Origin of the sequence: Microbacterium sediminicola, assembly GCF_039531125.1 — a bacterium.
Taxonomy (GTDB): Bacteria; Actinomycetota; Actinomycetes; order Actinomycetales; family Microbacteriaceae; genus Microbacterium; species Microbacterium sediminicola.
The window spans coordinates 1,032,138-1,088,263 of record NZ_BAAAPL010000001.1 but is presented as its reverse complement, the minus strand read 5'-3'; the positions used below and the strand labels follow the sequence as shown (position 1 = coordinate 1,088,263).

At 67.6% G+C, this 56,126-nt stretch carries 55 protein-coding genes (2 of these 55 cut by a window edge); 30 read left to right on the top strand and 25 right to left on the bottom strand.

Going from position 1 to position 56,126, the window contains the following annotated elements; translation table 11 throughout:
- A protein-coding gene (locus tag ABD206_RS05080) for a DUF3054 domain-containing protein (RefSeq protein ID WP_344070056.1) crosses the window boundary here: on the bottom strand, positions 1–330 show its 5' portion. 78 nt of this gene lie to the left of the window's left edge; the window shows 330 of its 408 coding nt (coding positions 1–330); the start codon lies at positions 328–330; its stop codon lies beyond the left edge, outside the window.
- 104 nt (positions 331–434) lie between these two features.
- Here ABD206_RS05080 and trhO point away from each other — a divergent pair, with 104 nt between their 5' ends.
- Entirely contained in the window at positions 435–1,349 is a 915-nt protein-coding gene (gene trhO, locus ABD206_RS05075) for an oxygen-dependent tRNA uridine(34) hydroxylase TrhO (protein ID WP_344070054.1), read from the top strand.
- 157 nt (positions 1,350–1,506) lie between these two features.
- Entirely contained in the window at positions 1,507–3,051 is a 1,545-nt protein-coding gene (locus tag ABD206_RS05070) for a DEAD/DEAH box helicase (protein ID WP_344070052.1), read from the top strand.
- A gap of 33 nt (positions 3,052–3,084) precedes the next feature.
- Here the strand turns inward: ABD206_RS05070 and ABD206_RS05065 are convergent, their stop codons facing one another.
- A complete protein-coding gene (locus ABD206_RS05065) occupies positions 3,085–4,032 on the bottom strand; it encodes an aldo/keto reductase (RefSeq protein ID WP_344070050.1) in 948 nt (315 codons plus the stop codon).
- A gap of 134 nt (positions 4,033–4,166) precedes the next feature.
- Here ABD206_RS05065 and ABD206_RS05060 point away from each other — a divergent pair, with 134 nt between their 5' ends.
- Complete coding sequence (locus ABD206_RS05060) at positions 4,167–5,789, top strand: hypothetical protein (protein ID WP_344070048.1); 1,623 nt, start codon at positions 4,167–4,169, stop codon at positions 5,787–5,789.
- A 37-nt stretch (positions 5,790–5,826) separates the two neighbouring features.
- Positions 5,827–7,506 (top strand): glucose-6-phosphate isomerase, encoded by a 1,680-nt coding sequence (gene pgi / locus ABD206_RS05055; RefSeq protein WP_344070046.1) that lies wholly within the window; start codon positions 5,827–5,829, stop codon positions 7,504–7,506.
- A 591-nt stretch (positions 7,507–8,097) separates the two neighbouring features.
- Here pgi and ABD206_RS05050 read toward each other — a convergent pair.
- Positions 8,098–8,313 (bottom strand): DUF1653 domain-containing protein, encoded by a 216-nt coding sequence (locus ABD206_RS05050; RefSeq protein WP_344070044.1) that lies wholly within the window; start codon positions 8,311–8,313, stop codon positions 8,098–8,100.
- 98 nt (positions 8,314–8,411) lie between these two features.
- On the opposite strand from ABD206_RS05050, the gene ABD206_RS05045 reads away from it, so the two are divergent.
- From ABD206_RS05045 to ABD206_RS05035, 3 genes are all read left to right on the top strand, one after another.
- Positions 8,412–8,978, top strand: a complete 567-nt coding sequence (locus ABD206_RS05045) for a ribonuclease H family protein (protein WP_344070042.1) — start codon at positions 8,412–8,414, stop codon at positions 8,976–8,978.
- Between the two features lie 32 nt (positions 8,979–9,010).
- Positions 9,011–9,625 carry a hypothetical protein gene (locus tag ABD206_RS05040; RefSeq protein ID WP_344070040.1) on the top strand — a complete coding sequence of 205 codons (615 nt, stop codon included), beginning with the start codon at positions 9,011–9,013 and terminating at the stop codon, positions 9,623–9,625.
- A gap of 80 nt (positions 9,626–9,705) precedes the next feature.
- Positions 9,706–12,213, top strand: a complete 2,508-nt coding sequence (locus ABD206_RS05035; protein WP_344070038.1) for a DEAD/DEAH box helicase — start codon at positions 9,706–9,708, stop codon at positions 12,211–12,213.
- Here the strand turns inward: ABD206_RS05035 and ABD206_RS05030 are convergent.
- Positions 12,210–14,246: an ATP-binding protein gene (locus tag ABD206_RS05030; RefSeq protein WP_344070036.1), complete on the bottom strand. Its 2,037-nt coding sequence runs from the start codon at positions 14,244–14,246 to the stop codon at positions 12,210–12,212. The two genes, ABD206_RS05035 and ABD206_RS05030, sit on opposite strands and share 4 nt — an antisense overlap.
- 90 nt (positions 14,247–14,336) lie before the next feature.
- On the opposite strand from ABD206_RS05030, the gene ABD206_RS05025 reads away from it, so the two are divergent.
- On the top strand, positions 14,337–14,699 hold the full coding sequence (locus tag ABD206_RS05025) for a response regulator transcription factor (RefSeq protein ID WP_344070034.1): 363 nt from the start codon (positions 14,337–14,339) through the stop codon (positions 14,697–14,699).
- 62 nt (positions 14,700–14,761) lie between these two features.
- On the opposite strand, the gene ABD206_RS05020 is transcribed toward ABD206_RS05025, so the two are convergent.
- The 3 genes from ABD206_RS05020 to ABD206_RS05010 form a co-directional block, all read right to left on the bottom strand.
- Positions 14,762–16,822, bottom strand: coding sequence for an ATP-binding protein (locus tag ABD206_RS05020; RefSeq protein WP_344070032.1), 2,061 nt, complete (start codon positions 16,820–16,822; stop codon positions 14,762–14,764).
- 119 nt (positions 16,823–16,941) lie between these two features.
- Positions 16,942–17,991, bottom strand: a complete 1,050-nt coding sequence (locus ABD206_RS05015; RefSeq protein WP_344070030.1) for an LLM class flavin-dependent oxidoreductase — start codon at positions 17,989–17,991, stop codon at positions 16,942–16,944.
- Between the two features lie 95 nt (positions 17,992–18,086).
- On the bottom strand, positions 18,087–19,235 hold the full coding sequence (locus ABD206_RS05010; protein ID WP_344070028.1) for a helix-turn-helix transcriptional regulator: 1,149 nt from the start codon (positions 19,233–19,235) through the stop codon (positions 18,087–18,089).
- Between the two features lie 165 nt (positions 19,236–19,400).
- Between ABD206_RS05010 and ABD206_RS05005 the strand changes: the two genes are divergently transcribed.
- The 5 genes from ABD206_RS05005 (at position 19,401) to ABD206_RS04985 (ending at position 24,093) form a co-directional block, all read left to right on the top strand.
- Complete coding sequence (locus ABD206_RS05005) at positions 19,401–20,774, top strand: FAD-binding oxidoreductase (protein WP_344070026.1); 1,374 nt, start codon at positions 19,401–19,403, stop codon at positions 20,772–20,774.
- Positions 20,775–20,883: 109 nt separating this feature from the next.
- A complete protein-coding gene (locus ABD206_RS05000) occupies positions 20,884–21,750 on the top strand; it encodes a GNAT family N-acetyltransferase (protein ID WP_344070024.1) in 867 nt (288 codons plus the stop codon).
- A gap of 42 nt (positions 21,751–21,792) precedes the next feature.
- Complete coding sequence (locus ABD206_RS04995; RefSeq protein WP_344070022.1) at positions 21,793–22,875, top strand: DNA glycosylase AlkZ-like family protein; 1,083 nt, start codon at positions 21,793–21,795, stop codon at positions 22,873–22,875.
- Between the two features lie 49 nt (positions 22,876–22,924).
- Positions 22,925–23,629, top strand: coding sequence for an HNH endonuclease family protein (locus ABD206_RS04990; RefSeq protein WP_344070020.1), 705 nt, complete (start codon positions 22,925–22,927; stop codon positions 23,627–23,629).
- A gap of 56 nt (positions 23,630–23,685) precedes the next feature.
- Positions 23,686–24,093 carry a PPOX class F420-dependent oxidoreductase gene (locus ABD206_RS04985; RefSeq protein WP_344070018.1) on the top strand — a complete coding sequence of 136 codons (408 nt, stop codon included), beginning with the start codon at positions 23,686–23,688 and terminating at the stop codon, positions 24,091–24,093.
- Positions 24,094–24,162: 69 nt separating this feature from the next.
- Here the strand turns inward: ABD206_RS04985 and ABD206_RS04980 are convergent, their stop codons facing one another.
- Entirely contained in the window at positions 24,163–25,242 is a 1,080-nt protein-coding gene (locus tag ABD206_RS04980; RefSeq protein ID WP_344070016.1) for an FxLYD domain-containing protein, read from the bottom strand.
- A 365-nt stretch (positions 25,243–25,607) separates the two neighbouring features.
- On the opposite strand from ABD206_RS04980, the gene ABD206_RS04975 reads away from it, so the two are divergent.
- A complete protein-coding gene (locus ABD206_RS04975) occupies positions 25,608–27,518 on the top strand; it encodes an NHL repeat-containing protein (protein ID WP_344070014.1) in 1,911 nt (636 codons plus the stop codon).
- Between the two features lie 25 nt (positions 27,519–27,543).
- Here ABD206_RS04975 and ABD206_RS04970 read toward each other — a convergent pair whose 3' ends face one another.
- Positions 27,544–27,783, bottom strand: a complete 240-nt coding sequence (locus ABD206_RS04970) for a hypothetical protein (protein ID WP_344070012.1) — start codon at positions 27,781–27,783, stop codon at positions 27,544–27,546.
- A 60-nt stretch (positions 27,784–27,843) separates the two neighbouring features.
- Between ABD206_RS04970 and ABD206_RS04965 the strand changes: the two genes are divergently transcribed.
- Positions 27,844–28,569 (top strand): SDR family NAD(P)-dependent oxidoreductase, encoded by a 726-nt coding sequence (locus ABD206_RS04965; protein WP_344070010.1) that lies wholly within the window; start codon positions 27,844–27,846, stop codon positions 28,567–28,569.
- A gap of 5 nt (positions 28,570–28,574) precedes the next feature.
- Here ABD206_RS04965 and ABD206_RS04960 read toward each other — a convergent pair whose 3' ends face one another.
- Positions 28,575–29,273 (bottom strand): HEAT repeat domain-containing protein, encoded by a 699-nt coding sequence (locus tag ABD206_RS04960; RefSeq protein WP_344070008.1) that lies wholly within the window; start codon positions 29,271–29,273, stop codon positions 28,575–28,577.
- A 152-nt stretch (positions 29,274–29,425) separates the two neighbouring features.
- Between ABD206_RS04960 and deoC the strand changes: the two genes are divergently transcribed.
- The 5 genes from deoC to ABD206_RS04935 all read left to right on the top strand — a co-directional run bounded on the left by deoC (position 29,426) and on the right by ABD206_RS04935 (position 32,305).
- Entirely contained in the window at positions 29,426–30,088 is a 663-nt protein-coding gene (deoC, locus tag ABD206_RS04955; RefSeq protein ID WP_344070006.1) for a deoxyribose-phosphate aldolase, read from the top strand.
- An 84-nt stretch (positions 30,089–30,172) separates the two neighbouring features.
- Entirely contained in the window at positions 30,173–30,574 is a 402-nt protein-coding gene (locus ABD206_RS04950) for a TIGR02611 family protein (RefSeq protein ID WP_344070004.1), read from the top strand.
- A 29-nt stretch (positions 30,575–30,603) separates the two neighbouring features.
- A complete protein-coding gene (locus ABD206_RS04945) occupies positions 30,604–31,128 on the top strand; it encodes a ferritin (RefSeq protein ID WP_344070002.1) in 525 nt (174 codons plus the stop codon).
- A gap of 164 nt (positions 31,129–31,292) precedes the next feature.
- On the top strand, positions 31,293–31,637 hold the full coding sequence (locus ABD206_RS04940; RefSeq protein ID WP_344070000.1) for a DUF2200 domain-containing protein: 345 nt from the start codon (positions 31,293–31,295) through the stop codon (positions 31,635–31,637).
- Between the two features lie 35 nt (positions 31,638–31,672).
- Positions 31,673–32,305: a GyrI-like domain-containing protein gene (locus ABD206_RS04935; protein ID WP_344069998.1), complete on the top strand. Its 633-nt coding sequence runs from the start codon at positions 31,673–31,675 to the stop codon at positions 32,303–32,305.
- Here the strand turns inward: ABD206_RS04935 and ABD206_RS04930 are convergent.
- Entirely contained in the window at positions 32,291–32,944 is a 654-nt protein-coding gene (locus tag ABD206_RS04930) for a YoaK family protein (protein ID WP_344069996.1), read from the bottom strand. The genes ABD206_RS04935 and ABD206_RS04930 overlap by 15 nt on opposite strands.
- A gap of 168 nt (positions 32,945–33,112) precedes the next feature.
- On the opposite strand from ABD206_RS04930, the gene ABD206_RS04925 reads away from it, so the two are divergent.
- On the top strand, positions 33,113–33,841 hold the full coding sequence (locus ABD206_RS04925) for an NUDIX hydrolase (protein ID WP_344071424.1): 729 nt from the start codon (positions 33,113–33,115) through the stop codon (positions 33,839–33,841).
- A 30-nt stretch (positions 33,842–33,871) separates the two neighbouring features.
- Here ABD206_RS04925 and ABD206_RS04920 read toward each other — a convergent pair whose 3' ends face one another.
- Positions 33,872–34,957 (bottom strand): hypothetical protein, encoded by a 1,086-nt coding sequence (locus ABD206_RS04920; protein ID WP_344069994.1) that lies wholly within the window; start codon positions 34,955–34,957, stop codon positions 33,872–33,874.
- Positions 34,958–35,451: 494 nt separating this feature from the next.
- Between ABD206_RS04920 and ABD206_RS04915 the strand changes: the two genes are divergently transcribed.
- On the top strand, positions 35,452–36,162 hold the full coding sequence (locus ABD206_RS04915) for a GNAT family N-acetyltransferase (RefSeq protein WP_344069992.1): 711 nt from the start codon (positions 35,452–35,454) through the stop codon (positions 36,160–36,162).
- On the opposite strand, the gene ABD206_RS04910 is transcribed toward ABD206_RS04915, so the two are convergent.
- Positions 36,159–37,052 carry a LysR family transcriptional regulator ArgP gene (locus tag ABD206_RS04910; protein WP_344069990.1) on the bottom strand — a complete coding sequence of 298 codons (894 nt, stop codon included), beginning with the start codon at positions 37,050–37,052 and terminating at the stop codon, positions 36,159–36,161. The two genes, ABD206_RS04915 and ABD206_RS04910, sit on opposite strands and share 4 nt — an antisense overlap.
- Before the next feature lie 71 nt (positions 37,053–37,123).
- Here ABD206_RS04910 and ABD206_RS04905 point away from each other — a divergent pair, with 71 nt between their 5' ends.
- The 3 genes from ABD206_RS04905 (at position 37,124) to ABD206_RS04895 (ending at position 39,198) form a co-directional block, all read left to right on the top strand.
- A complete protein-coding gene (locus ABD206_RS04905; RefSeq protein WP_344069988.1) occupies positions 37,124–37,894 on the top strand; it encodes a LysE/ArgO family amino acid transporter in 771 nt (256 codons plus the stop codon).
- Positions 37,895–37,965: 71 nt separating this feature from the next.
- Positions 37,966–38,799 carry a sulfurtransferase gene (locus tag ABD206_RS04900; RefSeq protein WP_344069986.1) on the top strand — a complete coding sequence of 278 codons (834 nt, stop codon included), beginning with the start codon at positions 37,966–37,968 and terminating at the stop codon, positions 38,797–38,799.
- Between the two features lie 9 nt (positions 38,800–38,808).
- Positions 38,809–39,198 carry an MmcQ/YjbR family DNA-binding protein gene (locus tag ABD206_RS04895; RefSeq protein WP_344069984.1) on the top strand — a complete coding sequence of 130 codons (390 nt, stop codon included), beginning with the start codon at positions 38,809–38,811 and terminating at the stop codon, positions 39,196–39,198.
- Positions 39,199–39,415: 217 nt separating this feature from the next.
- On the opposite strand, the gene ABD206_RS04890 is transcribed toward ABD206_RS04895, so the two are convergent.
- Positions 39,416–40,036, bottom strand: a complete 621-nt coding sequence (locus ABD206_RS04890) for a LysE family translocator (RefSeq protein WP_344069982.1) — start codon at positions 40,034–40,036, stop codon at positions 39,416–39,418.
- 126 nt (positions 40,037–40,162) lie between these two features.
- Here ABD206_RS04890 and ABD206_RS04885 point away from each other — a divergent pair, with 126 nt between their 5' ends.
- On the top strand, positions 40,163–40,618 hold the full coding sequence (locus ABD206_RS04885) for an Lrp/AsnC family transcriptional regulator (protein ID WP_344069980.1): 456 nt from the start codon (positions 40,163–40,165) through the stop codon (positions 40,616–40,618).
- Here the strand turns inward: ABD206_RS04885 and ABD206_RS04880 are convergent.
- Positions 40,575–42,506 (bottom strand): HNH endonuclease signature motif containing protein, encoded by a 1,932-nt coding sequence (locus tag ABD206_RS04880; protein WP_344069978.1) that lies wholly within the window; start codon positions 42,504–42,506, stop codon positions 40,575–40,577. The genes ABD206_RS04885 and ABD206_RS04880 overlap by 44 nt on opposite strands.
- A 176-nt stretch (positions 42,507–42,682) precedes the next feature.
- Here ABD206_RS04880 and ABD206_RS04875 point away from each other — a divergent pair, with 176 nt between their 5' ends.
- Positions 42,683–43,111, top strand: a complete 429-nt coding sequence (locus tag ABD206_RS04875) for a cupin domain-containing protein (protein ID WP_344069976.1) — start codon at positions 42,683–42,685, stop codon at positions 43,109–43,111.
- Positions 43,112–43,153: 42 nt separating this feature from the next.
- On the opposite strand, the gene ABD206_RS04870 is transcribed toward ABD206_RS04875, so the two are convergent.
- Together ABD206_RS04870 and ABD206_RS04865 are read right to left on the bottom strand one after the other, a co-directional pair.
- Complete coding sequence (locus tag ABD206_RS04870; RefSeq protein WP_344069974.1) at positions 43,154–44,695, bottom strand: tetraspanin family protein; 1,542 nt, start codon at positions 44,693–44,695, stop codon at positions 43,154–43,156.
- A 114-nt stretch (positions 44,696–44,809) separates the two neighbouring features.
- The gene (locus ABD206_RS04865) at positions 44,810–46,066 is read right to left on the bottom strand and encodes a glycosyltransferase (protein WP_344069972.1); all 1,257 of its coding nucleotides are present in this window, start codon (positions 46,064–46,066) and stop codon (positions 44,810–44,812) included.
- Positions 46,067–46,174: 108 nt separating this feature from the next.
- On the opposite strand from ABD206_RS04865, the gene ABD206_RS04860 reads away from it, so the two are divergent.
- A complete protein-coding gene (locus tag ABD206_RS04860; RefSeq protein ID WP_344069970.1) occupies positions 46,175–46,954 on the top strand; it encodes a VOC family protein in 780 nt (259 codons plus the stop codon).
- A 12-nt stretch (positions 46,955–46,966) separates the two neighbouring features.
- Here the strand turns inward: ABD206_RS04860 and ABD206_RS04855 are convergent, their stop codons facing one another.
- The 3 genes from ABD206_RS04855 to ABD206_RS04845 form a co-directional block, all read right to left on the bottom strand.
- Complete coding sequence (locus ABD206_RS04855) at positions 46,967–47,368, bottom strand: SRPBCC family protein (RefSeq protein ID WP_344069968.1); 402 nt, start codon at positions 47,366–47,368, stop codon at positions 46,967–46,969.
- 12 nt (positions 47,369–47,380) lie between these two features.
- On the bottom strand, positions 47,381–48,100 hold the full coding sequence (locus ABD206_RS04850) for an aspartate/glutamate racemase family protein (protein ID WP_344069966.1): 720 nt from the start codon (positions 48,098–48,100) through the stop codon (positions 47,381–47,383).
- 259 nt (positions 48,101–48,359) lie between these two features.
- The gene (locus ABD206_RS04845; RefSeq protein ID WP_344069964.1) at positions 48,360–49,106 is read right to left on the bottom strand and encodes an SAM-dependent methyltransferase; all 747 of its coding nucleotides are present in this window, start codon (positions 49,104–49,106) and stop codon (positions 48,360–48,362) included.
- Positions 49,107–49,554: 448 nt separating this feature from the next.
- On the opposite strand from ABD206_RS04845, the gene ABD206_RS04840 reads away from it, so the two are divergent.
- Positions 49,555–50,109 (top strand): hypothetical protein, encoded by a 555-nt coding sequence (locus tag ABD206_RS04840; RefSeq protein WP_344069962.1) that lies wholly within the window; start codon positions 49,555–49,557, stop codon positions 50,107–50,109.
- Positions 50,110–50,118: 9 nt separating this feature from the next.
- On the opposite strand, the gene ABD206_RS04835 is transcribed toward ABD206_RS04840, so the two are convergent.
- From ABD206_RS04835 to ABD206_RS04815, 5 genes are all read right to left on the bottom strand, one after another.
- A complete protein-coding gene (locus ABD206_RS04835; protein WP_486348065.1) occupies positions 50,119–50,790 on the bottom strand; it encodes a potassium channel family protein in 672 nt (223 codons plus the stop codon).
- Positions 50,791–50,892: 102 nt separating this feature from the next.
- Positions 50,893–51,981, bottom strand: coding sequence for a type I restriction endonuclease (locus ABD206_RS04830; RefSeq protein WP_344069958.1), 1,089 nt, complete (start codon positions 51,979–51,981; stop codon positions 50,893–50,895).
- Positions 51,982–52,150: 169 nt separating this feature from the next.
- Complete coding sequence (locus ABD206_RS04825) at positions 52,151–53,695, bottom strand: DNA/RNA helicase domain-containing protein (RefSeq protein WP_344069956.1); 1,545 nt, start codon at positions 53,693–53,695, stop codon at positions 52,151–52,153.
- 223 nt (positions 53,696–53,918) lie between these two features.
- Entirely contained in the window at positions 53,919–54,242 is a 324-nt protein-coding gene (locus ABD206_RS04820; protein ID WP_344069954.1) for a nucleotide pyrophosphohydrolase, read from the bottom strand.
- A gap of 142 nt (positions 54,243–54,384) precedes the next feature.
- Entirely contained in the window at positions 54,385–54,870 is a 486-nt protein-coding gene (locus tag ABD206_RS04815; protein ID WP_344069952.1) for a hypothetical protein, read from the bottom strand.
- Between the two features lie 263 nt (positions 54,871–55,133).
- On the opposite strand from ABD206_RS04815, the gene rpsA reads away from it, so the two are divergent.
- On the top strand, positions 55,134–56,126 hold the 5' portion of the coding sequence (gene rpsA, locus ABD206_RS04810; protein WP_344069950.1) for a 30S ribosomal protein S1. Its footprint extends 471 nt past the window's final position; 993 of the gene's 1,464 nt are visible here — the first part of the coding sequence; its start codon is at positions 55,134–55,136; its stop codon lies beyond the right edge, outside the window.

The following is a 56,126-nucleotide window of genomic DNA, read 5'->3' as shown; positions in this document are numbered from 1 at the left end:
GATCGCCGTCACGATCGCGAACGCCATCTGCACGCCCTGCCCGCTGACGCCGCGCAGCAGCATCCCGCCGATCACCGTGTAGAGCCAGACGGAGATACCCGCGTTCAGGATCGCCGTCGGGAAGCGCCAGAGCCGCATCGCAGCCCAGCCGATCAACAGCGACACCACGAACGGCCAGCTGGTCTGCAACAGTCCGAGGCCGTTCTCGCCCAGGATGCCTTCGTCGTGGCTCGCCCGTCCGATCGCCGCGAACAGGATGACGAGCACGACATCTGCCAGCAGCGACAACCAGATCGTGCGGGGCGCGGGAGTCGGGTGAGGCGTCGGCATGACTCCAGTGTGACGCGAGAGGTCACAACACGCCGCACGAGCGCGCGCAGGGGCGACATGTTGCGACCCCTCGCGGGGGACGTCGGGCCGCGTACGCTTGCCTGGTGGCGCTTTCGAAGATCCTGCTCTACTACCGCTTCACGCCGATCACCGACCCCGACGCGGTGCGGCTGTGGCAGCGCGACCTCTGTGAGCTGCTGGGGTTGCGTGGGCGCATCCTGATCTCGAAGGACGGCATCAACGGCACGGTGGGCGGCGAGCTCGGTGCGATGAAGACGTACTGGCGCAAGACCCGTGAGTACCCGGGCTTCGGAGACATCGACTTCAAGTGGTCGGAGGGCTCCGGGCTGGACGAGAGCGGCAAGAGCCTGGACTTCCCGAGGCTGTCGGTGAAGGTCCGCGACGAGATCGTGAGTTTCGGCGCGCCCGACGAACTGCGCGTTGACGGGGCGGGAGTGGTCGGCGGTGGCACGCACCTGAGCCCCGGCGCCCTGCACAAGCTCGTCGCCGAGCGGGGTGACGACGTCACCTTCTTCGACGGCCGCAACGCGTTCGAGGCGGAGATCGGCCGATTCAAGAACGCGGTGGTGCCGGATGTCGCCACCACCCGCGACTTCGTCGCCGAGCTCGACTCGGGCCGCTACGACCACCTGAAGGACAAGCCGGTCGTCACCTATTGCACCGGCGGCATCCGTTGCGAGGTGCTCTCGAGTCTCATGGTCTCGCGAGGGTTCAGCGAGGTCTACCAAATGGATGGCGGCATCGTCCGCTACGGCGAGAGCTTTGGCAACACCGGCCTCTGGGAGGGTTCGCTGTACGTCTTCGACGGGCGTGAGTCGGTGAGCTTCGGCTCGGATGCCGCGACCATCGGCCAGTGCGTCGACTGCGGGGCCGCGACCTCGCGCATGGTCAACTGCGCCGACGAGGACTGCCGCGTGCGGGCCGTGCAGTGCGAATCCTGCGGACAGGCGGGGCTCACGCACTGCGCACGCCATTCCCAGGCGCAGCCGGTAGGCTAGGAGAAGCTTTGCGGCAATGCGCCGCGGCTTGCGTCGTCGATACGCATCCCGGCCATCTGCGCCGGCTCTCTTCTCGAACGGCGAACCGATGTGCGAACCCGCACCGTCGCCTCTTCCCGCGGCAGTCTCTGCCTGCGGCCTCACCGAAAGCACCACCATGCCTACTTTCCTTGATCTCGGCGTGCCGGCACCCCTGGCATCCGTCCTGTCCGCCTCGGGTAAGACCGAGCCCTTCGCCATCCAGCGCGACACGCTGCCCGACTCGCTCGCCGGGCGCGATGTCCTCGGCCGCGGGCGCACCGGGAGCGGCAAGACCATCGCCTTCTCGCTTCCGCTCGTCGCGCGTCTGACGACCGGTGCGCCCGGCCGTGCCGGTCGCCGTCCCCGTGGTCTCGTCCTCGCTCCCACGCGCGAGCTCGCGACCCAGATCGCTGCGACCATCGAGCCGCTCGCCGCGGTCGCGGGACTGAACGTCACCACGATCTTCGGCGGTGTCAGCCAGCGCCGCCAGGAGGATGCCCTCCGCACCGGCGTCGACATCGTCGTCGCCTGCCCCGGGCGTCTGGAAGACCTCATGAAGCAGGGCATCGCGAAGCTGGATGCCATCGAGGTGAGCGTGCTGGACGAGGCCGACCACATGGCCGACCTCGGGTTCCTTCCGGGCGTCACCCGCATCCTTGCCGCCACCCCGGCGGGAGGTCAGCGACTGCTCTTCAGCGCGACCCTGGATGGCGGCATCGACGTCATCGCCAAGCGCTTCCTCTCGCAGCCCGTGCTGCACGAGGTCGACGAGGCCAGTGTTCCCGCCGGAGTGATGACACACCGCGTGTTCCTCGCCGAGAGCCCCGAATCCAAGACCGCTCTCGTGCGCGAGCTCGCCTCGGGCCAGGGCCGCCGGATCCTCTTCACCCGCACCAAGCACCAGGCCAAGAAGCTCGCCAAGCAGCTCACGGCCGCCGGGATCCCGTCTGTGGATCTGCACGGCAACCTGTCGCAGAACGCGCGCGACCGCAACCTCGCCGCCTTCTCCGCCGACCCCGCCGAGGGTGGCGTCCGCGTGCTCGTGGCCACGGATGTCGCCGCGCGCGGCGTGCACGTCGACCAGGTTGAGCTCGTGGTCCACGTCGACCCGCCCGTCGAGCACAAGGCATACCTGCACCGCTCCGGCCGCACAGCTCGCGCGGGAGCGGAGGGCACCGTCGTCACGGTCGGGCTCGTGGCCCAGCGCGGCGAGGTCGCGCAGCTGCTGAAGAAGGCCGGGATCCAGGTGGCGTTCGAGACGGTGACGGCGGCATCCCCCGCCGTGGATGTGCTCGTCGGACCGCGAGCCCCGCACCGGATGCTGCCCGCAGACTCTCCTGTCGCCTCGGCGGCGCGCCCGCAGTCGGGCGGTCGCGGCTCGGCCGGTCGCGGTGCCGGTGGGCGCGGGAACGGTCAGGGCGGTCGTGGCCAGGGACAGGGCTCCCGCGGCCAGGGTGGACAGGGCCAGGGCGGCCGCGGACAGGCCTCGCGCGGTGGCCAGAGCACCGGCGCGAAGGCGAACCCCCAGGCGCACCCCGGAAAGCCCACCCACGCGCACAACCCTCGTCATGGTGCCGCCGAACACGCCGCATCCGGTCACGCCGCCGATGGCGCCGCACGTCGCCGCCGTCGCGGTTCGCGCGGCCGTGGCGGTCAGGGCCAGCGTCCCGCGGCCCAGTGAGTGTTCGCCGCCCGGGGCGCCCGGGCGGCCGCCTCAGATGTCGACCGGTGTCCAGTCCGACACGACGGTGAGCTCCTCCAGCTCGCCCGCTGTGAGCGAGAGCGTCGCGCCGGCGAGAAGACCCTCGACCTGCTCGAGCCGTGATGCGCTCGCGATGGGGGCGACGACGTAGGGCTGTTCACGCAGCCAGGCCAGCGCGACGGATGCCATCGTCGTGTCGTGCGCGCCGGCGATGCGTTCCATGACGTCCAGGATCTGCAGCCCCTGCGGCGTCGCGTACGCCGATGCCATCTTCGCGCGCGGTGACGCACCCTCGGCGATCTCGGTCGAGCGGTACTTGCCCGTGAGAAAGCCCGATGCCAGGCCGTAGTACGGGAGCATCCCGAGACCGAAATCCGCGGCGATCGGGGCGACATCGGCCTCGACATCGTTGCGGTGGACGAGGTTGTACTCCGGCTGCAGCGCAACGGGTGCCGCCACCCCGAGGTCAGCCGCCGTCGACATCCATGCCCGCAGGCGATCGGGTGTGAAGTTCGACAGGCCGATCGCGCGGATGAGGCCGGCATCCTGCAGTTCTGCGAACGCGGTCACCGCCTGCTCCAGAGGAGTGTCCGGGTCGTCGTAGTGCGCGTAGTACAGGTCGATGACCTCGACTCCCAGGCGCTGCAGCGAAGCCTCGGCCGCTCCGCGCACATTTCCGAGACCCGGGAACTCGGGGTGTCGGGCGACCTTCGTCGCGATCATCACCTCGGTGCCCGGGCGTGCGGCCAGCCACTCGCCGATCATCCTCTCGCTCTCGCCTCCGGTGTGCCCGGGAACCCACTTGGAGTAGGCATCCGCGGTGTCGATGAGGTTCCCGCCGCCTGCGGTGAATGCGTCGAGGATGCCGAAGGTCGTCTCCTTGTCGGCCGTCCAGCCGAACACGTTGCCGCCGAGGCAGAGCGGGAAGACATCAAGGGAGCTGGCGCCGATCGTGGTCATGCGCCCATCTTCTCAGGGTTATCCACATGTGGTGGCAGTCGGGGCGCGGATGTGTAACGCGCGTGTGTGACACTGACGCGCTGTTGATCCGCAGCACCCCGTCGCATCAGGCGACCTGCCGAGAGGTTCCGTGCATGTCCGTTCGCTCCCCGTTCCTGCCCGCGACCGTTGCGACGTTGGCGCTGCTGGCTGCGGGACTCGTGGCCGCCCTGCCCGCCCAGGCCGATGCCGCCGTGGCGGAGTGTGCGCCCGAATGGAGCGCCTCGACCGTCTACTGGGGCGGCGATACCGCGAGCGCGGAGGGGGTGAACTACCGGGCCAATTGGTGGTCCCGCGGGGACAGCCCCGTGACCCACAACGGTGTGGCAGGCACCGGACAGCCGTGGACGATCGTCGGCGCGTGCGGCGACGCGGATCCGACGCCGACGCCGACAGTGACACCGTCGTCCACTCCCGCCCCGTCGCCGACCGCGTCGGCAGCTCCCTCCGCCACCCCGACCAGCACGCCGTCCCCGACGCCGACGGCGACCTGCACAGCAGCGGCATGGAAGGACTCGACCGTGTACTGGGGAGGCGACCTCGCCTCGATCGGGAGCGTCACGTATCGCGCGAACTGGTGGACTCTCGGCAGCGATCCCGAGACCAGCAGCGGCGCAGCCGGCAGCGGTCAGCCGTGGACCGTCGTCACTGGCTGCGAGGCTTCCGATCCGACTCCGGAGCCGACCGTGACCGCCGAGCCGACGCCTGAGCCGTCCTCGACCGTGCTGCCGACACCCGAGCCGAGCGAGCCCGGGGAAACGGGTGTCTCCCCGGACTTCGTCTTCAGCGCGTACAAGGACGTCACGATCAACATGGACTGGAACACGCTGGAGATGAACACCCTCGTCACGGGGGAGCGCCTCGCGCTCGTCGGTGACGGCGGACTGCTCGACAGTGACCTCACCGCGTTGGATGCCGTGACCCTCGCCTTCGCGACGGGCCAGTGCGGAAGTGAGAACTGGGGAGGGGTGGCCGGCGCGGACTTCGCCGCCGCGAACGTGCCGATCCTGGATGCCGCGGATGTCGACTACGTCATCTCGACGGGTGGCGCCAATGGCGGCTTCCACTGCGATAGCGGTGCCGGTCTGGCGGCATTCATCGACCGCTATGCCTCGGACAACCTCACTGGAGTTGACTTCGACATCGAAGCGGGCCAGGCGGTGGCCGACATTCAGGCGCTCGCCGAGGCGGCAGCGGCGATCGAGGACAGCTACCCCGGCCTGCGGTTCTCGTTCACGATCGCGACGCTCGCTGCCAGCGACGGCAGCCTGGGTGGCGTGAATGCGACGGGGGATGCCACGGTTCACGCGGTGCGGGATTCCGGACTCGAGAACTACACCATCAATCTCATGGTCATGAATTACGGCACTGCGGGCGCCGGCTTCTGTGTGGTGGACGGTGCCGGCGGATGCGACATGGGCGCATCGGCCGTGCAGGCGGCGAAGAACCTCCACGCCACGTACGGCATCCCGCTGTCGAAGATCGAGCTGACACCGATGACCGGGCGCAACAACGTCGCGGACGAGATCTTCACCCTTGACGACGTCGACACGGTCATGGCGTACGCCCTCACGAACGGCCTCGCGGGGGTCCACACCTGGTCGCTGGACCGGGACACCCCGTGCGACGACGCATGGGCCTCGCCGGTGTGCAACTCCATCACCGACGGCACCGCGCCGCTGGATTACACGAACCGCTTCCTCGCGGCGCTGGGGTGACCTGCGGCGCCGGCGTGTGCTCGGCTAGCGTGAGGGTATGAGCACGCCTGTCGACGCGACGACCACCCCCGCCTGGACCGAGCTGACCGCTGCCGCAGCCACGCTGCAGCCGAACTTGCGCGAGTGGTTCGCCACCGACTCGGGACGGGTTGAGCGCTTCACCCACACCCTTGCCGACCTGCACGTCGACCTCTCGAAGAACCTCGTGAACGACGAGATCCTCGGCCAGCTCGTGGCGCTAGCCGAGCAGACCGGTGTCGGCGAGCGGTTCGCGCAGATGCTGGAAGGTGTCCACATCAACACCACCGAGGATCGCGCCGTGCTCCACACGGCCCTTCGTCGTCCCGCGGGTGTCAGCCCGGCGCTGGTCGTAGACGGCCAGGATGTCGACACCGATGTCCACGCCGTCATCGACGCGATGAGCGCCTTCGCCGAGCGCGTCCGCTCGGGGGAGTGGACCGGGATCACCGGCAAGAAGGTCACGCACGTGGTCAACATCGGCATCGGCGGCTCCGATCTCGGCCCCGTCATGGTGTTCGAAGCGCTGAAGCCGTACGCGACGGCCGGGATCGAGGCGCGCTTCGTCTCGAACATCGATCCCACCGACATGGCGCAGAAGACAGCCGATCTCGACCCCGAGACGACGCTGTTCATCGTGGCATCCAAGACGTTCACGACGCTCGAGACGCTCACCAACGCCCGCCTCGCGCGGGACTGGCTGTGGGCCGGGCTCATCGCCGCCGGTGCGATCGACGGCACTGATGCGGCCAAGACGGATGCTGTCGCCCACCACTTCGTCGCCGTATCGACCGCGCTCGACAAGGTCGCGGCCTTCGGCATCGACACCGACAACGCCTTCGGATTCTGGGACTGGGTGGGCGGTCGCTACTCCGTCGATTCCGCCATCGGCCTCTCGCTCGTGATCTCCCTCGGGCCGGATGTCTTCCGCGACCTGCTCGCCGGCTTCCACGCCGTCGACGTCCACGTTGCCACGACACCGCTGGCCGAGAACGTTCCGGTGCTGATGGGTCTTCTGAACGTCTGGTACTCGAACTTCCTCGGCGCGCAGTCCCACGCCGTGCTGCCCTACGCCCAGCAGCTGCACCGCTTCCCGGCGTATCTGCAGCAGCTGACGATGGAGTCCAACGGTAAGTCGGTGCGCTGGGACGGCAGCCCCGTCACCACTGACACCGGTGAGGTCTTCTGGGGTGAGCCCGGCACGAATGGGCAGCACGCGTTCTACCAGCTGATCCACCAGGGCACGCGCCTGATCCCGGCCGATTTCATCGCCTTCGTGAACCCCGCCTACCCGCTCGAGGACGGCGGCCGCGACGTGCACGGGCTGTTCCTGGCGAACTTCCTGGCCCAGACCAAGGCCCTCGCCTTCGGGAAGACCGCCGAAGAGGTGGAGGCCGAGGGCACCACCGGCGCGCTGGTGGCCGCGCGCACCTTCCCGGGCAACCGCCCGACGACATCCATCTTCGCGCCCGCGCTCACCCCGTCGGTGCTGGGTCAGCTCATCGCCCTCTACGAGCACATCACCTTCACGCAGGGTGCGATCTGGGGTATCAACTCCTTCGACCAGTGGGGCGTCGAGCTGGGCAAGCAGCTGGCTCTGCAGATCGCCCCGGCGATCGAAGGTGATGCCGAGGCGCTGGCCGCGCAGGATGCGTCGACCCGGGGCCTTCTGGAGTACTACGCGGCACATCGTTCGTAGGGCGCTGTGCCGACCGACCTCGCGGAGGTTGGAGATATCCCGGGGGTAGGCCAGCGCCGGGGCGTGTCGTCCTGTTCTCGCGATTTTTCCTACGCTCGCGAGGAGTGCAGATCCCAGAAGTGTGGGGTCGAAGTCTCCCCGGTCCGCTGGGATGGTCACCGACGTGCCCTCACACGGATCCTCGAAGAGTCCCCTCTTCGAAAGGTTCCTCGTGCAGGTGATCACCGCGCAGCTGAACGCCGCCGACGAATCGGTCCGGTGAGTACGCCCTGACGGTCTATGCGGTGGATGCTGCGGGCACTACGACCCGGCTCGATGCCGTCGTCGTACGGATTCAGCAGGGGATGCCGGTTCTGGCTGGTCTGACCCTGACGCTCGCGGGGTCGGGAAATCCCGGGGACCGATGCGGTGAGCGCCTTCGCCGTAGACCTTGCCGGCACTCGCACCGAGGCATCGCTCGAGTACACCGTGCTCGCATTCGCGGCGCCCGCGCGTGCGCCGGCATCCGCAGGTGCGGCCGATCCCGTGACTGCGACCGCGAGCGATTGCGCGCCTGCGGCGGCAAGTAGCGTCGCTGCGGGGAGGCTCGCGTCAGGACGTCGTGATGGGCGCGAACCGCGGACCGCGGTAGCCGTCGCGGTCGACCTCTTCGCTCCACATCGAGGCCGGCCTCACCCACATCCCGCCCTCGCCGTCGCATGGTCGGTAGACGACGAACTCCTCCTCGGTCTCGCTGTGGCGGGCAGTGCCGATCACCTCGTACTCCGCTCCCTTGAAGTGTCGGTAGCGTCCCGGTTCGATCGTCATCCACCCAGGCTATGCGGGCCCGGCGGTGTGCAACTCGGCCCGGCGGTGTGCAACTCGGCGCGGGGATGTGCAACTCGGCGGGTGGGAGGATGGAGCACGTGCCAGAACCGTTGCAGCCGCATCCGACCGACCACTACATCGTCGCGACGGACGGGGCGTGCAAGGGAAATCCCGGTCCCGCCGGGTGGGCGTGGGTGGGCGAGGACGGCAACTGGGCCGCCGGCTCCCTCCCGAACGGCACGAACAACATCGGCGAGCTGCTCGGGCTGTTGTATGCGATCGCTGATCACTCCGACGTGCGGGAACTGGTCATCCAGGCAGACTCCAAGTACGCGATCGACACCTACTCGTCGTGGATGGACGGACACCGCCGCCGCGGGTGGGTGACCAGCGCGAAAAAGCCCGTCGCCAATCGCGACATCCTCGAGCGCCTGATCGCCGCCCGCGACTCCCGCCGTGCCGCCGGGATGCCGGATGTCGTGCTCGAGCACGTGCGCGGACACAGCGGACATCGCCTCAACAGCTGGGCCGATGAGCGCGCCGTGCGCGCCTCGCAGCACGCGGCGAAGGGTGAGGAGCTGACGTGGACCTCGCTGCGGGGACTCGAGCTGCTGGATGTCACGGTCGACCCGCCCAAGAGCGCGGCCGATCGACCGGGCCGCTGACCACCGCGCGGCGCGCGGGTTAGCCTGTTCGCGTGACGACTCCCGTGCGCCTGCGCCGCGCGATGACCCTGGCCGGTCTCGCGCTGATCACGCTGATCGCTGCGGGGTGCGCATCCGCTCGCACCTCGACGTCAGCTGATGATCCGGTGCCCGCCGCGCTCGAAGAGCGTCTTGTCGCCCTCGATGACGCGGTGACGCAGTGGCAGCAGGCGATGGACCTCCCCGACGCTCTGCGTGCAGCCGAGGCGGCGCGCAACCTCGTGGTGGGCCCCGACAACGCGCTGTATGGCGACGCGGACGGCGACGGCACGGTCTCGGGGGAGAACGGGGAGGGGCTCCTTCCCGGCGAGACCGGCGCACCGGGGCTGGCCCAGGAGTACGTGAACGCCTGCGTCGAACGCGACGTGCTCGGTGGGTCGTGGCAGGATCCGCAGGCGCGCTGGGATGAGTTCGACGAGGTTCTGGCGGCGTGGTCGCCGGCCGGGAACACCATGCCACAGCTCGCCAGCCACCCGCAGCGCGTCGTCGGCTGGGCGACTCTGACCCTCGCGGAGGGGACCGACCTCGACACCGCCCACGAATTCGCCGGGCATGCCAGGCTCCACGTCGACGTCACCGACGCCGCCGTGTACTCCTGCGCGAGCTGATCGCCGCGCGCCCGCGTGAGAGGTCCCGCGTGTGTGAGACGCCGCGCGTGGGAGGCCGCGGGCGTGGGAGAGTGGGGGAGATGTCCGCCTCGATCCTCGACCTCGTCCGGCAGGGCGCGGAGCCTGACGATCAGTACCTCGGGTTCGTCTCGTGGGCAGAGTCCCGCGGCATCCAGCTGTACCCGGCGCAGGACGAGGCCGTCATCGAGCTGGTCTCCGGCGCGAACGTGATCCTGTCCACCCCGACCGGCACCGGCAAGAGCCTGGTGGCGATCGCCGCGCACGCCGCCTGCCTGGCCCGCGGCGGTCGCACGTACTACACGGCCCCGATCAAGGCCCTCGTCAGTGAGAAGTTCTTCGCGCTCGTCGACATCTTCGGCGCCGACAACGTCGGCATGGTCACCGGTGACTCATCGGTGAACCCGGATGCGCCGATCGTGTGCTGCACGGCGGAGATCCTCGCCAATATCGCACTCCGCCACGGCGCGGATGCCCCGGTGGACCAGGTCGTCATGGACGAGTTCCACTTCTACGGCGATCCCGATCGCGGGTGGGCCTGGCAGGTACCCCTGTTGCTGCTCTCGCGAGCCCAGTTCCTGCTGATGTCGGCAACCCTCGGCGACGTGACTTTCCTGGCCGAGGACCTGACACGGCGGACCGGGCGGGAGGTCGCGCAGGTCACGGGCGTCGAGCGACCCGTGCCGTTGCACTTCTCGTACGTGCGCGCGCCCGTGCACGAGACCGTCGAAGAGCTGCTCCAGACCCGCCAGGCGCCGATCTACATCGTGCACTTCTCCCAAGCGGCGGCCATGGAGCGCGCCCAGGCGCTGGCGAGCATCAAGATCGTCACCCGCGAACAGCGCGACGAGATCGCCGAGGCGATCGGCGGGTTCCGCTTCACCACCGCATTCGGGAAGACCCTCTCGCGCCTGGTGCGGGCCGGCATCGGGGTGCATCACGCCGGGATGCTTCCCCGCTATCGACGCCTGGTCGAGACGCTCGCCCAGCGCGGGCTGCTGCGCGTGATCTGCGGCACGGACACGCTCGGGGTCGGGATCAATGTGCCGATCCGCACGGTGCTGATCACGGCGCTCGCCAAGTACGACGGGCAGCGGATGCGGCAGTTGACCGCCCGCGAGTTCCACCAGATCGCGGGTCGCGCGGGACGTGCCGGCTTCGACACCGCGGGCACCGTCGTCGTGATGGCGCCCGATCACGAGATCGAGAACGCCGCGGCGATCGCCAAGGCGGGGGATGACCCCAAGAAGCTCAAGAAGATCGTGCGCAAGAAGGCGCCGCAGGGGTTCGTCAACTGGAGCGAGACCTCCTACGAACGACTGATCGAGGCCGAAGCCGAGCCGCTCGTCCCCCAGCTGCAGCTGAGCGCTGCGATGATCATCAACGTCATCGCTCGAGGTGGAGACGTGTTCGCCGACATCCGGTCTCTCGTGTTCGACAACCATGAGTCGCAGGCCAGGAAGTACGCGCTGGCCCGCCGGGCGCTCGGGATCTTCCGGACACTCCGCGATGCCCAGATCGTCGAGGTCGACGACGCGGGCGGCATCCGACTGACCGTCGACCTGCAGCCGAACTTCGCCCTCAATCAGCCGCTCTCGCCGTTCGCCCTCGCCGTGATCGAGGTGCTCGACCCCGACGACACCCCCGGGGCGGCCGGGACGGGACATTACGCCCTGGACGTCGTGAGCGTCATCGAATCGACGCTGGATGATCCCCGACCCGTCCTCTCCCAGCAGCAGTTCCGCGCCCGCGGCGAGGCTGTCGCGGCGATGAAGCGCGAGGGACTCGACTACGACGAGCGCATGGATGCCCTGGAGGAGATCACCTGGCCCAAGCCCCTGGAAGAGCTGCTCGCCCAGTCGTACGAGGTGTTCGCGACCAGCCAACCCTGGGTGCGTGACTTCGATCTGTCGCCGAAGTCCGTCGTGCGCGACATGTTCGAGCGCGCGCTGGCGTTCGGCGAGTTCATCGCGGAGTACCAGCTGGCCCGTAGCGAGGGTCTCGTGCTGCGATACCTCAGCGATGCCTACCGGGCGATCCGCCAGACGGTGCCCTCCGATGCGCAGACGACGGAGCTGCGGGATCTGATCGAGTGGCTCGGCGAGCTCGTGCGCCAGGTCGATTCGAGTCTCGTCGACGAATGGGAGGCGCTCATATCCCCGCCCGACGACCCGACGGCGCCGCTCGTGCCTCCTGCGCCGCCCTCGGTGCTCACCAACCGGCGCGCCTTCACCGTGCTGGTGCGCAACGAACTGTTCCGACGCGTGCAGCTGGCTGCACTCCAGCGCGATGACGAGCTGGTCGCGTTGGATCCCGACGTCGACTGGCCGGCGGCGCTGGATGCGTACTTCGATGAGCACGACGAGATCCTCACGGGCGGCCCGGCCCGCTCCGCGGGACTCGTCGATATCGACGAATCGGATGCGGGATCTGGCATCTGGCGGGTGGAGCAGACGATCGACGATCCGGCAGGTCACCACGATTGGCGCATCCGCGCCGAGGTGGACCTGGAGGCATCGGTCGAGAGTGGCACCGCCGTGGTGCGGGTGACCGAGGTCGTACGCCTCTAGATCTCAGGGTCTGAAGCCGGGGCCGGTTCCGACGTGGGAGCCGGGAGCAGCAGTGTCGCCCTGACCCCGTGGCCCGGCTTGGAAGCGAGCTCGACCGTGCCGCCGTTGTTGAGGGCGAGCTCTCGCGCGATCGCGAGGCCGAGGCCGGTGCCGGGTGTGCTCTCCTTCTCGGCCTCGGGAGCACGATAGAAGCGCTCGAACACGTGCTCGAGCACATCGGTGTCGATGCCCGGACCCGTATCAGTCACCGTCAGTCGTGTCCCCGCCCGGGGTGCCGCATCCGCGCCCTGGAGGATCTCGTCGCTGGCGGATTCGAGAGTGACTTCTCCGCCGCGGGGGGTGAACTTCACGGCGTTGGATGCGAGATTTCCGAGGGCTCGCACGATCTCGGCGCGAACTCCCATCACCTCGCCGGCGCAATCGCCGACCGTGAGCGTCACGCCCCGTTCCGCAGCCACGGGGTTCAGGATGCACACGACCTCATCGATCAGATCGTGGCCGGAGATGCGTTCCACGGCGCGGGTGAGTTCACTCCGGTCGGTCGCGCGACTCAGTGCCAGCAGGTCTTCGACGAGGCCGCGGAGCCTGACCGTGTTGCGGTCGATGACCTGGATCCACTCGCGAGCCTGGTCGGTGAGGTCGGGTTCTTCCTCGAGGAGCTCGATGTAGCCGGAGATGCTCGTGATCGGGGTGCGCAGTTCGTGGCTGGCGGTGGCGACGAAGTCCTCCTGGCGGCGGTCAAGCTCGAGCCGGGCCGCCATCGTTGCCGAGCGCTCGCGCTCGATGATCAGCTGCGCCTGTGTCGCCTGCACGCTTGCGGTGATGTCGAAGATCTGGACGGCGACACGGGAGGGGTCGCCGGTGACAGGCGAGACATCGAGGTTCAGCACGAGACCATCCGGGGTCTCGAAGGTCGCGAAGCGCTCGTTGCGCAGACTCGCTTCGGCGCGCGCGCGGATGGGGCCGGAGAGCCAGCGTCGATGGCCATCGACCTCGCGCTGCAGCATCTTCTGTGCGGCGGGGTTGGCGAGGAGCACATGCCAGGTTCGCCCTGCCCGCTCGACGATCACCAGACCCACCCGAGAGTCGAGGAAGCCGCCCGTGAGCAGCTCGGCGTAGTTGCGAGAAGCACGGTTGGCGTCGAGCAGTTCATAGCTCGATGTCGACAGGAAGAGGTTGTACAACCCCGTGATGAGAAGGAAGAAGGCGAGGACCGTTGTTTGCGCGACCGGGCTGAGTGCCGAGGAGCTGAACGGGCCCACGCCGCCCACTGTGAAGGCAAGCATGGCGATGCCGGTGAGCAGGGTTTCGCTGATCGCCCCCCACATCGGCAGGCGGTAGGAGCCCCAGGCGAGGAGCCCGACCACCACGAACGCCAGCGGGAGGCCGGGTTCACTCACGGCCAGCAGCGTGAGCGTGCCGCAGAGAACGACGATTTGGGCGACGACCTCGACTCGTGGCGCCGACATCTTCAGGCGCGGTGCGAGGGCGGCGAACGGCGCGATCATCGCAATGGCGGCCGCGTGAGAGGCGGTGACGTGGATGGTCACCTCCGCGAAGTCGCCGCCGCCGATCACGACGATGAGACCGACGAGCAGGCCCAGCACGGTGGATGCTGCCAGCGTCGCCAGCGCGAACCGCCACGCGTGCGGAATCGTCCGCAGGAGGAATCGTCGGTCCCCGCGGCGGGCGAGCATGAGAGCGAAGACAACGATCTCGAGCGCATTCGCGAATCCGAACGCGACGGAGGTGATCGGGTCGCGGCCGCCCACGGCGTTGGCGGCGGCCGTGACGATCACGACCATCACCGTGACCGCCCACAGGCGTGAGCGCGGATTCATGAGCGCGAACCACGCCGCGATGCCCGCAGCCGGCCACCACGCTGCGACGGGGCTCTCGGGAGGTGTGAACGCGATGCCGGCACGTGAGGCGACGAAGATCGCGATGATCACGACGAGCCACATCCACCAGGGCGAGGCACGTCGCACCGGCGCCGTGGTCGCGCGCAGGTAAGAGAGCTGGCCCGTGCTCATACATGCGAACGTAGCGGCAGTCGATGGGTTGCGCGGGATCACGGGTAGGTTGTGTGTGATCGGTGAGCGCGAGGTGTGGAAGGGGAACCGATGGCCGAGATTCTCGTCGTCGAAGACGACTCTGATGTGGCGCACCTTCTCAACGTGCGTCTCACCCGCGGCGGGCACGATGTGTCGCTGGCTGCCGACGGTGCGGCCGGCCTGACGGCAGCGCGTGCCGGACACCCGGATCTCGTCATCCTGGACTGGATGATGCCCCTCAAGAACGGGCTCGAGGTGTGTACGGAGCTGCGTGCCAGCGAGGACTTCTCGGCGACCAAGATCATGATGCTGACGGCCCGCACCACCCAGGAGGACATCGATCGTGCGATGGCCGCGGGTGCCGATGACTTCGTCACCAAGCCGTTCTCGCCGCGGGCACTGGTCGAGCGCGTCGAGAAGCTCATCGCCTGAGGGCGCTGACACCGGCGTCGAGGCACGTCTGCGCGCTCTACGGAGCTAGGCGCTGAACGGAGTTAGGGGAGAGCCCGCTGCTGGTCTTCCTGCCGTGGGGTGTGTCGGTGAGACGGCACAGGATCAGCGGGCAACAGCAGTGTCGCGACCACTCCTTTCCCGTCAGGAGACTCCACGGAGAGCGACCCTCCGTTTGCATGTGCTAGTTCCCGAGCGATCGCGAGACCGAGTCCCGTCCCCGGAGTGTTCTCGCGCTGGGCAGCAGGGGTTCTGTAGAACCGTTCGAACACGTGGTCGAGTTCGAGAGTGTCGATTCCGGGGCCGGTGTCGGTCACGACCACAGCCGTTCCCGCGACCCGACCACCGCCGGGTTGGGTGAGCGTGTCGACACCCGGGCGTGTCGCGATCTCGACCCGACCATCGCGGGGCGTGAACTTCACCGCGTTGGAGACGAGGTTGTTCAGCGCGCGGGTGATCTCGCTTCGCACCCCGGTCACGACACCGTCCTGCCCGGTGATGACGAGGTCCACCCCGCGATCGTTGGCGGCGCAGAGGAATGTCGTCCGGACTTCCTCGGCCAGCTCTCTTGCGGACAGACGAGCGACGTCGTGCTCGTGCGCCGATCGATGTGTTGCGCGGCTCAGAGCGAGAAGGTCCTCCACCAGCGCGGCCAGTCTTTGTGTGTTGTTGCGGATCACCGCCGTCCACGTCCGGGCCTCGGCGGGAAGTTCCTCTTCTTCGAGCAGCTCGAGGTACCCCGAGATGCTCGTGATGGGCGTCCGCAACTCGTGGCTGGCGGTGGCGACGAAGTCCTGCTGACGCCTGTCGAGCTCAAGCCTCTCGGTCAGTGCGAGGTTGTGCTCCTTCTCGGCGACGAGTTGCGCGCGAGTGGCCCGAACCGTGCCGGTGATGTCGATGATCTGCACGGTGACGCGCACATCGTCGTCGTCAACCGGTGACGCATGTATCGTCAGTGATCGTCCATCCGGGGTCTCGAAGGTGAAGGGCATCCCCGAGGCGAGGGATTCCCCGACGCGTTGGCGAAGGCCGCCCTGTCTCCACTGTTCGGACATGACCGGGTCTTGCAGAAGCTCGTCCGCGGCGGTGTTCGACAGCACGATGTGCCACCGATCGTCCAGGCGTTCTGCGATGATCACTGCCACTCGTGAGTTGAGCAGGCCTCGCGTGAACAGGCCTGAATAGGTGGTCGCCGCGCGATTCGCGTCGCGAATCTCGTAGCTCGCCGTGGAGAGGAACAGGTTGGATGCCGCGATGATGAACAGGAACAATGTCGCGAACGCCGTCTGCACGCTCGGCGACAGCGAGGGCTCGCTGAACGGACCGTAGCCGCTCATCGTCATCCCCAGCACCGCTACGCCGACGATGAGCGTCTCTGTGTAGGCGCCGCGGATCGGGAGGCGGTATGACCCCCACGCGAGCAATCCGACGGGAAGGAACGAGAGGGGGACTCGTGCTCCGGCCACGGCGAGGAATCCGAGTGTCGTGAACAGAATGATCGCTTGGATCACCATTTCGCCCCACGGGATCCGCTTCATGATGTTGGGCGGCAGCGCGGCGAAGGGCGCGATCATCAGTATCGCCGCCGCGTGTGATGGCGCGACGTGAATGAAGGTCTCTGTGAAGCTCCCGCCGCCGATAGCGACTGTCCCGCTGATCACGAACCCAAGGGTCGTCGAGCCCGCGACGACCGCCAGAGCGAAGCGCACCGCATGCCGAACCGAGCTGAGGAGGAAGCGGTTATCCGAACGATCGCGACCGTCGACGATAGCGATGAAGACCCAGACCTCCACCGCGTTTGCCACTCCGAACGCAAAGGAGGAGGGCAGGTCACGACCTCCCGCCGCATTCGCTGCGGTGAGGACCACCACCACGACGACGAAGATTCCCCAGCGTGCTCTGCGCGGTGCAAAGAGCGCGAAGAGAGCGGACAGCCCCGCCGCCGGCCACCACACCGCAATCGTCCCTCCCGGTGGCGTGAGAACGATGCTTGCCGACGCTGTGAAGAACAGAGTCACCGCGGCGACGAGCCACACCCACCACGGGGGGAGTCGACGAAGGGCGGGGCGGGACCCTCGAAGGGAGGCGGGTACGGACGGTGTCATGGGAGCGGCGATTCGGGGTCGGGCGGTGATCCGGGGGCGATCACGAGGCTGATCGGTACATGAACCCCACTTTTTCACAACTCGCCGAGATTCCCGCGAACGTGCGCTGCTGGCCCTGTCTAGGGCAAAGACCCGCCCTTGACCTCACGATTCGACTTCCATCCGAGGGCTGGCGCCACGTGCGTCGCGAACGACTCCACGACGCGCAGATTGAACTCCACCCCCAACTGGCTGGGGATCGTGAGCATCAGCGTGTCGGCCGACATGACGGCGGCGTCCGCCTGTAGCTGCTCGATGAGGGCATCGGGCTCTGCTGCATAGGTCTTGCCGAAGGTCGAGCGGAACCCGTCGATATAGCCGATGCCGTCACCCTCTTGCCGTCCGCCGAAGTACATGTGGTCCTCCGCTGTGACGAGCGGGAAGACGCTGCGGCTGACCGAGACGCGAGGCTCGCCGGCGTGCCCGGCATCCTTCCACGCGGAGCGGAACGCATCGATCTGGCGGGCCTGCAGGATGTCGAAGGGCGTGCCGTCCGCCTCGGTGAGCAGGGTCGAGGACATGAGATTCACGCCCGCCCGCCCGGCCCACTCGGCGCTGTCGCGATTGCCGGCTCCCCACCAGACGCGGGAGCGCAGACCAGGGGAGTGCGGCTCGATCTGCTGCATGCCGCTCCCGCCGCCGAACGGGCTGGACGCGTCGCGCTGCGCGAGGCCCTTGCCGTCGATGGCGTCCAGGAAGCGATCGAAGTGCTCGCGCGCGAGGTCCGCGCCCCGCTCATCCTTCGCGCCGGTGTACCCGAACGCCTCGTATCCCCGGACGACGGTCTCGGGCGACCCGCGGCTGACGCCGAGCGCGAGCCTGCCGTCGCTGATGAGGTCCACCGCGGCGGCCTCCTCTGCGAGATAGAGGGGGTTCTCGTAGCGCATGTCGATGACCCCGGTGCCCATCTCGATGCGCTCGGTCTTTGCCGCGATCGCGGCCAGCAGCGGCATGGGCGAGGACTGCTGGCGCGCGAAGTGGTGCACACGGAAGTAGATGCCGTTCGCGCCGAGCTCATCCATACCCTGTGCCAGATCGATGGCCTGGTGCATCGAGTCGCGGGCGGTGAGGATGTGCCCGCCGCCCAGGGGCCCGTAGTGGCCGAACGAGAGTGTGCCGAATCGCTGCATGTCGGTTCCAACCTTCGGAAGGGCAGAAAGTATTCCCGTGAATGGATGCCGTGAGGATCCCCCGTCAGACTATCCGTGACCGCAACCGCCGCGGTTCAGCCGCCGAGCGAGCGCTCGGCTCCGACGAACCAGCCGGTCGCGCCGAGTTCGCCGCCCCAGCGCGGGACGTACTGGTCGAAGTACACGCGGGACACCAGCTCGCGCCTGCTCGTCACGCCCGCCTTCTCGAACACCGACTTCAAGTGGTCCTGCACGGTGTACGGGGAGACGTGCATCGTGGCGGCGATGTCCTTCGTGTCCGAGCCGCGCAGAACCAGAGCGACGACCTCTCGTTCGCGCGAGGTCAGGCCGAAGGCTGCTGCGACGATGTCGATGACCTCCTGCGGACGCGCCTCTTCGATCGTGACGACGACATCACCTGCCCGCTCGTCGCGTCCGCCCAGAGGCGCTGCGTGCACGACCAACCAGACCCCGTCCTCGGTGCGCAGTCGCACTCGCGGGGTGGTCGAGATCTCTCCGCGTGCGAACCGGCGAGCGCCGCTGACGAGGGCTTGCACGACGGAGAAAGGATCGCCCGCGTTCGGCACGCTCGCGATGCGCGCCAGCTGGGACGCCGCCCCCGGGCTCACCTGCGCGAGGCGGTCGTGCGCGTCGACGATCACGACGGCCGGGCCCGAGTCGGTGACGCCGTCGATGCGGTTGACCTGTGCGAGCAGGCCGGTGCGGATGCCGCGGGAGAAGGAGGGCGCCATCTTCGCGAGCAGTTCGAGTTCGTCGCGCGTGAACGGCCCGTCCTCCGACGTGCGGAACAGTGAGATCGCCCCCCAGGCGCCGCTGCGATCAGTGAAGACGACGCGCGCTTCGTCGACGTAGTCGAAGCGCGGCTGCAGGAACTCGGCCATGCGGATCGAGGCATCGAGGTTGCCATCGAACTCGTGATGCACCCCGACGGCTACCTTGCCGTCCACGACCATCTGCGCGATCGAGGTCGGATCGTCTTCGCCGTACTCGATCTGGGCCCAACGGATGTCGTCCCCGTTGTTGCCCGCGAGACCGGCGTACTTCCGGGTGCTCGAGACCATCGCCGTGGCGGGGTCCAGGGTCGAAGAGCACGCGGCGACAAAGGGCACAGCCCGCTGTAGGGCTTCGGTGGCCTCATCCATGAACTGCGTCACGGTCAGCCCCGCGCGCGAGACGACATCCAGGTCGCTCAGGGCGCGTCCGCGCGCAAGTGCGGTCAGCATGTGAACAGTGTGACGCCCCGGGCGTGTCGCGGTCTATCCCAGACTTCTGGGGAGTGCCGCTCTCCCAGGCTCGCGGGCCAGAAATCCCCCCAGATCTGGGATAGACCGAAGCTGCACACCGCTTCATGCTGAGGTCCTCACCAACCTCTGACAAGGACTACAGAAATGACATTCCAGACCCTTACTGACCCGGACGCCGCGCTCTCGCTGCGCGACGCGCTCGGGGATCGCATCGTGCTGCCGGCCGAGCCGGCGTACGACAGCATGCGCCGCGCATGGAACCTCGCGATCGACCAGCGCCCCTTCGCCGTCGCGCACCCCACCTCCGCGGAGGATGTCGTCGACATCGTGCGCGCGGCTGTCGCCGCCGACCTGCGTGTCGCCCCGCAGTCGACCGGCCACGGGGCCGCCGGCTTGGCCGATACGGACCTGTCGCGCACCGTCCTGGTCTCGCTCGCGCTGCTGCGCGGCGTGACCGTGAACCCCGCCGAGCGGACCGCGCGGGTCTTGGGAGGAAGCCTCTGGCTCGACGTGCTCGAAGCCGCCGCTCCGCACGGTCTGACCGCCCTTCACGGCAGCGCCGGGGATGTCTCTGTCGCCGGCTACAGCCTGAACGGCGGACTCTCCTTCTACGCGCGCCAGCATGGCATGGCCGTGAACGCCGTGCGCTCGATCACGATCGTCACCGCGGACGGGGTTCTGCGTACCGCGAGCACGACCGAGAACCCCGAGCTGTTCTGGGCGGTGCGCGGTGGTTCGGGCGCGTTCGGTGTCGTCGTCTCGCTCGAGATCGATCTGCTTCCTTACGCGGAGATCTACGCCGGGATGCTTCTCTGGGACGCCTCGCACGCATCCGAGGTCGGCCGCGCATGGCGCGAATGGACGCTCACCGCTCCGGTGTCCGCGACCACGACCTTCCGTGTGCTGCACTTCCCGCCGGTTCCGGAGCTTCCGCCCTTCCTGAGCGGCCGATCGGTGACGGTGATCGACGGGGTTGTGCTCGAGTCCGACGAGGATGCCGCGGCGCTCCTGGCTCCGCTCCGCGCCCTCACGCCCGAGATGGACACCTTCGGACGGATGCCGGCGGCCGGCCTCGTGCACGTGCACATGGATCCGCCCGAGCCTTCGCCGGCACTCGCGGCACACACGATGCTCGCTGACCTTCCGGTCGAGGCGTTGGACGCGTTCGTCGCGGCCGGCAGTGTGCCGAGCCCGATGATGGCCGAGATGCGACACCTCGGCGGTGCCGCGGCCACGCGTCCCGAGGGTGCGGGAGCGGTCGGAGCCGTCGACGCCGAGTATCTCGTGGCCGGCATCGGCATGGTGCCCGTGCCCGAGATGGCGCCGACCGCACGGATGCTGACACACAGTCTGATGGCCACCATGGAACCGTGGGCCGCGCCCTCGCGCGCACTCACGTTCATGGACGGCGAGGTCGACCGTGCACCCGGGTTCGGGGAGTCCGCTCAACGCCTGGCGGAACTCAAGCGCCAGTACGACCCCCGAGACGTGTTCGCCGCCGCCAACCCTGTCGCCTGAGGTGGGAGGACCACGGATGCCTCCCGGTGTGGGGTCGCTCGGGGCGACCTACCGGGAGGCAGCCGTCTCGCTATCGTGAGCCGCGAGGCATCCACGGTCGGGAGGCGAGATGGGAAAGCAGTCGGAATACGAGATCCGCGTGCTCGAGCGCGGGGAGGTCGAGCACGCAGTCGCCTGGGCGGCGCGTGAGGGATGGAACCCCGGTCTCGCGGATGCGGACGCGTTCGCCGCGGTGGATCCGGGCGGATTCTTCGGCGGTTTCCTCGGGGGTGAACTGGTCGCGGTCATCTCCGCGATCCGCTACGACGCGGGGTACGGCTTCGTCGGGTTCTACATCGTCGACCCCGACCATCGCGGGCAGGGCCTCGGCCTGCGGCTGTGGAACGCGGCGCTCGCGCACCTGGACGGGGTGCGCACGGTGGGCCTGGACGGGGTGGTCGACCAGCAGGACAACTATCGGGCCTCGGGCTTCGTCCTCGCGCACCGCAATGGGCGATACGCCGGCCACGCGCCGTTCGCGCTGGCCCCGGCATCCGAGTCGGGAACGATCCGGGATGCCGAAGGCGTGTCTTTCGATGATCTCGTCGCCTACGACGCCGCTCATTTCGGCACACCGCGCCCGGGCTTCGTGCACGACTGGATCACGCTCCCCGGGCATCGCGCCCGGGTGGCGGTGGATGCTGACGCCGTGCGCGGCTTCGGTGTGCTCCGTCCCTGCGGTGAGGGTTTGAAGGTCGGTCCGCTCTTTGCCGAGGATGCCGGCGCCGCCCGCGCGCTGCTCGCCGACCTGGTGGCAGAGGTTCCCGACAGCGAGACGGTGTTCCTCGATCCGCCGACGACCAACCCCGAAGCGCTGGCCCTCGTGGCGGAGCTGGGCATGGATCCGGTCTTCGAAACAGCGCGAATGTACCGCGGCCCTGCCTTGGACCTCCCGATCGGCGAGGTCTTCGGCATCTCCACGTTCGAGCTCGGCTGAGTGGGACAAGACCTGTCAGAGCCGCTCACTAGAGTCGAGCCCATGACGCACCACCTCAGCCGCGACGAGGCGCGACGCATCGCCGTGCGCGCGCAGTTGCTGGATGCCCAGCGGCCGGGGGACGTCGTCGAGGTCGCCGAGCAGCTCGGATGGATCAAGATCGATCCGACCGCGGCGATCACCACCAGTGAGCACGCGATCCTGTGGGCGCGGATCGGGTGGGGGTACGAGCCCGGCCAGCTGCAGAAGGCCGTCGAGGTCGATCGTCAGCTCTTCGAGTTCGACGGCACTCTCCGGCCGATGAGCGTGCTCGGTCCGCTCCTGACGGTCAGTCGACATCGTCGGCTCTACGCTGATACCGGCACGTGGCTCGCGGCCAATGAGCGGTTCGGTCGTGACGTGATCTCTCGACTGCGCGCCGAGGGGCCGATGCCGGCCAGCGCGATCCCCGACACGAGCCAGGTGCAGCGGTCCTCCGAGTCCGGTTGGTACGGCGCCAACCAGGTGCCCCGCATGCTGGAGGTGCTCTCGCGTCTCGGGGAGGTCGCCGTCGTCGGGCGGCAGGGTCGCCTGCGGGTGTGGGATGTCGTCGAGCGGGCCTATCCGGACGGCGTGCCCGACCTTCCCCTCGATGAGGCCGAGCGGCTGCTGGCCGAGCGGCGCCTGCAGGGGCTCGGTATCGCGAAGAAGTCGGCGATGAGTCCGGTCGGCACTGCGGGCGAACCTGTGACGATCGAGGGACTTCCCGGGACGTACCGGGTCGATTCTGAGGCGCTGGCAGCGCTGGATGAGGACGAGGGAGGCCGCGTCGCCATCCTCAACCCCTACGACGTCTCGCTGTACGACCGGCGCCGCCTCCGCGACCTCTTCGGCTTCGAGTACAAGGTCGAGCAGTTCGTCCCCAAGGCCCAACGCGTGTACGGGTATTTCGCCCACCCGGTCCTCGTGGGCGACCGGTTCATGGGCCTGCTGGATGCCGAGCATGATCGTAAGCGCGAAGTGCTGCGGGTGAACGCGCTCCACGAACTGGAGCAGTTCGAGCCGGAGGAGCTCGAGATGGTGCACGCCGAGATCCGAGACCTCGGCGGCTGGCTCGGCGTCCCCGTGGTCGGGCTGGGGGACTGAGATCGCTCGTCGACGGACCGCTTCCGCGAGTGCCCGCGCGCGGAGATGGATGCGGCGCAGCATCCTGGTGGCGGGCGCCATCGCCGTCGCGCTCGGCGCACTCGTGCTGTGGGGACCGGCGGTGCCGGTGCTCATCCCCTCCGAGCCGTCGCCGGGAGCGGGCGCGGTGGCCGTCGCCGCGGAGCACCCCTTCGCCATCGGCGACGCGCAGTCGGCGCGGGATCAGCTCGCGGGCCTGTCGATCGTGTCGGGGTGGTCACCGGCCGACTACGACCGGGATGCGTTCGGTGAGGCGTGGTTCGACCTCGACGGCAACGGATGCAGCACCCGCAACGACATCCTGGCGCGGGATCTGCTCGAGGTGACCTTGCGCGAGGACGGCTGTCGGGTCGCGACCGGCACGCTCATCGACCCGTACGACGGATCTGTCACCGACTTCGTCGCCGGCCCCGACACGTCGCCCGCGGTGCAGATCGACCATGTCGTGGCCCTGGCGTGGGCGTGGCGGCACGGGGCGGATGCCTGGAGCGACGAGCAGCGCATCGCGTTCGCGAACGACCCCGGCAATCTCGTGGCGGCCTCCGCCGCAACCAACCAGGCCAAGAGCGACGAGAGTCCCGCGGAATGGCTGCCGGGGGATCTCGATTTCGCGTGTCGATTCACGATCGCGTGGGTGGGCATCGTCGAGACCTACGGGCTCGGCGTGAGCACGGCGGAGGCGGAGACCATCCGACAGGTGCTGGAGGGCTGCTGATCTCGGCGCGGGCGGATCGGCCGCATCCGGGTCCCGGGCGTGCAGGATCGCCGAGAATGGAAGGCGTGTCAGTGAACGAGCTCATTCCTCCCGCCTTCCTGCCCCTGCTCGAGCGACCGCTCTACGGTCACCTCGCCACGATCAGGCCCGACGACACCGTCCAGGTCACCCCGATGTGGTACGAGTTCGACGGCGAGTTCGTGCGGTTCACCCACACGACGAAGCGCCAGAAATACCGCAACCTCCGTCACAATCCCGCAATGGCGCTCTCGATCGTCGACCCCGACAATCCCTCGCACTACCTCGAGGTCGCCGGCGCTCTCGTCGAGGTCGTCCCTGACCCGGAGGGCGCGTTCTTCCAGCGGCTGCAGGTCCGGTACACGGGCGCGAGTGCCGCGCCGCCGCCGGATGCCGCCGACCGTGTCGTTCTGGTGATGTCGATCGCTCGGGTCACCAAGCAGTGACCCGAGCGGTGCGGGCCGGATGTGGACGCTCCCACCCGCACCTCGGGCCGTGCCGGGTCTCTGCCGGCGCTACAGGCTCGCGTACACCTCGAACGTGGCATCCGCGGGCATGATCTCCCAGAAATCGATCTCGAACTGAGCGCCGCCACCGGCGGGGAGCCGGTCGACGAAGGTCCAGTCTCCGCCGATGATCTGGCCGCTCGCGTCGCGGACGACGGCCTCGACCTCGACGAGCTCCTGATCTGCGTCGAAATCGCCGTACAGCACGCCCGTGACCACCGACGAGAAGTCATCGGTCGTGGCCGCGAGGTCCTCGGTCCAGAACTCTCCGGTCTCGGCGAAGGGCGAGTAGAGGGCTTCGTCGGCGGTCGGACCATAGATGTCCAGATTCGCGATCTCGGCCGTTCCGATCTCGTAGAACGTGCCGACGATCGCCGCCGTGCCCGACAGAACCGTGCGGTACTCACCGTAGCTGTCGAGGATGACGCCGTTCGCATCGACGGCTTCGATGTCGATGTCGGCGTAGTCGAAGATGTAGTCCTCATTCGGGTTCTCGAACAGCACCACGAACCACCAGGCGTTCTCGTCGTAGCTGGTCGGTCCGAACGCGACCTCGGTCACTTCGAGTTCGAGTGCGCCCGATTCAGGGACGACCACCTCGTCGTCCTCATCCATCGGCTGTTCGGTGATCGTGCCGAACTCCTCTTCGAGAGCCTGGTTGAGGGCGGCTCCGCTGATGAGGGCGATCGAGACGAACGTCATGACGATGCTCACGATCCACCCGACGACCGAGATGATCAGCGCGGCGATGCTCATGCCCTTTCCGCCGTGCTTCTTGCTGATCAGTGCGATGAGGCTGATGATGAACGCCGCCAGCAGCACGAGGCCGGAGATCCACGTGACGAACGGGATCACGGCCATCACGATCCCGACGATCGCGATGATCAGGGCGACCATCGCGAGGGTCTTCGGTCGCGAGTCGGGCGCTGCCGGGGGCGGTGTCGGTGCGCCATACTGCGGGGGCTGTCCGGCGGGCGGGTAGCCGGCGGGTGGTGGGGGATACGCCGCCGTCGGCGCAGTGGGCTGAGCGGGAGTCTGCGGGAGCGGCGTGGGTGTGTCACCGCCGGCCGGTGGGGTGTTCTCGGACATCTCGTATCCTCCGGTTTCGTGCGTCGCTGCACCGCTCCTGGCGGGACCGCCAGGAGCGGGCCGCCACCTGGGGCGGGCTCCTGAGCCACACGCTACTCAGAACGGCGGCCGCCGCAACCGTCGTTGTGCCCGCACGGCCGTGAAAACCCCCCGCCCCCTCGCCGAATCCACAGGTTCGTTGCGAACCCACACGTCGCTGACGACACAAGCGTGTGGGTTCGCAAGAATCGTGTGGATTCGGTGGTGGGTGGGGCGTGCGCGCGGGGGCGGGGCGGGCCGGTATCGTGGCGCCGGATGCGTACTGCCCTCCGGGTCTGGACGCAGATGCACAGCAGCATGCACAGCAGCAACGGAGTGACGTACCTATGCGCGGAGTGGTCAACAGTGGTGTCGGAGCGGCGGGGATGCTCGCCGCGGTCGGTCTCGTCCTGGCGGGGTGCGCGGCATCCGGGCCGTCATCCGCGAACCACGTGGACGGTGTCGTGGTCCCGGTCGTGGCGGAGGTCGCAGCGGGGGACTGGAGCGTCAGCGCGTGGGTCGCCGGCGATGGCGAGAACACCGCGGAGCAGCTCGGAACGGCCACCTCCGCGGAGGACGGCGCGTTCTCGGTCTCGCTCGGGGACGTCGATCTGGCCACGTCACTCGTCTACGTGCTTGCGACGCAGGCAGGCGATGACGCCGCGACTTTTGCGACGGTCGTGCCGGCAGACGGCTCGGCGATCACCCTCAACGAGCGGACGACGGTCGCGACCGCGTATTCGCTCGCGCAGTTCACGGGCACCGACGGCGTCTCGGGTGTCTCTCCGGGACTGCCGAACGCGGCATCCATGATCCCGAACTTCGTCGATCTCACCACCGGTGATTACGGGGCGGTTCTGACCTCCTCGCCCAACGGCAACGAGACGACGGCGCTGGCCTCGTTCACATCGCTGGCGAATATGCTCACCGCGTGCACGCTCGACACCGACGCGTGCGCGGTGCTGATGGATGCCGCGGGCTCGCGTTTCGACGAGGCGCCGGCCGACACGTTCCAGGCCTTCGCCGCGATCGCCCGCGACCCCGGTGCCGAGGTTTCCGAGCTCTACGATCTCTCCCTCGCGGTGGCGGGTGATCGTCCCGGGCTCACCGAGGAGCCGTCGGCGTGGACCCTTGCGCTCCGCTTCGACGGCGACGGCGAGACGCTCGATGGTCCCGGCACCTTCGCCGTGGACCCCGAGGGCAACGTCTGGGTCAACAACAACTACGAGTACGGCGCCGATCCGACCGAGCCGGTGTGCGCGAGCGATCTCGTGCTGGAGTTCTCGCCGGCCGGCGAGATGATCGGCACCTACGCCGGTGGCGGGCTCAGCGGCTCGGGTTTCGGCATCGCGTTCGATCCCTCCGGACAGCTGTGGTTGAGCAACTTCGGGTTCGCGGGCGAGGGATGCGACGAGCAGCCCCCGCACAACAGCCTGTCGCTGTTCACGACCGACGGCACTCCGCTCTCGCCCGCCGACACCGGCTTCACCGCCGGCGAGCTGGCGTGGCCGCAGGGCGTGGATGTCACCGCCGACGGTTCGGTCTGGACGGCCAACTGCCAGACGGGTACCGTCACCGTCTACCCGGGAGGCGATCCCGAGCAGGCGATGACCCTTTCGGCGGGACTCGACCAGGCCTTCGGTGTGGTCGACAACGGCCGCCACGTCTTCGTCAGCGGCATCGCTTCCAGTTCTGTCGCCGTATTCGACTACGACGGAACCTTGGTCGGTGGGGCACCGCTGACCGGCGATGAGTTCGTGCTGCCGATGGGGGTGGCATCCGACCCGGAAGGGAATGTCTGGGTCGCCAACTCGGGCTCCACGACACTGCCGTGCCCGGAACGGCCGATCTCGTCGGGGCCGACAGGCTCGGTCGCCCTGATCTCGGCCGATGGCACGACGGTCTCCGGTCCCTTCAGCGGAGGGGGCGTGACCCGGCCGTGGGGCATCACCACCGACGGTGACGGAAACGTCTGGGTCGCCAACTTCGCCGACCAGCGGGTCTCGGCCTTCTGCGGCACGAACCCCGAGACCTGCCCGGGCGACCTGTCGACGGGAGATGCGATCTCCCCGGATGACACCGGATACGGCTTCAACGGGCTGGTGCGCAACACGGGTCTGATCGTGGATCCTTCGGGCAACGTGTGGGTCGCGAACAACTGGGAAGAGGTGCCCATCCAGTCGAACCCCGGTGGCCACCAGCTCGTCGTCTTCGTCGGTCTTGCCGCGCCGGTGGAGGTCGCCCCTTTCACCGGGTGACCGGGGTCGGTCAGTCTGGGGTCGGTCAGTCGGGACGCGTCCACCATTCGGGGAGCAGGAGCGCGTTGAGCTCCATGATCAGGCCGCGATCGCGCGGCGGGTCGAGGGCCACCCACGCGGCGAGCTGACCGACGGCGCTCGCGGCGACGCCGGCGATCACGATCGCGCTCACGGCGTGTGGGTCGTGCCGGCTGCGCAGCGGTGGGGTGAGGTCGAGTGTCTCCACCAGCAGTCGTGCGGAGGAGGCGAACTGGCGGCGCAGCATGGGGGAGAGCGAGTCGCCCGCGGTGTCGAGGGAGAGCTCGCGGCGATAGACAGCGTCGTAGTGCTCGATGTGTGCGACGAGGCCACGGCGGTGCTGTTCGCCGAGGCCGGCGCGAAGGTCGTCGTCGCGGACTTCAACGAAGAGAAGGGCCGCGCCGTCGTCGACGCGATCACCGCGGCCGGCGGTGAGGCGTTCTTCGTGAAGGTCGACATCTCCGATGGCGCGCAGGTCGAGTCGATGGTCGCGCAGACCGTCGAGAAGTACGGTCGTCTCGACGTTGCGATCAACAACGCAGCCCTCACCCCCGACAACGCCCCCGTCACGGAGCTGGACGAGAACTACTGGGACCGGCTGCTGAGCGTCGATCTCAAGGGCACCGCGCTGTGCATGAAGTACGAACTGCGTCAGCTCCAGGCTCAGGGTGAGGGCGGCTCGATCGTCAACATCTCCTCGGTCTCGGGCTTCCGTCCGCAGCCCAACAACGTCGCGTATGTCGCCGCCAAGCACGGAGTGGTCGGCATGACCAAGGTCGCCGCGGTCGAGAACGGGGCGTTCAACATCCGTGTGAACTCCGTCGCGCCGGGCGCGATCGACACGCCGATGCTGCGCGGAGCGCTCGAGCAGGTGGGGACGACCGCCGAGGAGTTCGCCCCGGTGCTGAGTCTCCTCAACCGGTTCGGCGAAGCTCGCGAGATCGCCCAGGCGAGCCTGTGGCTGGCATCCGATCTGTCGTCGTACGTGACCGGCACGACGCTGCACGTGGACGCGGGCTACACCGGCCGCTGAGGTTCTCAGCCCGGCGGGAGAGTCTCGCCGGGCGGGATGGGCGCGTCGCGCAGAGCGACCGTGCGGCGCGCCTCGAAGATCGCCTCCTCGAAGCTCTCCTCGGGATCCTCGAGCAGCCGCAGCGTCGCGAGTGCGTGCGCACGTACACCCTCGTCGGACGACGCGGCCGCCGCGCCCAGCGGTGGTTCGGCCAGCTCGGGGCCCAGCGCGGCGAGCGCCCGACTGAGGCTCAGGTGCACGTCGCGGTCTCCGCGTCCCAGCTGCGCGCACAGCGCCTCCGCGAGCGCGGGGCGCTCCGCTTCCGGGGCGAGGATCGCGGCCGCGCGCCATGAGGTGCGCGCGACGGCGTCGTCCGGATCGGCGAGGACCTCCGGTGTGATGGCGGCCCAGCCGCGGGGATCCCGCACCTTCGACAGGGTGTGGAGCGCCTGGCTCCGCGCCTGCGTGACGCCGGTGGCGGCATCCTGGATCAGCCGCGGCACCGTCAGATCCGGGTCGTGCCGCATGATCGCCCAGGTGAGGGTGTCACGCACCGAGAAATCCGGCTCGATCGCGCACCTGTCGATCAGGACCTCGACGTAGGACGGATCGGGGCGGGAGCCTGCCGTGAGCGCCGCTTGCAGGCGCCCGGCCGAGGATTCCTGCGAGAGCGCGTCGCGCAGCCGCGCAGCGCTCGTGGTGGTTCCGGTGTCCTTCTCGCTCACGGTTCGATCCTTGCAGCGTTCGCCGAAACCGGCCTCGCCTCGCGAAACCAGTGGCTGCTGGCGCGTTTCGGAATGGTCTTGGACGATGCGGCTGGTTTCGGCGGGCGGTGCGACCTGGTGAAATGGTCTTGCCCCATGACGCGAAGGACACCATGACCGAGAACATCGCCCGCTACGTCGACCACACCCTGCTCAAGCCCGAGGCGACGGCCGCCGATGTCGCCGCGACCATCGCCGAGGCGGCTGAGCTCGGCACCTACAGCGTCTGCCTGTCGCCCTCGATGCTCCCCGTCGAGCTGCCCGCGGGTCTCAAGCTCGCGGTGGTCACCGGGTTCCCGAGCGGCAAGCACCATTCCGTCATCAAGGCGGCCGAGGCCGCCCTCGCGGTGTCGCAGGGGGCGGACGAGATCGACATGGTGATCGACGTGGGCGCGGCGATCGCGGGGCGCTACGACGCCGTCGAGGCAGATATCCGTGCCGTGCGCGAGGCCGCGCCCGCACCCGTCGTGCTCAAGGTCATCATCGAATCGGCAGCCCTGTCGGATGACGCGATCGTCGCCGTCTGCACCGCCGCCGAGGCCGCGGGAGCGGACTTCGTGAAGACCTCGACCGGCTTCCATCCCGCCGGAGGAGCGTCGGTGCACGCGGTCGAGCTCATGAAGCAGACCGTCGGCGACCGTCTCGAGGTGAAGGCCTCGGGAGGGGTGCGCACCCGCGATGACGCCGAGGCAATGATCGCGGCCGGCGCCACGCGCCTGGGACTGTCGGGTACGCGCGCCGTTGTCGAGGGAACGGGATCCGCCGGCTCCTACTGATGTCAACGTCCTGAGGTGGGCGTCGCGAGGTCACGTCCCGCCACACACAGGCGATGTCCGACATCCGGTGTTAGCGTCACGGCCATGACGACACGGTCGGCTCACTCACCCACCACCGCGGGGGATGCCGACCTCGTGGTGCGCGCGGATGGCGGCGATATCGAGCCCGTCCGGGCGCCCGGCGCGCACCCCCGCCGCCATGCACTGCACCAGACGCTGCAGCGGAGCCGCGCGTGGATCGCCGACCATCCGCGCCTGCAGATCTTCTACCGCGTGGCGGTCGCGATCTTCGGTGGCATCCTCACGCTCGTCGGCCTGGTGCTCGTTCCGCTTCCCGGTCCCGGCTGGCTCACGGTCTTCCTCGGCCTCGCGGTGCTCGGCACGGAGTTCCACTGGGCCAGGCGGTTGGCGCGTTGGGCCAAGCGGATGCTCGACCGCTTCTGGGCGTGGTGGCGCGCGCGCCGAGAGCGATCTGCGGGAGGATGACGGTGACCGCCGATGGAGAGGATCCCGCCATGTCCACCTTCGACCAGCTGCTCGCCGAGCAGATCGGACACGAGTTCGCCGCTTCGCACCAGTACGTCGCGATCGCCGTGTGGTTCGACAACGAGGACCTTCCCCAGCTGGCGAAGTACTTCTACCGCCAGGCGTTGGAAGAGCGCAACCACGCGATGATGCTGGTGCAGTACCGCCTGGACCGCGGCATGACGGTCGTGATCCCGCCGATCCCCGAGGTCGTGAACGACTTCGAACACATGCGGGTGCCCCTGAAACTCGCGCTGGCTCAAGAGAAGACGGTGTCCGAGCAGATCCAGGCGCTGTTCGCTGCGGCCCGCGCCGAGAACGATGGGCTGGGCGAGCAGGCGATGCTCTGGTTCCTCAAGGAGCAGGTCGAGGAGGTCGCTTCGATGCAGACCCTCGTCAATGTCGCCGAGCGCACCGAGAACCTCTTCGACATCGAGAACTTCGTCGCGCGCGAGACCTCCGAGGCCACGACCGTGGATGCCGATGCCCCGCCCGCCGCCGGCGGCGCCGTCTGATTCTGCTTGCCATCTCATAACCCCGGGTGCTACGGTCGCTCTCCCACGAAGACGTGCTCCCGGGGTAACCGCAGGGTCCCCGAACTGACGGCACGCCCCCGAAACCGCTGAATCTCGGTAGGTCGGGGGTCGTTGCCATGCGATCCTCGACGTACGCTGGCCTCGTGCACCGCATCTACCGCATGACGTTCGCGTCGGTCTATCCGCTCTACGTCGCCAAGGCTGAGCGCAAGGGCCGCACCCAGGCTGAGGTCGACGAGATCATCGAGTGGCTCACCGGCTTCGGCCCGGCCGCGCTGCAGCAGCAGCTGGATGCCGAGACGACCTTCGAGCAGTTCTTCGACGCCGCGCGGCTCAACCCGAACGCGGGTCTGATCACGGGTGTGGTGTGTGGCGTGAAGGTGCAGGAGATCGAGGATCCGCTGATGCAGAAGATCCGCTATCTCGACAAGCTCGTGGACGAGCTCGCGAAGGGCAAGACGATGGAGAAGATCCTCCGCACCGCGTAGCGAGGTCTCGGGGGAGTGGGCGGAAGGGGAGCGGCGTGAAGTACGACCTCAAGAAGGATCGCGCAGACCTCTACGCGCCCGGTGCGCGCGAGTTCGTGCGCGTTGTCGTACCGCCGATCACCTATCTTGCGATCGACGGTCACGGCGATCCGAACACGGCGCCGGAGTATGTCCAGGCGGTGAGCGCGCTGTATGCCACGGGCTACGCGATCAAGTTCGCGTTCCGAGCGCGCACGGGCGATGACTTCGTCGTCGGTCCGCTCGAGGGGCTGTGGTCGGCCGATGACCCCGCGAGCTTCGCGGAGCGTCGCAAGGATGCCTGGGACTGGACGATGCTCATTCCGCTGCCCCCGCTCGTGGCCGAGGTGGATGTGCGGGCCGGTCTGAAGACGGCCGCCCGTAAGAAGCCGGACCTCCCGATCGCCGCGGTCACCCCACTCGTGATCGATGAGGGGGACAGTCTTCAGATCATGCACATCGGAGCATATGACGCTGAGGGGCCGACCCTCGCACGCCTGCACCATGAGGTGATGCCCTCGCTCGGGCTCACGTGGAACGGCCGCCACCACGAGATCTACCTAGGCGATCCGCGCCGGGTCGCGCGGGAGAGGCTCCGCACGGTGCTGCGTCAACCCGTGCGCCCCCGCGACGAGTCAGGTACGCGCTGACAGGGTGCGGGCGCGGAGGCGGAGCACCCCGGCGATCAGGATCGCTGTAGCGGCCCCGCCCCACAGACCCCAGTGGCCGATGCCGCCATAGACGGCAGCTCCGCCGATCGCACCGAGAGCGATCGCGAGCCACAGCACGAGGTAGCGCAGCCAGCCGGTGCGGTCGCCACCGCGGAGGGCCGCGACGATGCCCTGGCCGATCTTCACGAGCGCGCCGGTCATGTAGGTGATGCCGAAGGATGCTTCGGCCCGGCCGCTGAACACGGTGTTCACGGCGCCCATTCCGGCTGCCAGCAGGATCGCCATCGGCCAGCGCACGTCGAGGTTCGACAGCAGGGCGGCTGCGGCGATGAACACGGCGACCGCGACGAGGACCATCGGCCCGCGGTCGTGGGTGTCGGAGGAGATGACCGTCCCGGCGATGACGCCGGCGACGAACGACATGATGACCAGCAGCCCGAGACCGGCGGCACCGAGATCCATGCCGACGAGCTCCACGCCCGCGCGGGTGGTGTTCCCGCTCATGAAGGAGACGAAGTAGCCGCCCAGGGCGAGGAAGCCGATGCCATCGACATAGCCGGCGAGGGCGGCCAGGGACGCCGCGATCGCGAACTGTGTCCGCGTAAGCGTGCGCGCCACGTCTCTCCTTCCGGCATCCGATCTGTGATTCGAAGGTACCGGAGCACGGGAAGTCCGTCCGGCGGGTCGAGCCCGCCGGACGCGCAATCAACGATTGCCGCGCCAGACTGTCGGCATCCGACAAGGATCCGCGCGGCATGGGAGCGCGGATCATAGGTTGAGAGGGTGATGTCCCGCTCCGATGCCCCGGCTGCGCGCGCGCAGCTTGCGGCGCTCGTGGCCGCGGGGGCGCGCCCCGGGGGTGCGCAGGTGGATGCCGACCGTCGTGCCATCGGGGCGGGTCCCGCGTCCGCAGGTCCTGACGCGCGCCCGGCAGCGGTGCTGATCCTCTTCGGCGTGCTGGATGCCCTGGTCAGCGCTCGCGCGGCGCAGGATGAGGCTGTGTCGCGCGACCTCGATGTGCTGCTGTTGGCGCGTGCGACGACCCTGCGCTCGCACCCCGGACAGGTGGCCTTCCCGGGTGGGCGGCTGGAAGCCGCCGATGCCGGGGCTGTCGCGGCCGCGCTGCGGGAGGCACGTGAGGAGACCGGTCTGGACACGTCCGGGGTGGAGGTGCTGGGCGAGCTCGAGCAGATTCCCCTCGCGTTCTCCCGTCATCTCGTGACCCCGGTGCTGGGGTGGTGGCGCGCTCCGTCGCCGGTGCGTGCGGTGGATGCCGCCGAATCCGCCGCGGTCTTTCGCGCCCCGGTCGCGGATCTGCTCGATCCCGACCGCCGCGGCACGACGACGATCCGGCGCGGGGGCCGCGAGTGGCGCGGTCCGGGCTTTCTCGTGCAGGACGGCACCGGGGAGCACCTCGTGTGGGGATTCACCGCGATGGTCCTCGACGGTCTGTTCGATCGCCTCGGCTGGACCGAGCCGTGGGACACCGCGCGCGAGCTGCCGATCGTCTGGTGAGAGTCGCCCGTTCGCGCGGCGGGTCCCGCGTCAGACCGTGATCCGTGCCTTCGCGCCGACCAGCGATGACTGACGCAGGAACAGGTCGGGGCGCGGCATCCCGGGGGCACCGCGGTCGAGGATCGCGAACACGAGCGGGATCATCCCCATCGCGATGAACCCGGTGATGAGCTTGTCGATGAGCGAGGTGATCATGTTCGCCGAGAACGCGGCACCCCACAGCTGCTGCCCGAGGACGAGCATGCTCTGCGTGAACGAGTTGGTCGCGATGTGCTCACTGAAACCCCCCATCGCGAACAGGATGATCGGCACGGCGATGAGCGTGCACGTCACCGCAACGATCACGTTGAGCACGAAGAAACGGACGGATGACGTCCCCAGCCGCCACGCGCGCACGCCGTAGCCCCACACGAGGGCGCCGGCGACGTTGACGATGGTGAACGGGATACCTTCGAGCGACCAGAGGGAGAGCGCGACGGCGAGGTGGGTCAGCAACGCCACCATGACCCCGAACCACGGCCCCAGCGCGATCGCCACGACCGCTGTGCCGATCATGTCGAGGAAGAGGGGGAGCGAAAGTACGAGCACGATCTGGGTGCCGAGCACGTTCACCAGCACCCCGATGAGCAGCACCGCCAGGATCGTGAGCGTGCGTTGCCAGGGACTGGCGTGCGCTGCCACGGTGTCGGCGGAGCTGTGCGCGGCGGTGGCATCGTCGGGGCCGGCGGGGCGGGGAGTGGCAGGCGCAGACGTGTCCCGGGTCGCGGGGGACGCCTCGGCACCCGACGACGCGGGTGTCCCGGCCCGTTCGGTGCGGGAACGGATGCTGTAGTCCCGCCAGTACTCCACACGCTCATCGTCCTCGCCCAGCACGGTGGCGATGTCGGCGACCAGATCGGGGTTGATGCGGCGACGTCCGGGGCGGAAGACGTCGTACACGGTGGAGCGCGCGATATATGCCGCTCCGGGATTGAGTCCGCGCTGCTCTCGGAGGGCTTGCAGACGAACCGCGATCTGGGAGTAGCTCACGCCGCCCGCGCGCATGCGCAGCAGTTGGAAGTCCTCGGTGAACTGTTCCGGTCCCCGAGTGACCGCCGGTTGATCGTGGTCCTGCACGTCTTGCCCCCGTCGACATGCCCTGTGGCACCACACAGCGTAATCCACCTGCCTCCCCGTGGACGGTGACGCTCTCGCATCGATGTCGCGGGGTCGGTCGATGTCGCGGGCTCGGTCGATGTCGCGGGATCGGTCGACATCCCTGGGCCGATCGATGCCTCTTCGACGAAGAAGTGCGGGCGGTCGTCGACGCTCCCAGTCTTCGACCACCCGCACTGAGGGAGCACCCCCCGGTGCATCGGTCGCGTACCCGAATGCGCGACCTTCCCTGTGATGGAAGATACGGAGCGCAGATGACGATCGTGGTGACAAGAGAGGTCTTCTGCGAAGTCCGGACGATCCCGGACAGCACCCCCGCACGTCCGATCTCGGACAGCACCCCAACACGGCCGTCCTCCGCACATGCCCGCTGCGCCGGTCCCGTGGGGCGCCGGATGACGGGGAGATCGTCCGTCAGGGGGCATTCCGTGCGGGGATCCGGCAGACTCGAGACCGTGACTCCTTCGGCCTTCTCGCAGATCGTCACGGAGTTCTGGGGCATCGATGGCGTCTTCGAGGCCGCATCGGATGAGTGTCTCGTCGTCGTGGACCCGTCGCTTCGCGAGGACCTGTCCCTCTCGCTGCTGTCGGTTGCGGGTGGACCTCGCATCGCCGCGGTGACCCCGGCGTTCGCGGCTGGTCTGGGGGTCTCCCACTCGACGTGTATCGGCGTCGACGACCTCCGCTCCCGCGTGGCGCGGGCGGGCTGCGATTTCCACGGCGCCGACCACCTCTTCTACCTCCCGGAGCGCGAGATCCTCCCCAGTGCCAGCCCGGCTGCGGACATCCGGATGCTCTCCTCGTCCGATGCGGAGGCCTTCGCGCGCCTGTGCGAAGAGGCCCCCGAAGACGATCTCGAGGACGCGTTCGTCGAGCTCGATCACTGGTTGGTGTGCGGGGCATTCACCGAGCGCGGCTTGGTTTCCGTTGCGAGCATGTACCCGTGGCAGGGGTCACGGTTGGCGGATGTCGGCGTGCTGACCCTTCCGGCGCACCGCGGGCAGGGCCACGCGCGACGGGTCGTTCTCGCCATCGCGGCCGAGGCTCGCCGCCGCCGCTACGAACCGCAGTACCGCTGCCAGCTGGACAACCTCGCATCGGTCCGCCTCGCCGCGTCTGCCGGCTTCCAGCGATTCGGCGCGTGGGATGTGGTCACGGCGCGCTAGGGAACCGGCACGGCGAGGATCCGGCGTCCGGCATCGAGCACCGCGTCAGCGATCGTTTCCAGCAGGGGCGAGCGCAGATCCCACTGCTGCCAGAACAGGGGGACATCCACCGCAGGCCCCCCGAGCAGGAGGAGGGAGCCGTCATCGAGCCATGCCTGCGACTGGATGCGGGGGAGCAGCGCCCACCCCAGCCCCAGATGCACGGCCGTGGCGAAGTCCGCCGACGAGGGGACGTAGTGGCGCGGTGGGGCATCGGGTGACACCCCCGCTGCCTCGAGCCATCGGCGTTGCAGGTCGTCGCGGCGATCGAAGTCGATGACGGGTGCGGTCGCGAGCGCCGCCGGCGTCGGCCCGTCTGGGAGATGACGGGCGATGAAGCCCGCCGTGGCGACCGCCTCGTAGCGCAGGATGCCGAGCGGATGGACGCGGCATCCCGCGACCGGCGTGTGGCGGGAGGTCACGGCGCCCATCACGGTCCCCGCCTCCAACAGGCCCGCGGTGAAGTCCTGGTCATCGCGATGGATGTCGAACACGACGGAGTGCTCTCGCGCCAGGCGGGCGAGCGGATCCAGAAACCACGTCGCGAGGGAGTCCGCGTTCACGGCCAGCGGCACCGTCACGGTCGCGGTGGTCTCCACACCGATGTCGGCCAGCGCATCGTGCTCGATGAGTGCCAGCTGGCGTGCCATGCGCACCACCGCGTTGCCGGCCTCGGTCGCCCGCACCGGTTTCGAGCGCACCAACAGCACGCGTCCCACCTGCGCTTCCAGCGACTTGATGCGCTGACTCACCGCCGAGGGGGTGATCTGCAGCCGCCGGGCGGCGGCATCCATCGTGCCCGCGTCGACGGCGGCGGCAAGGGTCTCGACAAGGTCGGCAGGAAGACGCATCTTTAGCCACGCTACAGGTTCTGAAGAATGCTTCGCTGGCATTCAGAGAGAGCCCCTCCTACCGTCGAGGTGTGATCTCGACTCTGTTCGCCGGCCTCGGCCTTGGTCTTTCCCTCATCGTGGCGATCGGTGCGCAAAACCTGTTCGTGCTGCGGCAGGGGGTCCGCCGTGAGTACGTGTTCGCGGTGGCGGCGATCTGCGCGCTCTCAGACGCGGTGCTGATCGTGTTGGGGGTGTCCGGCGTCGGGTTGGTCCTGCAGGCGGTGCCGGTGCTCGTCGCGGTCGTCCGGATCGCCGGATGCATCTTCCTCGTGGGCTACGGGCTGCTCGCCGCGAAGCGGGCGTGGCGGCCGTCCGGGGACGCGCTGACCCTCGCCGACGACGCGGCGCCGAGCACTATCCCTGCCCCTGGTTCGGGCTCGGCTGAGGTCGCCGGTCCGGCGTTCGTCCAGGCGGAGTCGCCGGGCCGCGGTGAGGTGGGGTCTCCGGCCCGCGCTGAGGGAGCAGCGCCGGCGTCTGCCGAAGCGACGGCGCCGATCGCCGCGATCGCGACCCGTCCGCGCCTGCTCACGGTCGCGTTGACCTGTCTGGCCCTGACCTGGCTCAACCCGCACGTCTACCTCGACACCGTGTTCCTTCTGGGAAGCGTCGCCGGCACCTACGGCGACCAGCGTTGGTGGTTCGCCCTCGGCGCGGCGGTCGCCAGCGTCATCTGGTTCTTCGCTCTCGGCTTCGGCGCACGCTATCTCGGGCGCTGGCTCGGCACCCCCACCGCGTGGCGCATTCTGGATGCCGTCATCGCCGCCGTGATGATCGCCATCGGCATCAGTCTGCTGTTCTAGGCAGGCAGGCGTCTCCGAATGCCGACGACCTGCGTCTCGATCGTCCGCGGGAGCTGCCGTACGGTCGAACCATGACCACGCCCCTGATCACCGCCGAAGAACTGCGCACCCGGATCGGCCGGGACGCGCCGATCATCCTCGATGTGCGGTGGCGGCTGGATGCCCCGGACGGGAGGGACGCGTATCTGGCCGGCCACATCCCCGGTGCGCACTACGTGAGCCTGGACGATGAGCTCGCCGCACACGGCGCACCGACCGATGGGCGTCATCCGTTGCCGAGCGCCGAGGCATTCGCTGAGGCCGTGCATCGTTGGGGCATCGACGACGGCGACGAGGTGATCGTCTACGACGACTGGCTCACCTTCGGCGCCGCCCGCGCCTGGTGGATGCTGGCCGATGCCGGCATCCGTGCCCGCGTGCTCGATGGCGGTCTTGCGGCGTGGCGGTCGGTCGGCGGCGCGCTGGAGACGGGTGACACACCCCGGCCCGAACCGGGACGTGCCCGCCTGGAACCCGGGCAGATGCGGCAGCTTTCGATGGACGAGGCCGCCGCGCTCCCACAGCACGGACTGCTCTTCGACGTGCGAGCCCCCGAGCGCTATCGCGGCGACGTGGAGCCGATGGATCCGAGGGCGGGTCACATCCCCGGCGCCGGCAACGCACCGACAACGCAGAACGCCACGACCGACGGCCGTTTTCTGGCCCCGGACCTTCTCCGGGAGCGCTTCGAAGCGCTCGGCGTGAGCGAGGAGGTGCCACTCGGCGTCTACTGCGGGTCGGGTGTCTCGGCCGCCCATGCTGCGCTGGCCCTCACGTTGGCGGGCTTCACCCCGGCCCTGTACGCGGGTTCGTGGAGCCAGTGGTCGAACCACCCCGACCGCCCCGTGGCGGTCGGCGGGGAGTGAGGGTCTCAGATGGCAGCCACCCTCGCGGATGTCCGGGCGTTGGCCCGGACGCTTCCGGGCAGCGAGGAGCGAGCGATGACGCACGGCGCGGCCTGGTTCGTGCGCCGGAGCCTGTTCGCGTGGGAGTGCTATCCGTGGCCGAGCACGCTCGAGCCTGCCCGCGCGATCATCGCCGCTGAACCCGTGCTGGGCGTGACCCTCGCGGATCCGATCGATGCGCTCGCGCTCATGGAGATGGCGCCGCAGGTGTTTTTCCGCACTTCTGATTCACCGAAGCCCAAGATTGCGCTGCGGTTGAACGCTGTCGACCCGGATCATCTCGCCGAGCTCGTCACCGAATCCTGGCGCGTTCAGGCGCCGCAGTATCTCCGCCGGGAGTTCGACGCTCGCGAGGTGTGAGTCCCAGCGCTGCGACGCCGATACCCCGTTGCGCTGCTGCGCTGGCACGCCGCTGCGTCGCCTCGCTGCTGCGTCGCCTCGCTGCTGCGTCGCCTCGCTGCTGCGTCGCCTCGCCGCTGCGTCGCCGCGTTGCCGCGTTGCCGCGTTGCCACGCCGCCGCGCCGCCACTCTGCGGTGCCGCCCGAGTGCGCGCACTCCGCGACGGCACGCGTTCCGCTCAGAGGTGGTGCAGCATCCACTCGGCGGCGAGCGCCAGCCCGATCCCGATCATCGCGACTCCCGAGACGCGACTCACGATGCGGGCCGCGGTCGGTCGCGAGCGCAGCAGCACGGATGCCGCGACCCCCACCATCAGATACACCACCGCGGTCGTGGCGATGTGGACGAGACCGAGCGTCGTGATCTGCAGCGCGGGCGGCCAGGTCGACGCCTGGTCGACGAACGGAGGGAGGACCGCCAAGAACAGGAGGAACACCTTCGGGTTCAGTCCGCTCACGCCGAATCCGCCGCCGTACCAGCGTCCCCAGGATCCGTGTGCGACCCCGTCGGCCGCCGTCACCACGGCTGGATGTCGCAGCGAGCCGACCCCGAGCCAGACGAGGTAGCTCGCGCCGGCAAGGGTCAGCACGGCGAGCGCGAACGGAATCTGCAGGACGAGCATCCCCACTCCTGCCGCGACCACGAGGGTGGCCAACAGATGACCGGTGAGCATGCCGGCAACCGCGGGGACCGCGCGTCGGTTCATGCCGCCGGAAATGGCGTATGCCCAGTCCGCACCGGGGGTGAGGACGAAGAGCGCCGAGACTCCCCAGAATGCCAGCAGTGCGCTGAGACCCATCGCTGTGCTCCCTTCGTGCTCGTCTGACCCGGTTCTGTCGGATAGCGAGAAGGCTAGGGAAGATTGAGCGCAAAGTGCTTTCCTCTTTCCGCGCGCTACGCCGCGTGTTGGGGTAAGAATGTCTGCATGGATGCCCTGGATCGAAAAATCCTTGCGGAGCTGCAGCGCGATGGACGGATGACCCTCACTGATCTGGCCGACCGCGTGGGGTTGACGGTCTCCCCGTGCCACCGTCGGCTGAAGGATCTGGAGCAGTCTGGGGTGATCGCCGGCTACCGTGCCGTGATCGACCCGGGGGCTGTCTCGCTCGGGTTTCAGACGCTCGTGTTCGTGACGATGCACGCCGCGACCCGCGAGGTGATCTCGGCGTTCGAGGAAGCGGTCACCGAGATCGAGGCGGTGATCGATGCACAGCGTCTGTTCGGTGAGCCGGATTACTTGCTTCGCGTTGTCACGCGCGACCTGCCGCACTTCCAGCAGGTGTACGACGAGCATCTGAGCGCGCTGCCCGGGGTGCAGCGGTTGAACACCACCCTCGTCATGCGTCAGGTGATCGATGATCGGATGCTGCCCGTGAAGTGATGCCCGGATGCCGCCAGGAAGTGACGCCCGGATGCTGCGCGGATGCCGCCCGGGACGTGATGCCCGGCGCCGGAGACTCGCGCCAGGGCCGTCGCTCCGGAGGTGCTGACTTCCAGGCCCACGCCCAGGGCGACTTCGTCCGCAGCGATGTCAGCCGATGCGTGTGCTGCGACCCACCCGGATCGCGCCCGCCTGTAGCTCCTCCACCTGGATCTCCTCCACCCGGGTCGCGGGCACCCGCATACCGCCCGCCCGGATCGCGCTCGCCTGAATCTCCTCCACCCGGATCGCGCCCGCCTGAATCTCCTCCACCTGGATCTCCTCCACCGGGATCGCGCGCACCTGCATACCGCCCGCCCGGATGCGACCCACCCGGATTGCCTCCACCCGGATCTCCTCGACCCGGATCGCGGCCCACCGGGCTGCGCAGCATAAACGCTCCATGCCCATCCCGCAGGATCTTCCACCCGTTATTGTGCAGCTGCATGTGGTGAAAACGGCAGAGGAGTACCCTGCGATCGATATCGGTTCGTCCGTTATCTGCCGCGACATGATCGATGTGGTGCGCTTCGCAGTACGACGCGGGTCGGCGGCATCCAGGCCACAGGCACCCGCCGTCGCGCACCGCGAGCGCAATCCGCTGCTTCGGGGTGAAGAGGCGCTGTTCGTGGCCGACATCCAAGGGATTCCCGCACGAATCGATGGTGATGTCGGTGCGTCCGTGCTGGCAGAGCGTCCGATCGATGATCGAGCCCGGGAGTGCGTCGCCGCCGTCTTCCGCGTGGCCCACCCCCACCATCCGCCCGAGCGGATCCCGCGCGCCGATCGCATCGGCGACGACGACCACCCGCACGCCCGGCTGACGGGCGCCGAACACATCCTCGGCGCTGGCGAGAGCCCCGGCCCGCAGCGTGTCGACGAAGAGGTCGTACTCGAGCTGCTCGTTGGTGCGCGGATCGTCGGTCAGCTCCGCCGCCGCATCGCGCTCATCCACCGCGACAAACCGCGGACCACCCCGTCGCGGCCGCATCGCCGCCGACAACATGGACTTCACGAACAGTGCCATCTCGTCGTCGAAGGTGATGTGTCCGTGGTGCTGGCCGTGCTCGTCGATCCACATCCGCAGCGACCGCTTCTCGAACCGCTGCTGGAATCGGCTTTCCGCGCCCACGGGGTCGAGGATGTCGCGCATCGCCCGCGCGCGAGCGCGCAGTTCTTCGACGTTCGCGCCCGCAGCGGCCTCATCGACGAGAGTCTCGGCGGCGACGCTCCACGCGAGTGCGGCGGACTCTGCATCCACGCCATCGATCGCCGGTTCGCCGAGCCCCATCCGGATCGCATCGTGCTGCGCAAGGCTGAGGGCGCTGTGCAGCAGCGCGGTGCGCAGCGGCGCGTGCCACGGCGGCCGTGGGGGAGCGGCCGGCATTTCGCCACCACCGCCTGGCCCCGCGCCGTCGCCCGCGCCCGCTGAACCCACCGGATCCGCCGCCCCCACCGGACCCGCCGCCCCCACCGGACCCGCCGCCCCCACCGGACCCGGTGCATCCTCCTCCAACAACGCCGCCCCGACCCGCAGCTGCCGTATCGTTTCGGATCGCGACGCTCCCGTGATCGCCTGCACGAACGCCACGGGCGAGGCGTGCCCATGCACGGCGGCCACTCCCGAGTGCCCCGCCTCACGCGACGATCGACGTGCCGCGATCCCGGCGATGACCGCCTGCACCTTCGTGCCCTCGTTCACGATCGCGGTCATCTCCCGCAGCACTTCGACCACCGACGCATCGCTCAGGCCCGCGGCGCTCATCGCGAGGCCGTCGGGTTCGACATCCAACTCGGCAAACACCGCGAGGCGGTCGAGCCGCTCGCGCATTGCCGTGAGGATGTTCATGCCTGAAGTGTCGCACCAACCTCAGACATTCCGGCCCGGCCGGGTCCGCCCGAAAATCCACCTGTGGACAGGGTCTTTGTCCACAACCCTGGGGAGGAGCGAACGTCCCGGAAAGCCGCAGAACAAGCCGCCGCCACCACCCCCACACCCCCCGAAACGCCACTACCCTGACCCCCATGAGCGACTATGACATCCTCGACATCGGTCCCCTCGACAGCTGGTACTCCCACTTCGGCGGGTTCACGCCCGACCGCTCCCGCGATGGCCGCCGCGTGGTCGACCACGAGATCGACACCGAGTTCATCGGCATGACCGCCAACGCCTACGAGCCGGGAGAGGAAGCCGGATACTGGCACACGCACTCCCAGATCGAAGAGCTCTACGTCTTCCTCGAGGGCACCGGACAGATGGGGCTCGACGATGAGGTCGTGGATGTCGCCGCGGGCTCCGTCATCCGCGTCGGCCAGGGCGTCTGGCGCACGTGGCGCAGCATGCCCGACAGCCCCGGTCAGTTGCGATGGCTGTGCATCCGTGCCGGCGGCGGTCGCATCGCGCACATGCCGGATGACGCCGAGCGTGACACCGACCGCTCCGCACCCTGGTGAGGGCACCCCACGGCCCCAGGCCCAGCGCCTCGCCCCGTGACCCTACCCCCCGGATGAGGGAATGGTGAAGAGCAGCACGAACGTGACGCCGGGGAGCGCGCCGTCGTTATCACCCGGGTAGGCGCATGTCGATATCGCCCATTCGGATGCGTCGGTGAAGTACTCGTTGCTGTAGCAGTCGGCGACGATCGATCCGCCGTCGGCGATCGGCGTGGCCCAGCCGATCCACGACTCTCCGTCATCGCCGAGCCCGATGCACACTTCCGGCGATGCGGGCGTGCCGATCAGGCCTGCGGTGTACGCGTCTATGGAGAGATTGCCGCAGAACGCGACGGACAACTCCGTGAGGTCTGTGCTGCTTGTATTCGTGGACGGGATGAGCAGCCGCGCCGGCGACGCGGTCCAGGTGTCGAAGTCACTGAACACCGCCTGCCGTTGTGCCACGTACGCGCTGCCTGATGATCGCGCCGCTTCGAACGAGATGGTGAGCACTGCAGAGGATTCGTTGTATGACCCCACCGGTGTCGTGTGCCGGGCACCTTCCGGAATCGAGAAGCGATCGTTTGGCGCAAACACCACGTTCCCGGGCAGGTTCTGGAACTGGATCAACACCTCGACAGGCTCGGCGTCGTTCACTTCCAGCAGTCGCACGCTGAAGGTGGGGATGAGACTGTCGGATGTCCCCGGCCATGCGCACGCGTAGAGCGGTGACTCGTAGTAGGTCGTGTACGACGGGTCGCTGTAGCACTGGTTCACGATTGTCGCGTCGCGCGCGGTGGGAATCGCCCAGGAGAAGAACCACGCCTCGACCCCGTCGATGTCCCCCATCCCCAGGCAGAGCTCCATCTGGGGATTCAGGTCTTCGAACGTGATGTTGCCCTCAAGATCGGCGGGCGAGATGACCCCGCAGAACGCGAGGTACAGTTCCGTCGACTCGGTGAGGGCGAGATCGGATGCCACGCCGTAGACCTCTGGAGTGGCATCCCCGGTCCAGGTGCCGAGCGTGGTTGTGACCTCCCGGCTCGGCGCCAGGCTGGCCGACAGGGTGATCGACATGACGCTCGCATCTGCGTCGTAGGTCCACACCGGTGTTGTGTATTGCTGCCCGTCGGTGATGGCGAACTCGGTGTTCTCGACGAACGCGACGCCGCCGTATGTCGCGTACTCGAAGCTGATATCGACTTCGAGCTCCGTCAAGACGGTCCCGAGATCGCCCGGGAGTGCGAGGTCATCCACGTCGTCCGATGTCGGCGAGGGGGTCGGCGCCGAGACGGGGAGCGGAGTTGGCGACGGTGCGGCGGGCGGTGCGGGCGGTGGCGGCGGCAGCGTCGCATCGGTCGTCGTCGCCGGCGAAGGCTCGGGCGTGGGTGCGGGCGTCGGCGACGCATCGGCGTCGGGGGTGGCGGATGTCGAGGACGGCGTCGGGGAGGGTGTGGTTGCGTCGCCCTCGCTCTGCGCTGCTGACTGCTCGTCTGCGGGCGGCCAGGGGAAGAGGATCCCGCATCCTGACAGCATGAGCGCGAGCGTGACCACGCCGACGGCGGTTGCTCGGCGTACATGGCGGGAGACAGCAGACTTCGGCACAGGATGCTCCTGGGTCGTGGGTCTCAGCCGGTCCATGACGCTTCTCGACGACTGTGACCCCGGGTGCACTTCCGGACAACGCTCTTCGGAACCCTAGCGTGCTCTGCGGTCCCACTAGGCCTGGCTGATCGTGTCCTCGATGAACCGGGCGGACGCACGCGCGCCGTCTTCGCCGACGTAGGCATCCTTCACTTCGGCAGCAGCGCGACGGATGCCGGGATCGGTGAGCACGCGGTTCACGGCGTCGAGGAACTCGGCCGAGCCGGCGGCTTTGGGCGGGAGGGAGATCGCATTGCCGCGCTGTTCACACAGCCGCACGTGCCACGTCTGCTCGGGTTGAAGTCCCATGCCGACGAAGGGGATGCCGGTGGCACAGGCAGTCTGCACGGTACCCTGTCCGCCGTGGATGACGGCCGCGTCGACGTACCCGCCGAGCTTCGGCGCGGGGAGCAGGTCGGTGACGTGCACGTTCGCGGGGAGGTCATCCGCATCGGTCACGTACTGGCGGATCGGGGCGATGACGTTCACCGGCAGCGTGCCGAGCGCCCGCGCGCACCGCAGCGCGAGGTCGCGGTTGCCCGATGACCCGAGGGCGAGGTACACCAGCGGGATGTCGCGCGCGGCGAGCTCTTCGACGATCGGCGGGAGCGGGGCGTCGATGTTGGCGAAGATCGGGCCGACCCGGTGGAAGGTCGACGGCAGCGTGAAGCCGTCCAACTCCCAGGGCATCTCGGTGAGCAGGTTGTAGTCGGCGGTGATGAGCGAGCCGATCGTCTTCAGAGGTGCCACGCCGTTGGCCCGCGCGACGGTCGCGAAGGCTTTTGGAGCGATCGGTGCCGTGTTGTAGAACCAGCGGAAGAGGCTGGTCGCGACTCGGTCCGCGGCGCGCGCGAGTCGGCTCCGGCCCTGCACCATCCACAGGTGCGGGGTCTGCGCAACCTGCGGCTGGGTGAGGGCGAACGGCACCGGAAAGAAGAGCGGAACGCCCTCTGCCCGGGCGGCGATGAATGAGGTCAGGTTCGACCCGGTGACCACGGCCCGCGCGCCGAGCTCGCGGATCAGTTCGCGCTCCCGCGATACCCGCGCCGTCACGAGCTCTTCGGTGAACGGGCTCTTCAGGGTCTTCCCCTGGTCATACGCCATCGCCTGGTCACGTTCGGCATCCGTCCATGCGGGTTCGCATGCGATGTAGCGGAAACCGGCGTCGGTGATGAGGTGAACGAAGTCGTGCTCGTACCCCATGAAGACGGCGTCATACCCGGCATCCAGGGCACGAGCGACCTGAATCATGCGCGTCGTTTCGGCGAGGTTGAAGGTCACGGGACAGAACAGGATCGTCGTCATGCGGTTCTTCCGGGAGACGGTGTGCACGTGGTCTTCGTCCATCGTCGCGCAACCCGGCGCAGAGGGCTAGTGGCACTGCCTCCGCTGGGCTACCTTGGCGCTGTCCGCATTTACGCGACCGACGGGGGAGCATCCATGGGCTACGAACCGACGACCAGCGGCTTCCCGTGCTGGTACGAGCTGATGACGACGGATGTCGATGCTGCGAGCGCCTTCTACAGTGCCGTCCTCGGATGGAACGTCGTCTCGGCCGGGATGCCGGACTTCGACTACCGCCTCGCCAGCGACCCGAACGGCTCGAGCGTCGCGGGTCTGGGCGGTACGGAGCCGGGGCAACCCGCGGCATGGATCTTCTACCTTGAGGTCGCTGAGTGTGACGCAGCCGCGGCGCAGGTGGAGAGCCTGGGCGGCAGCATCCTCACCGCCCCCGCCGACATCCCCGGAACCGGCCGGTTCGCGATCGCCACCGACCCGCAGGGCGCGGTGTTCGGGATGCTGCAGCCGAACCCGATGGAGGGTGAGGCGCCCGCGATCGGAGCCTTCGACCAACCCACCACAGGCCACGGCTCGTGGCACGAACTGCGCACCTCCGACCCGGTCGCCGGCTTCGACTTCTACCGCGAGCTCGTCGGCTGGACGCCGGGGGTGGCGATGCCGATGGAGGACGGCGACACCTATCAGATCTTCGCTGCGAAGGGCACCGATATCGGCGCCGTCCAGCCCCTGCGCGATGCCCCCGTTCCGTCATGGCTGAGCTACTTCAACGTCGCGAGCGTGACGGCGGCCATCGAACTCATCGCGGCGGGCGGGGGAGAGGTCACCCTCGGTCCGATCGAGGTTCCCGGCGGCGCCTACATCGCCATCGCAACCGACCCCCAGGGTGCGGGCTTCGCGGTCACCGGGCCGCTCGACTAGGCCGGGCGGGTCTCACCGGTCGTCCTCGAGAAGACCCCGCAGCCGGTTCAGGTCATCGCGCACCATCGCGGCATCGCGCTCGTACGCTGCGTCCGTGGCATCCGGCAGTCGATAGAGCGTGAAGACCACCTCGCTGCCGTCGCCGTTGGCCAGCACCCGCAGCGGGTTGTGCACCGTCGTGCCGTCCGGCAGCACGACATCGTGGTCGAGGATGCCGAGCTCGACCTCCCCGGTGAACCGCACCTCGACCTCACCCATCGGCGAGTCGGTGATCCATCGGCCGTCCTGCTGGCGGATCTCGGCGCTCAGCCCGGCCGCCCACACTGGCAGATTCCGCGGATCGCCGGCGAACGCGATGACCTCACGCGGTGAGCGTTGTATCGCTTGCGAGATATGGCGGGAGGGGAATGTCATGGCGCAAGTCCATCACGCCCCTCCGACATCAGCGGCCTCGGCCGCGCCCAGCGCGAACCCCACCGCCCCCTCCACATGCAGCGCGGTCGTCGGGAACACCGGCACCGAAGCATCCTCCTGCGAGACCAGCAGCTCGATCTCGGTGCACCCGAGGATGATGCCCTCGGCCCCGCCATCCACGAGCCGCGCCATCACCTCGCGGTATCGCTCGCGCGAGGCCGGGTTCACCACCCCGTGGACGAGCTCGCCATAGATGATCTCGTGCACGGTGCGGCGGTCGTCGGCATCCGGCACGAGGGTCTGGATGCCGTGGGTGGCCAGCCGATCGCGATAGAAGTCCTGCTCCATCGTGAACGCGGTGCCGAGCATCCCCACCGTCTGGATGCCGGCCGCGGTGATCGCGGTCGCGGTGGTGTCGGCGATATGCAGGAACGGGATGCCGATCGCGGCCTCGATGTCATCGGCGACGATGTGCATCGTGTTGGTGCACAGGACGATGACGTCCGCGCCGGCCGTCTCGAGCGCTGCCGCGTGTGCGGCGAGGATCCGCGCGGTCGCCGGCCAATCGCCCGCCGCCTGCAGCTGCTCGATCTCGGCGAAGTCGAGCGAATCGAGCAGGATGCGCGCCGAGTGGTATCCACCGAGCCGGTCGCGCACCGCCTCGTTCGCGCGCCGATACCACTCGAGGGAGGACTCCCAGCTCATTCCGCCCAGCACACCGATGGTCTTCACATCAGCGAGCCTCTCACGGCCGTGGTTGGATGCCGCCCCTCACCTGCTCCACCGAGAGGTTCGCGTGTATCCTTGTGACTGCCCACCGTTACGACGGAACGGGAAGAAGACCTTAGAACCCCAGCCGGACGACTGGATCTAGGGTCTTTCGCTTTTCAGTCCTGACGCGCCGACGACTCGTCGATGAACGCCCGGAACTGACTCACCCCCTCACGCTATTGACCGCGTCGGACACACGGCCTCGAGTGGATGCCGCCCCTCAGCGAATGTCGTGCAGCACCGCCGTCACGAACCCGAGCTGTCCGCGATAGCCCTCGAGCCACGCGGTGCGATGTGCGCGGGCTGCCTCAAGCGCCTGCTCACGATGGGCTGCGGATACGTCGCCCTGCGCCCACGCGACGAGCGATCCCGTCCACGACCACTCGTACTCGTCCCACTCCGCGGCGGTGCTGAGATGCGCGTACCCGACCTCGAAGCCATGGCGCTCGGCCGTCGCCAGGAATTCCGCGAGCGTCGGATAGTCGCCCGGTTCCGCACCGAGCGCCTCCAGCGCCGCTGGCGTCGGTGGATGCTCCCAGATGGCGTCTCCGACCAGGACTCGCCCGCCGGGGTGCAGTCGGTCGCGGATCGCGTCGAGCGTGCCGTCGAGTCCGTCGAACGCGTGGGTCGCGCCGATGGAGAGGATCGTGTCGTACCGCTCATCGTCGATGGATGCCCACGCCGCGGCATCCGCTTCGATCCAGGTGATGCGGTCACTCAGGTCGCGCGCGCGGGCGAGGTCACCGCGGTCGGGGTGGAGGGAGATGTCCACTCCGGTGGCGGTGAGATCCGCGCGGTCGATCAGAAGCTCGAACAGCCACGCGCCAGCCCCGCAGCCCAGGTCGAGAACGCGACCCGACGGCGTCGGCTTGAGGTGGCTGAGCAGCCTCCGTGCCGCGGATGTCGACACCGGCGCGGCGATGGGGTGATCGCTGTGCGCAATGCGGCTGATCTCGTAGCGATCCATGCGGTCATTGTGCCAACAGGAGTGCTTCTGAGTAGAGCTGATGAAACCCTGACTCAACCCTGATCTGGTCGCACTGATCGGGTCTTCGCGGGTCGATAGCCTGCGAGAACTCAGCTGGATTGGGTCCTCAAGCAAGGGGTAGGGGATGGGCGAGGGACCGCGCGATTGGAGCCCGCCGGGGTATTGGGAGGACAAGCCCGCACCTCGCGGCTATTCGTCGAATCAACCGACGGCCACAGCCACAAAGCCGAGAACCGACCATTGGCGCGGATCCGCTGTTTTGTCTTCGCTGCTTGGTTGCGGCACTCTCGCCGCAACGCTCGCACCCTTGTGGTCGGAGTCGACAACACATCTGTTGTGGACGACAGTGGGGCTCACGGCAATCTTCTTCGGCGCAGCGCACATCTCGCGAGTTCGCCGCGGGTATGCGCGTGGCAGGTTCCTCGCCATGCTCGGCATTGTGACTGGTGCGACAGCGACGGTGCTATTGGCATGGGCTGTCCTGTCGTCGAACGTGTCCGGCGTGCCTTCGCCACCCCAGTTGACCTACACCGGCGCATTCGCCCCCGATGGTTCGGCCGCAATGTCCGACGCTCTCACGCCGGTCGTGCCGACGGTCGTCGATGAGGTTCCGGCTGAGAATGACCACTCATACGAGCTGCGCGCTGGTCGGGTCGTGCCAGCAGTTCCCAACGCGAAGCAAGTGGAGCCGCAGTACCAACTACAGACGAACCTGGGCGCCACGGCGTATGAGATCTGCGTTGGGCTTAATGCGTATCGCGCGGCGAACGGTGCATTCCCCGAGACGTTGAGCGTAGTCAGCGACGGGCACGTCGTTGCCAGCGACACGCAATTGACTGCGGTGCTGCCCGCCTACATGCGGCTGTCCTACGTCTCGAGCGCCCCCGAGGGGACGGCGTTCCTGACCGTGGCGGACGCAGAGTCCGGCATGGCTATGTCGTGCATCCAATCCGGCAGCGGCGGCTGGATCACGAACAGCTAGCGGCAGCGACTATGCAGCGGGCTTTAACTCCCGGATCATCGACTTGAGTTCCGCGATTTCATCGCGAAGGCGCTCGACCTGATCCTCGGTTGCGGCAGCCTTCTTGTGCTCTTCATCGGCGACGCGCTCGACGATCCACGACGCGACGGTGGCGGTTACGACACCGATCAGTGCGATCCCACCGATCATCAACGCGACGGCCACGATACGACCGATATCCGTCACCGGCACGTAGTCGCCATAACCGACGGTCGTGATCGTGACGAAGGCCCACCATACGGCGTCACCGATGTCTTCGATGGGTCCAGGCCCGCCGCGCTCTGCATCGAGCACAGCAAGCCCGGCCATCAGGATCAGAACGATGGTGCCGCCGATCGTGTAAATGGTCACCTTGCCCCGGAGACGATTACCGGCGCCACGGTTCAGCAGGGCGAGAACGGTCAAGAAGCGCATGAGCCGCAGAGGTCGCAGCATGGGGAGAACGACGATCGCGAGATCGAGAAGATGCCGGTAGAACCAACGCCAACGCTGTTCGGTGATCGTCAGTCGGACGATGTAGTCAAGGGCGAACAGTGCCCAGGTCGCCCAAAGTACGACTTCAGACGCAGCATCCACTGCCCCGGTCGGCTGGTAGATGATCTTGACCGCATAGGCGAGCAAGAACAGGATGGCGGCGATCATGAGCGGCCACTCCACGGCGCGCTCCCAACGGGCGACTCGTTCTCCGTACATCCCGCCGATTATTCAGTATCACGCGCAGCGCATTCGGCTGGGTGAGCCTGCTTAGGCGTAGCGCGCGACCGCCTCTCGAATGCCGTCTGCATGGCTGTAGATCTCGTCGAGGGTGTCGATCGGGTGACGAGTCTCATCCTTGTTCTCGTCGAGCAAACCGAGATACTTCTGCCGCCCGTTGAAATGGAGTCGTGCAACCGGCTTGCGATTATTGTCATCGAGCAGCACCGCGAAGTAGCTCTTCGCATCGCGCTGAGTGATCCGCTGAGGCTTCACCACGCCACACGCGATTGCCTTGACGATCTGGTATCCCTCAAGCTCCTCAAGCGTCGTCTCAATCTCTGTATCGCGCGAGAGATCATCCGCGACGACGGGTTCGCTCGTCACAGAATGGCCAGGTTCGTTCGCCTCATCGATCACTCGTCCCGCGCCCAGCGCGAGCTTGAGCCGGTCGTTGATTCGTTCATTGAGGAACTGAGCAGACGCCTTGGCCACGATGCCCTTGAACTGCTCGCGCACTCGCGCAGTGAACGCGCCTTCGTACACACGCTGGGTGAAGAACTTGATCCACTCGTCAGACGGCTCCCGAAACTGCGCGGCGATCTCCCGCTTGAGAGCCCCGACATACTTGAGCTCTTCGGCCGCGCTAATGATCGAGTCAAGGTCAAAGTTGGCTTTGCTGAGCTTCTTGATCTCAGGGATGAGAGTGTCGTCGATGTCGCTCAAGTCGAGGACAAGGAAAGGCTTCTCATCCATTCGATTCGGCGCATCCAGGTCGGTGTAGAACTGCCAGACGATCCCGTTGGTCAATGCAGCGATGCGCGCGTTCGTTGTCGCGAAGTAGCGGAAGAGCTGGGATGCATGCTCAATCTTCAGACTGCCCTTCGAAACCTTGCACTCGATGAGAATCTGCACCTCGCCGTCACGAATGATCGCGTAGTCGACCTTCTCGCCACGCTTCGTGCCGACATCAGCGATGAATTCAGGAACCACTTCGAGCGGGTCAAATACGTCGTAGCCGAGGATCGTTGAAATGAACGGCATCACGAAGGCGTTCTTCGTCGCCTCTTCCGTGCCGATCGCGTCGGCCTGATTCTTGACCTTGGTTGCCAGTGCTCCAACGCGCTCTTCGAACTCCATCGTCACTCCCCGCTATCACCTTCGACGTGAGGGTGAGCCTAGCGGGTGCGTCATCTCGACATGGGATCCCTGCCTGTCGAGTTGCGATCGCCCGATGAGATGGATTCGGAGACGCTGGCGCTACACCGACGATCTGCTCTCGCACCAGATGCCTACGTAGCCCAATCGCTCAGTGCTCAACTAGCGCGACGGTCCGGGCGAACACGTGCCTCACATATTCACGGAGCTCGGGATCGCAGACATAGACATACGTCCCGCGGATACCTCGAGTGAGAAGCACGGCGTAGATGTTGCTGATGTAGGTCGTGATCTCCTCGTCCGAGTAGACCCGCTTCAACATCTTATTGTTCTCTTTGCCGCGGGCATCTTTGTATGCGTCACGGTCAACGTAGACAGAGCGTGTTTCGGGATCGAAGCGCAGATCGGGTCCAATGATGACGCCGGCATAGTTGAGGTCGTACCCCTGCACGGTGTGGATCGATCCCACTTCGGAGAGTGAACCGGGTGAGCTAATCCAGTCCTTGATCGTGCGGTTCCACGTCATCTTGACGCCGTCGAGTTCGATGTCGTGGGTCGACGCGTCTTTGCGGCTCGCCCATTCCCAGGCGTAGCCCGCCACCAGGCGCGCAAGGCCTTCCTCGTCATCCCGCGCGAAGATCGCGTCACGCATGGCGCCGACGTCGTCGAATACGCGCAGGTCGTACTCGGGGAAGGAGAAGTTGTCGTCGAGACCAATCTCGCCGCGTGTCAGGCGGCGGGCAAACGTGATGTAGTCCTGACCGCCGATGACGCGCATCTGCGAATGCAGCGGGTAGTGACGGTGATGACGTCGTGAGTCGGCTACCAGTTGCTTTGTCACCTCGGGTGGCAGATCCGCCGGTCTCACTGTCTGATCAGCGTCGAGAAAGAGAATCTGGTTCCGGCTGCGGGCAAGAATCCAGTTAAGGTGCGTCTTCGAATAGTCGTCTTCACCAAACAGGGTGACGTTGATGTCGATGAACTTCTTGTTCATCGGTCCCGAAGACTGGTTGGCGCGCTGACTCAGACGGTGCGCTTCGTCCACGAGCAAGAGATCAAAGGGCTCTGGGGTCGTCGCGACCTCGAAGGGTGTGAGAACCATGTCTGCCGAGAGCCCTCGAGTTCTGGCGAACACACGCTTGATCGAGAGTCGTAGAGACTGTTGCGGCACGACGAGGCCCATTCGGAGGCCAGCGAGCGCGTCGCGGTTCTCCGCCGTGAAGAGGTCAGCGAACATCGTGTCCGGATTGACATCGCTGAGATCCGTGCTCGCGCGGATGTCGGCAAGCAACTTCATGATGTAGATCGCAACGACCGTCTTGCCAGTTCCGGGATGCCCTTCGACGACCCGCAGAGGATGCTCCATTGGGCGCGCGTCGAGCCGATCGTTCAGCAGGTCCTCGACGATCTGATCGACCGCCACCGCTTGATCCTCGGTCAGCGCTTTGTACGGTGACAGCTTGAAGAGATCAGAGTTTTCGATCTCCGGGATGCTCCTAGAGAAGATTCCCTCGCGTCGGAGCTCCTCGAAAATCTCGCGGAATGACTCGCGGTAGCGTTCGCGATCGTAGTAGTCGGCGTCGACGATTCCGCCATTGCTGTTCAGGAGCGAGAATCGGCCGTCACCGTCGATCCAACGGATTAGGTGCGACTCAAGATCAAGGCACACCGAGGTGTTGAAGCTGTCATCGATCACGACCCTCACCGTGTCGAGGCCAGCACCTCTCTTGCTAGGTGAGGAGAGATGCTGTCTGACACGTGTCGCAGCGCTACGCGTTTCCCCGACATACACCGCGGCCGAACGCCGCCCTCGAGTCGCTCCAGAGTCGAGAACGTAGACGACCGGCCAGTTCATGTGGGCCGGATCGACTTGCCCCCATGTCTTCGCTGCGTCTCGTGAGAACGCGAAGCGTTCGACCCTAAAGCCGGTCATACTTCTCGCTTCGACCGCGGGACTTCTCGACCGGATACTTCTGTGTTGTTAGTTCGAGCTTGTCGAGAACGAGTTGGATTGGGTCCGCGCCGATCTTGTCCGCTAGGAGCAAGCAATACGTCAGGACATCTGCGAGTTCCTCACGCACGTGTTCGTCGTCCGCGTCATCTCCGGACCACTGGAAACATTCGAGAAGTTCGCCTGCCTCTATCGCGATGCTCTTCGCGAGGTTCTCAGGTGAGTGGAATTGCGCCCATTCGCGCTCGGCGACGAAGGTGCGGAGCCGTCGGATCGCCTCGGTTTCTCGCATATACCGAACCTATCGAGGTGCTGGCTGATCTTGCGGAAGTATGCGACGGTGTTTGATCGCCGCCGGTTCAGCGTGCGTCAATACGTCGATAGGCGACGCCTCGGATTTCGTTGTGACAATCTTGACGTCCATCGCTACGAGCTCAGATCTCGCGAGCGCGCTTGTTTGCATCGCTCACCAGAGTTGCGAGTGCCGCCTTGGCTGCGGCGCTTCGTTTGTCGGTCTCTTCGATCGTCGTCGAGTGGGCCGAGATTCGGCGACAGAGCTCGATGAGTGAATCGAGCGTCGCGGGAAGCTCGCGATCCTCAATTGGACTTCCGACGATCTGCAGTCGATACGCCGCCGCCCGGGCGGCGGTCCTCATGTCGTAGATATATTGGCGAGCAGTGTTTCGCTGCTCGCCCTCGATTCGATCGATGCGAAGTTTTGCGCGGTTGTACTCGGCCTGGATAAGTGTGGAGATGGCTGAAGCGAGTGCTGTTGCCGCGTCGATATAGTCCTCGCGCCGCTTATCCAACCGAGTTTCGTTCATCTGGCGTGTGATTAGTCGCCCTTGGAAGAGGAATCCCAGACATGCGCCAAGGAGCGTGCCCACGACCGCGATTAGGCTCGGAAGGTATTCGCCCACGTTGCCAGTTTCTATGCAATCTGCAGCGTTCCGACGTAGGCGCCCCCGCACTTCGCGGGATAGGTGGTTCCCGCCATGCGCGCGGCCCTGAACCAGCCCTTCAACTCTGATATCCTGAAGTGTCATTCGTGGCGTGGTTCTGCGTGCCTGCGCACCGGAACGCATCGAGTGACATCGCAAAACCCAATCCATCTGGTCTTGGTGAGGCATCCGTTTGCCTGCCGCAGACCCCGAACACAATCCATCCAAGGACAACCCACTACATGACTACTGCAACGACCGCCCCGGCCACTAAGCAGGTTGCGATCAACGACATCGGATCTGCTGAGGACTTTCTGGCCGCGGTCGAAAAGACTCTGAAGTTCTTCAACGACGGCGACCTCATCGAAGGCACCGTGGTGAAGATCGACCGCGACGAGGTTCTCCTCGACGTCGGGTACAAGACTGAGGGTGTCATCCCCTCGCGCGAACTTTCCATCAAGCACGACGTTGACCCCAACGAGGTCGTCAACGTCGGCGATGCTGTCGAGGCCCTCGTTCTCCAGAAGGAGGACAAGGAAGGCCGTCTCATCCTGTCCAAGAAGCGCGCACAGTACGAGCGCGCCTGGGGCGACGTAGAGAAGATCAAGGAGAACGACGGTGTTGTCACCGGTTCTGTGATCGAGGTCGTCAAGGGTGGTCTGATCGTTGACATCGGCCTGCGTGGATTCCTCCCCGCATCGCTCATCGAGCTGCGCCGCGTCCGCGACCTGACCCCGTACCTGGGCCAGGAGATCGAGGCGAAGATCCTCGAGCTCGACAAGAACCGCAACAACGTCGTGCTCTCGCGTCGTGCGCTGCTCGAGCAGACCCAGTCGGAGTCGCGCTCGAACTTCCTCAACAACCTGCACAAGGGCCAGGTCCGCAAGGGCACCGTCTCGTCGATCGTCAACTTCGGTGCGTTCGTCGACCTCGGTGGCGTCGACGGTCTCGTCCACGTCTCGGAGCTCTCGTGGAAGCACATCGAGCACGCTTCTGAGGTCGTCGAGGTCGGTCAGGAAGTCACCGTCGAGATCCTCGAGGTCGACCTCGACCGCGAGCGCGTGTCGCTCTCGCTCAAGGCCACCCAGGAAGACCCGTGGCAGGTGTTCGCCCGCACCCACGCGATCGGCCAGATCGCACCGGGTAAGGTCACCAAGCTCGTTCCGTTCGGTGCGTTCGTTCGCGTCGCAGACGGCATCGAGGGCCTCGTGCACATCTCGGAGCTCTCGGGCAAG

Bases quoted from the DNA above. Each gene is read 5' to 3' on its own strand.
- ABD206_RS04830 (WP_344069958.1), bottom strand. From the start codon at position 51,981: ATGGAGTTCGAAGAGCGCGTTGGAGCACTGGCAACCAAGGTCAAGAAT.
- ABD206_RS05035 (WP_344070038.1), top strand. From the start codon at position 9,706: ATGTCCGCCTCGATCCTCGACCTCGTCCGGCAGGGCGCGGAGCCTGAC.
- ABD206_RS05065 (WP_344070050.1), bottom strand. From the start codon at position 4,032: ATGACCACGATCGGCGCCAGCTCCCTTGATGTCTTCCCGCTCTGCCTC.
- ABD206_RS05005 (WP_344070026.1), top strand. From the start codon at position 19,401: ATGACATTCCAGACCCTTACTGACCCGGACGCCGCGCTCTCGCTGCGC.
- ABD206_RS04855 (WP_344069968.1), bottom strand. From the start codon at position 47,368: ATGACATTCCCCTCCCGCCATATCTCGCAAGCGATACAACGCTCACCG.
- ABD206_RS04895 (WP_344069984.1), top strand. From the start codon at position 38,809: ATGGCAGCCACCCTCGCGGATGTCCGGGCGTTGGCCCGGACGCTTCCG.
- ABD206_RS05000 (WP_344070024.1), top strand. From the start codon at position 20,884: ATGGGAAAGCAGTCGGAATACGAGATCCGCGTGCTCGAGCGCGGGGAG.
- ABD206_RS04845 (WP_344069964.1), bottom strand. From the start codon at position 49,106: ATGGATCGCTACGAGATCAGCCGCATTGCGCACAGCGATCACCCCATC.
- ABD206_RS05025 (WP_344070034.1), top strand. From the start codon at position 14,337: ATGGCCGAGATTCTCGTCGTCGAAGACGACTCTGATGTGGCGCACCTT.
- deoC (WP_344070006.1), top strand. From the start codon at position 29,426: ATGACCGAGAACATCGCCCGCTACGTCGACCACACCCTGCTCAAGCCC.
- ABD206_RS04875 (WP_344069976.1), top strand. From the start codon at position 42,683: ATGAGCGACTATGACATCCTCGACATCGGTCCCCTCGACAGCTGGTAC.
- ABD206_RS05010 (WP_344070028.1), bottom strand. From the start codon at position 19,235: ATGCTGACCGCACTTGCGCGCGGACGCGCCCTGAGCGACCTGGATGTC.
- ABD206_RS04985 (WP_344070018.1), top strand. From the start codon at position 23,686: ATGGAAGGCGTGTCAGTGAACGAGCTCATTCCTCCCGCCTTCCTGCCC.
- ABD206_RS04820 (WP_344069954.1), bottom strand. From the start codon at position 54,242: ATGCGAGAAACCGAGGCGATCCGACGGCTCCGCACCTTCGTCGCCGAG.
- pgi (WP_344070046.1), top strand. From the start codon at position 5,827: ATGAGCACGCCTGTCGACGCGACGACCACCCCCGCCTGGACCGAGCTG.
- ABD206_RS04840 (WP_344069962.1), top strand. From the start codon at position 49,555: ATGCTCGGCATTGTGACTGGTGCGACAGCGACGGTGCTATTGGCATGG.
- ABD206_RS04970 (WP_344070012.1), bottom strand. From the start codon at position 27,783: ATGCTGCGCCGCCAGTTCGCCTCCTCCGCACGACTGCTGGTGGAGACA.
- ABD206_RS04860 (WP_344069970.1), top strand. From the start codon at position 46,175: ATGGGCTACGAACCGACGACCAGCGGCTTCCCGTGCTGGTACGAGCTG.
- ABD206_RS05070 (WP_344070052.1), top strand. From the start codon at position 1,507: ATGCCTACTTTCCTTGATCTCGGCGTGCCGGCACCCCTGGCATCCGTC.
- ABD206_RS04995 (WP_344070022.1), top strand. From the start codon at position 21,793: ATGACGCACCACCTCAGCCGCGACGAGGCGCGACGCATCGCCGTGCGC.
- ABD206_RS05030 (WP_344070036.1), bottom strand. From the start codon at position 14,246: ATGAGCACGGGCCAGCTCTCTTACCTGCGCGCGACCACGGCGCCGGTG.
- ABD206_RS04900 (WP_344069986.1), top strand. From the start codon at position 37,966: ATGACCACGCCCCTGATCACCGCCGAAGAACTGCGCACCCGGATCGGC.
- ABD206_RS04980 (WP_344070016.1), bottom strand. From the start codon at position 25,242: ATGTCCGAGAACACCCCACCGGCCGGCGGTGACACACCCACGCCGCTC.
- ABD206_RS04890 (WP_344069982.1), bottom strand. From the start codon at position 40,036: ATGGGTCTCAGCGCACTGCTGGCATTCTGGGGAGTCTCGGCGCTCTTC.
- ABD206_RS04950 (WP_344070004.1), top strand. From the start codon at position 30,173: ATGACGACACGGTCGGCTCACTCACCCACCACCGCGGGGGATGCCGAC.
- ABD206_RS04910 (WP_344069990.1), bottom strand. From the start codon at position 37,052: ATGCGTCTTCCTGCCGACCTTGTCGAGACCCTTGCCGCCGCCGTCGAC.
- ABD206_RS04925 (WP_344071424.1), top strand. From the start codon at position 33,113: ATGTCCCGCTCCGATGCCCCGGCTGCGCGCGCGCAGCTTGCGGCGCTC.
- ABD206_RS04835 (WP_486348065.1), bottom strand. From the start codon at position 50,790: ATGATCGCCGCCATCCTGTTCTTGCTCGCCTATGCGGTCAAGATCATC.
- ABD206_RS04975 (WP_344070014.1), top strand. From the start codon at position 25,608: ATGCGCGGAGTGGTCAACAGTGGTGTCGGAGCGGCGGGGATGCTCGCC.
- ABD206_RS04990 (WP_344070020.1), top strand. From the start codon at position 22,925: ATGCGGCGCAGCATCCTGGTGGCGGGCGCCATCGCCGTCGCGCTCGGC.
- ABD206_RS04885 (WP_344069980.1), top strand. From the start codon at position 40,163: ATGGATGCCCTGGATCGAAAAATCCTTGCGGAGCTGCAGCGCGATGGA.
- ABD206_RS05020 (WP_344070032.1), bottom strand. From the start codon at position 16,822: ATGACACCGTCCGTACCCGCCTCCCTTCGAGGGTCCCGCCCCGCCCTT.
- ABD206_RS04880 (WP_344069978.1), bottom strand. From the start codon at position 42,506: ATGAACATCCTCACGGCAATGCGCGAGCGGCTCGACCGCCTCGCGGTG.
- ABD206_RS05060 (WP_344070048.1), top strand. From the start codon at position 4,167: ATGTCCGTTCGCTCCCCGTTCCTGCCCGCGACCGTTGCGACGTTGGCG.
- ABD206_RS04945 (WP_344070002.1), top strand. From the start codon at position 30,604: ATGTCCACCTTCGACCAGCTGCTCGCCGAGCAGATCGGACACGAGTTC.
- ABD206_RS05050 (WP_344070044.1), bottom strand. From the start codon at position 8,313: ATGACGATCGAACCGGGACGCTACCGACACTTCAAGGGAGCGGAGTAC.
- ABD206_RS05015 (WP_344070030.1), bottom strand. From the start codon at position 17,991: ATGCAGCGATTCGGCACACTCTCGTTCGGCCACTACGGGCCCCTGGGC.